The organism is Embleya sp. NPDC050154, assembly GCF_044460165.1.
Lineage (GTDB): Bacteria > Actinomycetota > Actinomycetes > Streptomycetales > Streptomycetaceae > Embleya.
Map to the genome: position 1 here is coordinate 114,706 of NZ_JBITJP010000021.1, position 57,671 is coordinate 172,376.

Below are 57,671 nucleotides of genomic sequence, written 5' to 3' on the forward strand. Positions count from 1 at the left end.
TCGGGACCGTGCGCAGCCGCATTCACCGCGGCCGGTCCCAGCTCCGTGCGGCGCTGCGGCATCGTGCTCCCCGGAACAAGGCAGGCCAGGAGACGGCTGCGGAGGTCCGGACCACGGTGCGGAGATGAGGGACCGTGACCAGTGAGCCCGGCGACCGCTTGGGCAGGGGGGTAGTGAGTGCGACACGGATGGGACGCACCGCGACCCGACGTGGGGCATGCGAGGTGGGGACATGAGCCACCTCGAGGACAAACTCGCCGCCTATGTGGACGGTGAGCTGGGCCATGAGGCCCGGGAGAAGGTGCTGGCGCACCTCGCCGAATGCGCGGACTGTCGCGTGGAGGCCGAGGAACAGCGCCAGGTGAAACAACTGCTCGGCAGGGTGCGACAGCCCGGTCCGTCGGACGATCTGATGGCACGGCTGCTGGCCATGGGCGAGCCCGACCAACCGTCGCCTCCGCCGCCCGCGTCGGGGGATCGCTTCACCTTCCCGACCGCCGGGCGACCGGCGGTCTCGGCACGTGCGCGCTCGCGCTCGACCGGTCCACGTGCCGGTCGGCCCGGCAACATGCCCGAGCGGGTGCGCCCGCCGGTGAGTCGGCGTCGGTTGACGTTCGCCGCCGCGGGCGCGTTCTCGATGATGGCCGTCGCGCTCAGCAGCGCGTTCGTGCCGGGCGGGACCAGCGGCGGTACCGAGGGACGCCCCGCGGCCCCGGCCGTGGAGCGTTATCTCGTGGAGCAGGCCGCCACCACGACCGCCCTGCCCGCGGGCTCGGCGTCGCGGCGTCCCGCGCCGGTGCTGGCCGGGACGCAGTTGACGGTCCCGATCCAGCCGGTCGACGCCCGGCGCTGAATTCGCCCGCGCCGGGCCGGCTCGTCGGCCCGGCGGGGCGTCACGCGTGTCCGGAGCCTGTCCGGACACGCGTTCGTCACGTGTTCGTGCGCCGGGCCGGGCCGAGCGGGAACGATTCGCCGCAGGCCCGGTCCGCGGCGCGGGCCGGGTGGGGCCGGTACGTTCGGCGGGTCGCGCGTGCGACGCGGCGGGGCGGGTATCCACTGCCGCCGGGACGACACCGACCGGCACGCGCAAGACTGTGGCCGTGCCGTGGAAGCAGCAGGTGTTCGGCACACCGGGAGCGGTAGGAAGGCACACGATGAGCGACGTATACGGCCGCGGGGGAGCGGAGCCGCCGCGAGGTGACGACGCGCCGGCCGGACCGGGACCCGATCACGACGCCGAACCGGCGGCCTTCCCGACCGGGACACCGCCCTCGCGGCGGCGGGAGGAGCCCGCGCCGGATCGATCCGCCGAGGCCGACCGGACCCCCGAGGTCCCGGCCGAGACCCCGCCGAAGCCTTCGGTCGAGCGTGGCCCCGACGCGGAGCCCGCCGCGTTCCCGACCCGCCCGTCGCCGGTCGCGGCCGAGCCGCCCGCGACCGGCGGCGCCCCGGCCGCGGCCGGGTCTTCCGCGCCGGCGGATCCGGCCGAGCCGGTCGCCGAGCCGGCGGCCGATCCCACCACCGAGCCGGCCGCGTTCGGGCCGCCCGTCCCGGATGTCCGGGAGGCGGTCACCGCCGAGGTGCCGGTCGTACACGGCACCGCCGAGATCCCGAGCGCGGACGATCCGGCCTACGACCCCTTCGCGCCGCCCCCGCAGCCGCCACCGCCCGCCGGGGCGCCGACCCGGCCGTGGCCGGGGCAGGCCGGTGGCTACGGGACACACCCGGGCACGGCACATCCGGGCTACGGGCCCTACGGGCCGTACCCCTCGTACGCCCCGCAGGCGGCCTACACGCCTTATCAGGCCGTGCCGTACGGCTATTCGGTGCCGGGGGACATGACCGGTGCCGGCGGGCCCACGGAGGACCTCGGCAAGCGCTACGGCCGCCGGCTGATCGTGTGGGCCGCGGTTCTCGCGCTGGTGGCCGGGCTGTTCGGCGGCGGCATCGGCGCCTGGATCGCGGATCGCCACGACACCAAGGTCCGCCTCGGCGACCCACCCCCGACCGGCCCCGCGCGGGGCAAGGACACCATCGCCGGACTCGCGGGCCGCACGCTGCCGGGGGTGGTGTACATCCACACCAAGACCGGCCGCGGCGAGGCCACCGGCACCGGCTTCGTGCTGGACACGGCCGGCGACATCCTGACCAACAACCACGTGGTCGAGGCGGGCGCGTCCGGCGGCACGATCACCGTGACCTTCAACGACGGCCAGCAGACCTCGGCGACCCTGGTCGGCCGGGACACCGGCTACGACCTCGCGGTGATCCGGGTGTCCGGCGTTCAGGGGCTGCACCCGCTGCCGCTGGGCAACTCCGACGGCGTCCAGGTCGGCGACCCGGTGATCGCCATCGGCGCGCCGTTCAACCTGGAGGGAACCGTCACCTCCGGGATCATCAGCGCCAAGGACCGCGCGGTCAGCGCGGGCACCTCGGGCAGCGACGTGTCCTACATCAGCGCGTTGCAGACCGACGCGCCGATCAACCCCGGCAACTCGGGCGGTCCGCTGATCGACGCGGCGGGCGCGGTGATCGGGATCAACTCGGCGATCCGCTCGGCCGGCGGCGGGCAGGGCAATCCGTTCGGGGCCCAGCAGGAGGCGGGCAGCATCGGCCTCGGCTTCGCCATCCCGATCAACCAGGCGCGTCGGGTCGCGCAGCAGTTGATCGACACCGGCAAGGCCTCGCACCCGGTGATCGGCGTCACATTGGATGTCGCGTACCAGGGTGACGGTGCGCGGATCGCGCCGCAGGACGTCAAGGGCGCGCCGCCGATCCGGGCGGGCGGGCCGGCCGAGCGGGCCGGGCTCAAGCCGGGCGACGTGATCAAGGCGATCGACGGCCGCAAGGTGCACGACGCCAACGAGTTGATCGTGGCGATCCGGTCCAAGGCGCCCGGTGCGGTGGTCAAGCTCACCATCGAGCGGGACGGGACCGAGCGCACGGTCGACATGACCCTCGAAGCCGGATGACCCGGACATGACGTACGGATGTCCGGACGAACACATCTTCGGGGGATAGGCCGCAAACACCGGGTTCGATGCCGGCCGCCACCTTCCGCTTCCGGGGCCGACGACTACTCTGAGGGGGTTCGGTCGCCCGACCGAACCCCCTCGCGCAATCTCGTGGAGTCCAGGTGTTCGACGTCGGTGCACCCGAGATGGTCGCGCTCGTCATCCTCGCGATCGTGATCTTCGGTCCCGAGAAGTTGCCGAAGATGATCGGCGACGTGGCCCGCACCATTCGCAAGTTCCGCGAGTTCTCCTCCGGGGCCCGAGCGGACCTGAAGAAGGAACTCGGTCCGGAGTTCCAGGACATGCACCTCGAGGACCTCAACCCCAAGACCTTCGTCCGCAAGAACCTGATGGGCGACGGCGACGACCTGGGCATCAAGGAACTGCGCGACTCGCTCGGCAAGGACTTCGAGGACATCAAGGGCCTGGCGAGCGGCAGCCCGTACGACCCGGACGTGCCGGACACCTCGTACAGCCCGCCCTCGCTGCACAAGAACACCGCCGCCCCTCGGGTCGAGCCCGGCGAGCGCCCGCCGTACGACGCCGACGCGACCTGATCGCCGGCGCGACGCCCGGGACACACCTCGGTCGCCGTCGCCCCGACGCGGGTTCGAACGACGCCGCGCGCCGTCGCCGATTCCCGCCCCTTCCCGGCCCGACACGGTGCGGGGGCACGCGCGCATTCGGGCAGTATGGCTTCCGGAGTACACGGGCGGTGTGTGGTCGGTGACTCGGCGGATACATGTATCGGACGGACGGTCCACCCGGAAGTCGCCGGGAGAGGTGGGCCCCGGACATGGCATACCGAGGCAGCCGGCGGCGCCGTCGCGCCGCGTGAGAGGACCTGAGGCGGAGCATGGACACAATCAGCCACGCGGGCGAGGCGTTGCCCGCCGACGAGGCCGGCAAGCCCGACCTGCTGGCGGAATACCTGGGCGCGGACTTCCCCTGGTACGGCCTGGACGAGGGCTGGAACGGGCGGCGTTGGTTGTCGTCGGTGTGCAGGGGCCGAGGCGCGATCGAGTACGGCACGCTCGGCCACGGCGATCTGCCCAGCCGGCGGCCCGGTGATCCGACACCCCGACGGTTCGTGTCCGTGGTGACCGTCCCGCAGCGGCCCAAGCGGCCGGCCGGGGACGGTACGGGGCAGATGGAGGCCACCTCGAAGTCGAGCGCGGCGTCACTCGCAGGGGTGGCGTTGCTCGCGGAGAGTTGGCCGTGGCAGTTGGACCGCACGACCCGCGCGGAGTGGCTGGATCAGCAGACCAACATCGCCTGGGACCTGTCCGACAATCTGACCGGATCGGGGTGGACGGACCTGGCCATCCCGGTGGACGGGGTGCCCTCGCGGTTCCGCTACCGGGAGTCGGCCTACGGCTGGGTGCTCGCGGGCGAGAGCGCGGGCGTCTACATCGGGGTGTACGGCCGCGGCGCGAGCGCGTACGGCCTGGGCCTGTCCCGCTCGGTGGACCTGAGCAGCTACGCGAGGCCGGATTCGTGAACCGCGGCGATGATCCCGGGGGCACGCGCGGGACCGGCCGCGCGTGACCCCGGGATCATCGCGGTGGAGCGCGATGCCCGGCCGGGCCGAAGCCGTGCCGGGCATCGTGGCGCGGGCCCCGGGACACGTCCTCTAGAAATTGCGCAGCGGGGTCAGGCCGAGTTGGAGGCCGGAGAGACCGCGCTCGCGTCCGCCGAGCTTGGCCGCGATCGCGGCGAGCGCGACGGCCGCGGGCGACTGCGGCGCGTCGATCACGACCGGCTTGCCGGTGTCGCCGCCCTCGCGCAGCCGGGTGTCGATCGGGATCGAACCCAGCAGCGGGACCTTGGTGCCGGTGGCCGCGGACAGGCCGTCCGCGACCCGCTGACCGCCGCCGGAGCCGAACACGTCGACCATCTCGCCGCAGTGCGGGCAGGGCAGGCCGGCCATGTTCTCGATCACACCGGCGATGGTCTGGCGGGTCTCCACCGCGATGGTGCCCGCGCGCTCGGCGACCTCGGCGGCGGCCTGCTGCGGCGTGGTCACCACCAGGATCTCCGCGTTCGGCACCAACTGGGCGACCGAGATGGCGATGTCGCCGGTGCCCGGCGGCAGGTCGAGCAGCAGCACGTCCAGGTCGCCCCAGTAGACGTCGGCGAGGAACTGCTGGAGCGCGCGGTGCAACATCGGACCGCGCCAGACCACCGGAGTGTTGCCCGGGGTGAACATGCCGATCGAGATGACCTTCACGCCGGACGCGGACGGCGGCATGATCATGTTCTCGACCTGGGTGGGCTTGCCCTCCGTGCCGAGCATGCGCGGCACCGAGTGGCCGTAGATGTCCGCATCCACGACGCCGACCTTGAGCCCCTGCGCGACCATCGAGGCGGCCAGGTTCACGGTCACCGACGACTTGCCCACGCCGCCCTTGCCGGAGGCCACCGCGTATACGCGGGTGAGCGAACCGGGTTGGGCGAACGGCACCTCGCGCTCGGCCTGACCGCCGCGCAGGTTGCTCGCGAGTTCCTTGCGCTGCGCGTCGCTCATCACGTCCAGCTCGACCCCGACCGAGGTGACGCCGGGCAGCGCGCCGACCGCGGTCTCGACCCGGCTGATGATCGTCTCGCGCATCGGGCAGCCGCTGACGGTCAGGTACACCCCGACCGCGACCCGCCCGTCGGCGTGGATCTCGACGGATTTGACCATGCCCAGTTCGGTGATGGGCCGGTGGATCTCGGGGTCCTGGACGGTCGCCAGCGCATCCTGGACGTCGTCCGCCGAGGGCAGGGTTGCAGAAGCCATACCGTGAGCTTACGACGCCCTCGGAAAAACTCTTTGAGAGCATCGACCTCCGAGCCGAATGGGGAGGTGGCCGTGTGACGACGGTGGCCGAGGAGACGCGCGTGGCCGGCTTCCGCCGGGAGCTGGGCCTGGCGTCGCTGATCGACGTGCACACGCACTTCATGCCGGGGCGCGTGCTGGACAAGGTGTGGGCGTACTTCGACGCGGCCGGTCCGCTGCTCGGCCGGCCGTGGCCGATCACCTACCGGCTGGACGAGGACGAACGGGTCGCCACGCTGCGCCGGTTCGGCGTCTCGGCGTTCACGTCGATGCTCTATCCGCACAAGCCCGAGATGGCCGCGTGGCTGAACGCGTGGGCGCGCGAGTTCGCCGACCGTACGCCGGACTGCCTGCACACCGCGACCTTCTTCGCGGAGGCGGGCGCGGCGAAATACGTGCGCGAGGCGATCGACGCGGGTGCGGTGGTGTTCAAGGCGCACGTCCAGGTCGGCGGGTGGGATCCGACCGATCCGCTGCTGGAGGACGTGTGGGGCACGCTCGCGGACGCCGGGGTGCCGGTGGTCGCGCACTGCGGGTCCGGGCCGGTGCCGGGCGCGCACACCGGGCCCGAGCCGATCGCCCGGGTGCTGGCCCGGCACCCCCGGCTGCGGCTGATCGTCGCGCACATGGGGATGCCGGAGTACGGCGCGTTCCTCGACCTCGCGGACCGCTACCCGGGGGTGCACCTGGACACCACGATGGCCTTCACCGACTTCGTCGAGGAGTTCACGCCCTTCCCGCCCGCCGATCGCTCCCGGTTGCGGGACGTGGGGGACCGGATCCTGTGGGGCAGCGACTTCCCGAACATCCCGTACGGCTACGCGCACGGGCTCGACGCGCTGGCCGGGCTCGACCTGGGCGACGACTGGCTGCGGGCGGTCTGCCACGACAACGCGGCCCGGCTGTTCGCCGCGGGGCTCTCCGGTCGAGCCCACCGCCGGTCGTAGGAAACGATTGCCGGCGCGTCGGCGCGGACGGCTACGTTGCCGCGCATGGCGACCGTCACGTATGTCCGAGGAGACGCCACCACGCCCGTGGGCAAGGGCGTCAAGGTGATCGCGCACGTGTGCAACGACCAGGGCGGCTGGGGCAAGGGCTTCGTGCTCGCGCTGTCCCGGCGCTGGTCCGAGCCGGAGGCCGACTATCGGCACTGGCATCGCGAGCGGGCCGGGAACGACTTCGGGCTGGGCGCGGTGCGTCCGGTCCGGGTCGACACCCACCTGTGGGTGGCCAACATGATCGGCCGGCACGGGATGCGTACCGGCAGCAAGGGCCGCCGGTGCGCTACGACGCGATCGACCGGGCGTTGGCCGAAGTCGGGCGCCGGGCCCTGGAACTGGGTGCCTCGGTCCACATGCCGCGAATCGGCTGTGGTCTGGCCGGGGGCAACTGGGGCAGGGTGGAGCCGCTCGTCCTGGAACGGTTGAGCGCGTGCGGTGTCCCGGTCACCGTCTACGACCACGACTGAACCACGAGGCGAGGCGCCCGGTGACTACGCGAACCACGACGGACACGAAGCCGGCGCCGGCGGCGGGCAGGCCGAGCCTGTGGCGGGACGCGTCCTTCTCGGCCGTGCTCGCCGGCCTGATCGCGGTGCTGGTGTCCTACTCGGGGCCGCTGGTGATCGTGCTGTCCGCGGCCTCGGCGGGCGGGCTGACCCGGGAGCAGACCGGTTCGTGGGTCTGGGCACTGTCCCTCGGCAGCGGGCTGACCTGCCTGGGGCTGAGCCTGTACACCAGGATGCCGATCGTCACCGCGTGGTCCACGCCGGGCGCCGCGCTGTTGGTGACCAGCCTGGGGTCGTACTCCTACCCCGAGGCGATCGGCGCGTTCGTGGTCACCGGTGTGCTGATCACCGTGATCGGGGTGACCGGCGTGTTCGGCCGACTGATGCGGCGGGTGCCCGCCGCCGTGGTGTCCGCGATGCTGGCCGGGATCCTGTTCTCGTTCGGCACCGGGGTGTTCACCTCGGTCAAGTCCGCGCCCTGGACAGCCGGCGGCGTGCTGCTCGGCTACCTGCTCGCCAAGCGCTTCCTCCCGCGCTACGCGGTGCTCGTCGCGCTCGTGGTCGGGGTGGCCTGCTCGGCGGCGACGTCGCGGTTGCACGTGCGGATCGAGGCGTTCGAGATCGCCCGCCCGGAGTGGACCACGCCGCACCTGTCGGTGCCGGCCCTGATCGGCATCGCGGTGCCGCTCCTGGTGGCCACCCTCGCGTCCCAGAACGCGCCCGGGATGGGGGTGCTGGCCGCGTCCGGCTACACGCCGAACGACCGGGTGCTGATCGGCTCGACCGGGGCGGTGTCCACGCTGCTCGCGCCGTTCGGGTCGCACGCGATCAACCTGGCCGCGATCACCGCGGCGATCTGCACCGGCCCCGAGGCGCACCACGACCCCCGCAGGCGTTACGTCGCGGGGGTCTCGTGCGGGGTCTTCTATCTGATCGTGGGCATGTTCGGGTCGACGCTGGTCGCGCTGTTCGCGGGCCTGCCCAAGGAACTGGTGGCCGCGGTCGCGGGCGTCGCGCTGTTCGGCGCGCTGGCGAGCGGCCTCACCGGCGCGATGGCCGACGACGAGCACCGCGAGGCGGCGCTGATCACCTTCCTGGCCACCGCGTCCGGGGTCACCATCGGCGGGATCGGATCCGCGTTCTGGGGGCTGATCGCGGGTGTCCTGGCCCACGTGGTGCTGTCCTGGGGCCGGTTCAGCCCGCGGCGCGGCTCCCGCCCATGAGCAAGCGCATGCCCTCGGCGAGATCACGGCCGGTCGGGGCGGCCTCCGGCGCGAGCATCCACTGGCGGACCACGCCCACCAGCAGCGCCTGACACAGCGCCCCGACGGTGCCGGTCAGATGCTCGTTGCCCTCCTCGGGCACGCCCAGGAACACCGAGGCCAACCCGGACCGGCCCTCGTCCTGCGCCGCGGCGAGCACCTTGTGGATCTCCGGCAGGTCGTCGAGGTGGGCCAGGATCTCGAAGTTGGCGGCCCACATCATCCGGTGCGACTCCATCAGATCGATCACCCGCGTCCAGATCGCCTCGAAGCGCTCCAGCGGCGCGGACTCGGCGCCGACCGCGTCGACCAGCGCGGCGCTCAACTCGTTGCCCCACTCCTTGATCGACTCCAGCAGCGCCTGCTGCATCAGCGCGTCCTTGGACCCGTAGTGGTAGCCGATCGATCCGAGGTTGGTGCCCGACACGGCGACGATGTCGCGCGCGGTCGTGCGCATGTAGCCCTTCTCGTACAGACAACGTTTGGCGCCGGCCAGCAGGTCTTCGCGGTGTCCCATGGGGCGATGGTAACCGGGGATTAGACAAATGTCTTACACAAGTGACTCATACGCGTGTATGAAGAAGTTCGACCCCGCCGTCGACCCGGATCCGGTGCCGGCTCAGGGATGTTCCGGGTCCGGCGGCGGCTGCTGCCGGGTCAGGTGCGCGTCGGTGACGTCGCGTCCCATCAGCCACCCGTCGGTCTCCCGTCGCTCGTCCAACTCCTTGAGCATGGACTGGAGTTCCGAACGCAGGAAGTCCCGGGTGGCGACCTCGCCGAGGGCGATCCGCAGTGCCGCGACCTCGCGGGTCAGATATTCGGTGTCGGCGATGTTGCGCTCGTTGCGGGCCCGGTCCTGCTCCAGGTTGACCCGGTCCCGGTCGTCCTGCCTGTTCTGCGCGAGCAGGATCAGCGGCGCCGCGTAGGACGCCTGGAGGGACAGTGCCAGGGTCAGGAAGATGAACGGGTACTCGTCGAAGCGCAGCGCCGGCGGCACGAAGATGTTCCAGCCGATCCACACGATCACCGTGGCGGTCATGTAGACCAGGAACCGACCGGTGCCCAGGAAACGGGCGATCCGCTCGGAGAACCGGCCGAACGCCTCCGGGTCGTACGCGGGCAGCAGCGGACGCCGCCCCGGATCGCGCGGTTGATCCAGGCGCGGGCGGCGGCGCTTGTCGGCGCTCGTGCTCTCACGAGCCACGGCGGACACCCCCGTCTCCGTGTATGGCGCCCTCGCGCCAGTCCTCGGGCAGCAGATGGTCGAGCACGTCGTCGACGGTGACCGCGCCGAGCAGGTGGTCGTCCTCGTCCACCACCGGCGCCGCGACCATGTTGTACGCGGCCAGGAAGCTGGTCACCTCGGCGAGCGGGGTGTCCGGGCGCAGCGGCATCAGGTCGGTGTCCAGCACCGCGCCGACCAGGGTGAACGGCGGATCGCGCAACAAGCGCTGGAAGTGCACCGTGCCCAGGTACTTCCCGGTCGGCGTCTCGGTCGGCGGCCGGCACACGTAGACCTGACTGGCCAGGGCCGGCGAGAGGTCGGCGTTGCGCACGTGGGCGAGCGCCTCGGCGATGGTGGCGCCGGGTTCGAGCACGATCGGCTCGGTGGTCATCATGCCGCCGGCGGTGTCCTCGACGTAGGTCAGCAGCCGGCGCACGTCCTCGGCCTCCTCCGGCTCCATCAGGCCGAGCAGGCGTTCCGCGGTGTCCTCGGGCAGCTCGGAGATCAGGTCGGCCGCGTCGTCCGGGTCCATCGCCTCCAGCACGTCGGCCGCGCGCTCCTCCTGGAGCTGGCCCAGGATCTCCACCTGGTCGTCCTCGGGCAGTTCCTCCAGCACGTCCGCGAGCCGGTCGTCGTCGAGCGCCGCGGCCACCTCGGCGCGGCGCTTGGCGGAGAGGTTGTGCAGCACGTTCGCCAGGTCGGCGGGCCGCAACTGCTCGAAGGTGGCGAGCAGGTTGGCCGCGCCCTGCTGGTCCTCGGGGCGCTCGAAACCGACCACCGCGTTCCAGTCCACGGTGATCGTCTCGCCGCGTCGCCGGCGCAGGCCGGAGGTGCCGCCCTTTTGCACGAAGAGCTTGGAGATCAGCCAGTCGCGACCGCGTCCGAGCGCCATCGCGACGTCCAGCACGGTCACCGGCTCGTCGGTCTCGGCCAGGCTCACCCGGCGATCGAGCATCTCGGCGAGCACCAGCGTCTCGCTCGGCCGTTGCTCGAAGCGGCGCATGTTGACCAGCCCGGTGGTGATCACCTCGCCGGTCTCCACGCTGGTCACCCGGGTCATCGGGACGAAGATCCGCCGACGGGTGGCCACCTCGACGACCAGGCCGAGCACGCGCGGGGGGAGCTGGGCGGTGCGCAGCATCACCACCACGTCGCGCAGCCGGCCGACGTGGTCGCCGTTGGGGTCGAACACGGCCACGCCCGCCAGGTGCGAGATGAACACCCGCCCGGATGACGCACCCATGCCGTGGTCCCTCCGTCGCCGATGTGTATGCCCGCTCGGGCCGATCCGCGGCCGATCCGCGCGGTCGTTCCTCGTATGCCCCCGGACGGTCAGGCTACCGGTCGACGTGGGCATGATCACGACACCTCGCGCCCGGCTCAGTACAGTGCCGCCCGTGCGCTTGCCTCAGACGAAGACCACGATCGCCCTCCTGGCCGCCTGCGTCCTCACCGGCACGGCGTGTTCGAAGGCGGAGACCGGGCTCGGCTCGGAATCCGCGGATTCCATCGCCGGCAAGTCCAAGGCGGCGGCCGCGACGGCCGTCGCGGTCCACGTGCAGGGCGTGTGGCGGATCCAGACCCAGGAGTTCCGGATCGATCTGCGGCTCAAGCGCGAGGGAGGGGTGGGCACCGTGGTCACCGCGGACAGCACCATCGAACTGCTGCGGATCGGCGAGGACCTGTTCGTGCGCGGCGACGCCCGGCTGTATCGGGGTCGGGACGGGCGCGGGGGGACCGACGTCGAGGAGTCGGCCCAGACGCTGCGGGACAAGTTCGTCAAGGTGCCGCCCGCCGATCCCAGCTACGCGCGGCTGTCCGGGTTCACCCGGATGCAGGACATGATCACCGATCTGATCCGGCTCAACGGCAAGCTCAAGAAGGACGGCCGGGAGAAGATACGCGGCGCCGAGTCACTCAAGGTGGTGGCCGACCGGGGGCGCGGCGGCGAACTGCGGGTGGCGCTGAAGGGGACCCCGTTCCCGCTCAAGTACATTCCTTCGCCGAGCGGCGGATCGCTCGAACTGTTCGAGTACAACCAGGACTTCCCGCTGGTGTTGCCCAAGCCCGACGACGTGCTCGACTACGGGTCGATGACCGACGGCAAGGAACCGTCGGACAAGTCGCCGGACAAGTCCCCGGTCAAACCCTCGGGTCAGCCCTCCGGAAAACCCTCGGGTCAGCCCTCGGGCAAGCCCACCGGGCCGGTGCCGGGTACCGACTGAGGCGGGGGATTCCGGCTCCGGGATACCGTTTCCCGCAGGACGTCGACGCGGGCGTGCGTCGATCAGGTCAGCGAACCAACGAGACATCGAACGACGAGGAACCCAACGGTGGATCACGTGCGGCGCGGCTTCGTGGTGGCGACGGCTGTATCGGTCACGGTGCTGGCCGCCGGGTGCAGTGCGGGACGGCCCGCACACCGCTCGTGGCAGGCGCCGGTGGACGAGCCGACGGCGGGTGCGCCGCTCGGCAACCAGGTGGACGGGCTGGACCCGGCGGCGATCCTTCAGCGTGCCCAGGCCGCGACGGCCGCCGCGAAGTCCGTGCACGTCAAGGGCGAACTGGCGGTCCCGGGCGCGTCCGGCAGGCCGGCCAAGCCGTTCAGCGTGGACATGCGCTTCACCAGCACCGGCAGCGAGGGCCAGATCGTCGAGGACAACACGACCGCGTACATCACCCGGGTGCAGAACCAGGTCTGGTTCCGGGGGGACGCGAAGTTCTGGTCCAAGGTCGAGGGCAACGGCAGCGAGACGGCCAACCACGACAAGTACGTACAGGTCCCCTCCGGGGACAAGAAGTACGGCGGCATCGTGGAGAACACCTACGTCGAGCGGCTGACCAACAAGCTGATGGGCAAGCCGGGCAAGCTGGAGAAGGGCGCGGTCAAGCAGGTCAACGGCCACAAGGCGATCGCCCTGGAGAATCGCACGCCGGGCGCGGGCGGCACCATCTGGGTGGCCACCGAGGGCGCCCCGTACCTGCTGCGGATGGAGTCGGCCCAGGACGCGAAGCAGACCGGCGCGTTCGACTTCCTCGGCTACGGCGAACGGGTCGACGTGCACGCGCCGGAGCCCAAGGACGTGGTGGACAAGGACCTGACCACCCAGGGCCGCCCGACCGGCGGCAGCAACGGCACCTCGACCGGCGGCTCGAGCACGCGGCCGCCGACGACCGGCGCGCCCACGAGTTCCACCACGCGCCGCCCCGACATCGGCCGGACCGGCAAGCCGCCGGTCCCCGCCGGCCTCAAGCACGACCCGGTGTTGTTCTTCTGATCGGGCGTCGGGCCCACCCGGGGCGGCCTCATCCGGTGCGGGCCCACGGCTCACCCGAGGCGGCTCCGTCGCCGCGCCCGACGTCCCGCGGACGGTCGGCGCCCGGGCCCGGCCCGGGGGCACCGTCTGTCAGCCGCGCCGGCGCAGGCGGCCGATCGACAGGTTGAACGGGGACGCGCCGCGCGTCACGGCCGGCGACCCGACCGGAACGGTGCGTCCGGCGTCCCGGGGCAGATCCCGGGCCGGGCCGGTCGGGGTCAACCGGATCAGGTCGCACTCGCGTTTCCAGCGGGCCGGCTGCTCCTCGCCGTCGGGCGCGTTCAACCGGGCCGCGTGCAGGGCCAGCACGGCCGGCTCCCACGCCGGGTCGTCCGGTGCCACCACGGCGACCCGGGCGGTCCAGCCGGGCAGCCGGCCGCCCTTGTCCTTGCTGCGCAGGTCCACGAGCGCCTCGGCGGCCTCGGCCAGGCCGGGCACGAACTGCTCGACCGCGCCGTCCGCGCGGGCCGTCACCAGCCACGACGCGCCGTCCAGCCACACGTGCCAGACCGGGCGGGCGGGTGCGGTGCCGACCGTGAGCCAGAGCAGGCCGGACTTCTTCGCGGCTTCCTCGCGCAGCGCGTCCGCTTCCGGGAGTGCGTCGGTGTCCGTCATGCGCCACAGCGTCCCACAACGCGCGGGCGCGGAACGTGGTCCCGCCCCGGCGACGTGCGAGGCCGAACGTGCGCCACCTCATAGTCCGCCAGGGGTGACCCGTCGGTAACCTGACCGCACGATCCGCAGCACTGGGAGGACCAGAGACATGGCCGCCACATCGCGTAGCTTGCGTTCCCGCCGTTCCTGTATGGCTGTGCCCGGCAGCAACCCGCGCTTCATCGAGAAGGCGCAGGGGCTTCCGGTCGACCAGGTGTTCCTCGACCTCGAGGACGCCTGCGCCCCGCTCGCGAAGGAGGGCGCGCGGCACACCATCGTCGACGCGCTCAACAACGGCGACTGGGGGAATCGGATCCGCGTCGTGCGGGTCAACGACTGGACCACCCACTGGACCTACCGCGACGTGGTCACCGTCGTGGAGGGCGCGGGGGCCAACCTCGACGCCATCATGCTGCCGAAGGTCCAGGACGCCGGCCAGGTCAAGGCCCTGGACCTGCTGCTCACCCAGATCGAGAAGACGGTCGGCCTGGAGGTCGGCCGGATCGGCATCGAGGCGCAGATCGAGAACGCCCGAGGACTGGTCAACGTCGACGAGATCGCCGCCGCGTCGCCGCGCGTGGAGACCATCATCTTCGGCCCGGCCGACTTCATGGCGTCGATCAACATGAAGTCCCTCGTGGTCGGCGAGCAGCCGCCGGGCTACGACACCGGCGACGCGTACCACTACATCCTGATGCGGATCCTGATGGCCGCGCGGGCCAACGACCTCCAGGCGATCGACGGCCCCTACCTCCAGATCAAGGAGGTCGACGGCTTCCGCCGGGTGGCCGGCCGCTCGGCCGCGCTGGGCTTCGACGGCAAGTGGGTGCTGCACCCCGGCCAGATCGACGCCGCGAACGAGCTGTACTCGCCGACCCAGGCCGACTACGACCACGCCGAGATGATCCTCGACGCGTACGACTGGTGCACCTCGGCCGAGGGCGGCATGAAGGGCGCCGCGATGCTCGGCGACGAGATGATCGACGAGGCGTCGCGCAAGATGGCCCTGGTGATCTCGGCCAAGGGTCGCGCGGCGGGCATGCAGCGTACGCAGAAGTTCGAGGCCCCCAAGGGCTGAGTCCGGCCCCGGTGACCCGGGCCGGTGACCCGGCGCCCGGGCGGTGACGCGACGAAGGGGCGGCACCCGATCGTGATCGGGTGCCGCCCCTTCGTGTCGCATCGGCCGTGTCGCATCCGCGCGGCGCGGCGGCTCCCGGGGCGCGCCGCGGCCCGGCTCAGCTCTCGGTGAGCAGACCCGCGCGCAGAGTGCCGAGCGTGCGCGACAGCAGCCGAGAGACGTGCATCTGGGAGATGCCCAGTTGCTCGCCGATCTCGGACTGGGTCTTGCCGCCGAAGAAGCGCAACATCAGGATGTGCTTCTCGCGCGGCGGGAGCGCGGCGATCAGCGGCTTGAGCGACTCTCGGTTCTCCACCAGTTCGATCGCGTCGTCGTCCGCGCCGAGCCGGTCCATCGGAACCGCGGCGTCGTCGCCGGCGCCCGCGGGGGTGTCCAGCGACGAGGCGCTGTAGCCGTTCGAGGCGATCATGCCCTCGACGACCTCCTCGCGGGAGACGTCCAGGAAGTCCGCCAACTCGGCGACGGTGGGCGCCCGTTCCAGGCGCCGGCCGAGCTCGTCGCTCGCCTTCGCCAGCCGCAGCCGCAACTCCTGGAGTCGGCGCGGCACCCGGACGGACCACGAGGTGTCCCGGAAGAAGCGCTTGATCTCGCCGAGGATGGTCGGCATCGCGAAGGTCGGGAACTCCACCTCGCGCTCGGTGTCGAAGCGGTCGATCGCCTTGATCAGCCCGATCGTGCCGACCTGGACGATGTCCTCCAGCGGCTCGCTGCGGGTGCGGAAGCGAGCCGCCGCGAAGCGCACCAGCGGCAGGTTGAGTTCGATGAGGGTGTTGCGCACGTACTGGTACTCGTGCGTGCCCTCTTCCAGCCGGTTCAGCCGCCGGAAGAGTGTCTTCGAGAGCGCGCGCGCGTCGGCGGCGCCCATCGATCCGATCTCGTCGTCGTCGAATTCACGCGCGAGTTCGCACAGATCCAGCTCTTCTGCCCCGGTGTCCGTCGCCGGTGGCCGCTGTGACCCCCGGACCTGCATCTCGGCTTCGAGCTGTACTGCCATGCCTCCCCCTCGTCACGCTTTTGAGGTCTCTCCCGTGCGCCTAACCCGGATGGGGGAGAGCAAACACCATCCACCCGAAAAACTTGTGCGGGCAAGCCGACCCCCCGCATTCGGGGGCGGTCGTCTATCGTGTGCCCGGGCCGGAGTACTCGATGGGCAAAGGGCAGCAGGAGGCTGGCATGCAGGGCGGCTTGACGGTGTCGGTGAGCACCAATGGCACCTCTGCGATCGTTACGGTCGCCGGTGAGATCGACGTGGACAGTGCCGCCGCGGTGCGGGACCGCCTGTTCGAGTGTGTCGAGCAGGGCAGTACGCGTCTGGTGATCGACTGCTCGGACCTCGATTTCTGTGATTCGACCGGGCTGAACGCGTTTCTCGCCGCCCGGCTGCGCGCGCAGGCCGCGGGAGGAGCCGTCCACCTCGTGGGCGTTCAACCCGCTGTTGCGCGGGTATTCGAGATCACCGGTGCGGTACAGGGGTTCACTTTCCACGAGACCCTGGCAGAGGCGGTCGGAGAGTAGCCCGTGACTTCTGGTGTCCTCCAGCGGGATGCGGGCAACTATCACCGCGTAGCAGCGTGAGCGAGGTGAGCCAGTAGATGTGCGCCATGCGATCGCAGGCGCCCGGCGACGGGGGCGCCTGCTTCTCCACACCACCGCTTCGTCAGGTGCGGAGATTGCCGTTCGAGGGCGCGAAGGGGGCGGTGGCGCGGTCGAGGACGTTCATCCGCAACACGCTCCACGCGTACGGATGGTCGGGTTCCCAGGACGAGCAGGTGATGCTGACCGCCGACGACGTGCTGCTCGTCGCGGTCGAGCTGGTCACCAACGCGTGCCTGCACGCGGGCGGTCCGGTGGAGTTGCGCGTCGTGCGGACGAGCGAGCTGTTGCGGATCGAGGTGGACGACCGCAGCGAGGAGCCGCCGCAGGCACGTGCTCCGCATTCGGGGACACGACCGGGCGGACACGGACTGCACATCATCCGGCGGCTGACGCTGGACTGGGGGGTGGTCGTGCACCAGGGCGACGGGAAGACCGTGTGGGTGGACATGCCCGTCCCCGAGGTGATGCGCTGAATCGGACGCCTGCTCGCGGGGTGCGGTGCCGAGCCGGATACCGGCCCGAACCCGGTGCGCTCGGCGGATACCCTGGAGCACATGTCTGCCTCTTCGGTTCGTGTTCGCTTCGCTCCCTCTCCCACCGGCATGTTCCACGTCGGTGGCGCTCGTTCCGCGCTGTACAACTGGGCCGTCGCGCACAAGGCCGGCGGCACGTTCGTACTGCGTGTCGAGGACACCGACGAGGCGCGGAACCGGCCCGAGTGGACCGAGGGCATCATCGGCGCGCTCGCGGCGATCGGCATCAACGCGTCCGACCCGGCCTTCGAGGGCCCGTATTTCCAGTCGCAGAACACCGCGCTGCACCGCGAGAAGGCGGTCGAGCTCTTCGACGCGGGCCGCGCGTACTACTGCGACTGCACGCGTGAGGACCTGGAGGCCCGGACCGGCTCCAAGCACCTGGGCTACGACGGCTTCTGCCGCGACCGCGGGCTGCCCGCGGGCGAGGGGCGCGCACTGCGCTTCCGTACGCCGGACGAGGGCGTCACGGTGGTGGCCGACCTGGTCCGCGGCGACACCGAGTTCCCGAACGCCTCGCTGGAGGACTTCGTGGTGGCCCGGGGCAACGGCTCGGCGGTGTTCCTGCTGGCGAACGTGGTCGACGACGTCGACCAGCGGATCACCATCGTCATCCGCGGCGAGGAGCACCTGTCCAACGCGGCCAAGCAGCAGCTGTTGTGGGAGGCGCTGGGCGCGACCGCGCCGCAGTGGGCGCACCTGCCGGTGATCGTCAACGAGAAGCGGCAGAAGTTGTCCAAGCGCCGGGACAAGGTGGCGCTGGAGTCCTACCTGGACGAGGGCTACCTGCCCGAGGCGCTGGTGAACTACCTCTTCCTGCTCGGCTGGGGCCCGAAGGACGACGTGGAGATCCGGCCGTACGCGGAGCTGGAGCAGCTCTTCGACCTGCGGGACGTGAACAAGTCGTCGGCGTTCTTCGACGTGAAGAAGTTGTCCTCGTTCAACGCCGACTACATTCGCGCGCTGGACGCGGACGCGTTCGTGAAGGCGTGCGAGCCGTGGGTGCTCGGGGAGAAGGCGCCGTGGGCGAAGGAGGCGTACGACCCGGCGGTGTTCGCCGAGGTCGCGCCGCTCGTGCAGACCCGGATCACGGTGCTCGACGAGGTCCCGATGTACGTGGACTTCCTGTTCCTGGACGCGCCGGCCGAGGACGAGGCGGCCTGGGCCAAGGCGATGAAGCCGGGCGCCGCGGACGTGCTGGCCAGTGCGCGCGAGGAGCTCGCGGGGGCCGAGTGGAACGTGGACGCGCTCAAGGCCGCGGTCGAGGCCGCGGGTGCCGCGCACGGCCTGAAGTTGTCCAAGTCGCAGGCCCCGGTCCGGGTCGCGGTGACCGGTCGCACGATCGGCCTGCCCCTGTTCGAGTCGCTCCAGGTACTCGGCCGCGACCGGGTCCTGTCCCGCATCGACGCGGCGCTGGCCAGGTTGGCGACGGCGCAGTAGTCGCCGCACCGGAACACGGCGGGCCCGCACACCGGGAAACGGGTGGGCGGGCCCGCCGGGGCGGCGGGTCAGCTCAGTGACAGGGTCAGTGTGGTGTCGTAGGCACCGGGCTGCTGCATCGCGGGTACGGCGAGCGAGATCGATGCCTTGGCGATGAACGCGCCGCCGGTTCGCGGGGCGTTCGGCGTCGACGCCAGCACGGATCCGCCGGCGATCCGGCCGGGCGTGCCGGGCACCGCGACGCTCAGGCCGCCCGGCGCGCTCTCCACCGCCGGTACCCAGGTGAAGTGATCGGCCGGAATCCGGCCGCCGTCCGGTGAGGTGAAGTCGCCGATGTCGGCGGTGAGCGTCCAGCCGAGCGAGCCGCCGCGCACGTCGGTGACGGTGATCGGGTTCAGCGGGCCGGACATGGTCTGCGCGCGGGTGCTCACCGCGCCGCCCACGAGTCGGATGCCGTCACCCTGCTGGGAGATGGTCAGCCCGCCGGTGCCGATCACGCCGGTGATGTGCTGGGACACCGTGCCGGCGCCGGAGTCGGCACCGACCGTCAGAGTGCGCGAGACGGCCGGTGGCACGACCGGGGCGCAGTCGATCAGCGTCCCCCCGATGCCCTCCGCGGTCACCGTGTAGGTGCCCGGGGTGAGCGTGACCGGGCCGCTTCCGGGGATCGTGAACGTGCCGGTGAGATCGGTGAGTTCAAGGGAGCCGGAGGGATTCTCCGGCGCCGGGCGGCCCTGACCGCGTACCCCGAAGGCGGTGTGCTGCGAGCCGCCCACGTTCACGGCGGCCTCTGCGTAGAACGGGATCGAGTCGATGTGCGGCATTCCCGGATACTTCGGCTGCGTACCCCAGTGCCAGGTGACGGTGACCGTTTCGCCCGGGTTGTAGGTCGGCTTGTCCGGGCTGACGACCAGGTCCACGTCGAACGCGTCTTCCGGGAACCGTATGCCGAGGATGGAGGAGGAGCATCGCTCCTGGTACGTGATGGTGTCCGCCTGTGCGGGTGCCGCCGACGTCAGGCCGACGGCCGCGACGACGATCGCCGTCGCGCAAGCCGCCAGGACGCGACGGGCCGAGTTTCTCTGGTTTCTCTTGAACACGGATTTCCTTGCCGGAGTCGGGAATCGATCGGTGCCAAGGCGCGGTGGGGACCGGGTTGGTTCCGAGCGGGTCCCCGACCGACACGATGTTTGGCACGATCAATGATTACTGACGGCAACCCGCGCCGCACTCGGAATTGCGCAGCAACTCGCTTGGGTGGCAAGGAAATTGACGGGCCGTTGGATCGTTCCCGGCCGGGAACTCCGGACGGCCCCCGCGACTGTCGTCGCGGGGGCCGCCCGGAGTTTCGGTGTTGCTCGTGCTATCGCGTCAGCTGATCGAGAGGGTCAGCGTGGCGGTGTAGGTGCCGACCGCCTGGTACGCCGGGACGGCGAGGGAGAGGTCGGCGTCGGCGGCGAAGGTACCGCCGGTGACGGGCGCCGCCGGAGCGGACGCCAGCGTGGCGCCGGTGCCGATCGGGCCGGCACTACCGGGCACCGCGACACTGGGCGAGCCCGGGCCCGCGGCGACCTTCGGGGTCCAGGTGAACTTGTCGGCGCCGATCTTGCCGCCGGTGCCGTTGGTGAAGTCGGACACCGAGCCGGTGAGGGTCCACCCGGTGTTGCCGCTGCGGAAGTCCTTCACGGTCACGGTGTTCAGCGCGCCGGTCATGTTCTGCGCCTGGCCGTTGATCGTGATGTCCGACAGCTTGATCGCGCCGGCTTCCTGGGAGATGGTCAGGCCGCCGGCCACCACGTTGCCGGTCACGGTCTGGTCCAGGCTCGCGCCGGGGACGGTGATGCGGAACGGAGTGGTGATCGCGGTGGTGTCGTCGGTGCCCTCGGTCACGTAGATCGAGGCGATCGACGGGTCGCTCGCGACGAAGTCCGGGATGGTGAAGGTGCCGTCGGCGGCCGAGTCGGCGTACGCGGCCGTCTCGTCCAGCACGTAGCCCGAAGCGGTCTGGCCGCGCGCGATGATGGTCAGGTTCGGGGTGAAGTTCTTCCCGGTGACCTTGACCGTGGTGCCCACCGGACCACTGGCCGGGTCGAGGCTGATCTGCCGCGCGGTGGCGGTGATCTTGATCGGGGCGAGCGCCTCGGAGGCACCGACCTTGACCTTGATCTTGTAGTCGCCCGCGGCCACCGTGGCGATCGTGCTCACGTTGCCGGTGAGCGCGCCGTCGGCCACCGCGAGGGTGTTGCCGGGCGCGATCTTGGCCGCGTCGCACGCCGCGCCGGCGGCGTCGCACAGCTCGACCGACGGGGTGCCGGCCGGCCAGTGCGCACCGGTCAGTGCGATCGGCGCGCCGGCGGCGGCCTCGGCCGGACCGGACAGCGTGGCCGGCTCCTGCGAGGTGCCTTCGACCTTGAGGGTGCGCGAGACCGCGACCGGGGTCACCGGCGTGCAGTCGGTCGGCACCTTCAGGCCCAGGGCCGTGGTGAAGGTCGAGTAGATGTCCGGGGTCAGGGCGACGTCACCGGGCGTGGTCAGGGTGAACTTGCCGGTGCCGTCACTGACCTTGAGGTCCTGGCCGGGCAGGGCCTCCGGGTTGTCCTGCGGCCCGATCACCTTGAAGTTGCCGCTCTGGGCACCGGAGAGCTTCACCGTGCCGTCGAGGTAGGTCGAGTTCGCGGGCACCTTGCCGATCACCGGAATGGTCGGCGGGGCCTTCGGGAACACCGTCCAGTGCCACTTGACCGTGACCTCTTCACCCACGGCGTACGTGGGCTTGTCCGGCGTGACCTGCAGATCCATCTGGACCTGACCGTTGGGCAGGTTCGGCGAGTACTTGTTGACACAGTGCGTCGTGTAGTCGACCGGGACCGCCTGGGCGGACGGTGCGAGGACCACGAGACCGCCGGCGGTCGCGACGGCGACGACGGCTGTCGAGGCGAGCAGCCTGCGTGGAGCGATTCTTCGCATTCGGGACACTATTCTCCTCGCGGGGATGGGAATATGCCTACTGCCACGGTGGAGCGGCATCGCGCGATCCCGGAATTCTGCGGCCTCCGCCCTCTCGGAGCGTGGCGGGCCGCCGGTCGGAATGCGACGGATGCGGTAGCGGTCGGCAATAGATGGTCCGACACCGTATTCATCCGTTAATTGCTGACGAAGTCAATGACTATTCCGAGGCGATCCAGGTGTCACGTGTCAACATGATCGACTTGCCGCGCGGCAAGGGAAGCGGAATGCGATCGTCCCCTCCCGGACCCCGGTATCGGGCACAACGAAGGCCGCCGTCCCCAGGGACGGCGGCCTCCGGTCGAGCCCTTCGGATATACGTCAGCCCGTCACGGTGAACGGGGTCGACGCGTTGCGGTCGGAGTGGAAGGTCTCCGACGCGATGATGCCGGTGGTGTTCGACTTCGTGATCAGGATCCAGATGCTGAAGTCGCCGTTGGCGTTCGCCCAGGCGCCGGCCCAGTCACTGGTCTTGGAGTTGCCCGCCAGACCGTTGACGTTGACCCACGCGAGCGAGCCGTAGCCGTGCCCGGTGACCAGGACGAACGTGCACGGGTCGCCGGACGTCTTGTTCAGCTCCAGCCAGCGGCGCTGCACGGTGACCGAGGTCAGCGCGCTGTTGCTGCCGTCGCTGAGCTTGAGCTTGTAGGTGCCCTCGCCCACGTTTCCGGCGATCGTCACGTTGCCGGCGAGCGTGCCGTCGGCGGCGATGGTGATCGGGCCCGAGCTGATCCGGGCGGCGCTGCACGCGGAGCCGTCGGCCGCGCACAGCGACGCGGCGGCGGAGCCGTTCGGGGTCCAGTTGTTGCCGGACACCGCGACCGAGCCACCGGCGTGCGTGGTCGCGGGCGACGCCGACAGGGTGGCCGGCAGGGCCGCGCCGATGGTGAACGGCACGGCGAAGCCGGTCGTCTCGTCGACGCCCTCGGTGATCCAGACCGCGGTGATGCTCGGGTCGCTCACCACGAAGTCCGGGATGGTGATCGTGCCGTCGGCGGCCGAGTCGGCGTACGCGGCCGTCTCGTCCAGCACGTAGCCCGTCGCGGTCTGGCCGCGCGCGATGACGGTCAGGTTCGGGTTGAAGTTCTTGCCGGTCACCGAGACGACGGTGCCCACGGGGCCCCGGTTGGGGCTGAGCGTGGCCTGTCGGGCGACCGCGTTGATCTTGACCGCGGCGACCGCCTCGCCGGCGCCGACCTTGACCTTGAGCTTGTAGTTGCCGGTCGGCACGGTGGCGACGGTGTTGATGTTGCCGGACAGCGCGCCGTTGGCCACCACCAGGCTGTTCGCCGCGATCTTGCTCGCGTCGCACGCGGCGCCGTTCGCGTCGCACAACTGCACCGACGGGGTGCCCGCGGCCCAGTTGTTGCCGGCCAGCGCGACCTGGGCGCCGGCGTTGAACTCACCGGGGTTCGCGCTCAGGGTGGGCGCCCCCTGCGAGGGGCCGTCCACGGTGAGGGTGCGCGACACCGAGATGGGGTTGATCGGCGAGCACTTGGTCTCGACCGTCTGCCCGACCGCAGTGGTCCACGTCGAGTAGATGTCCGGGGTCAGGTTGACCTGGCCGGCCTGGGTCAGTGTGAGGTTGCCGACCGGGTTGCTCAGGATCAGGTCCTGGCCGGGCAGCGCCTCGGGGTTGATCTTCGGTCCCTGGATGGCGAAGTTGCCGGTCTGCGCGCCCGTCAACTTCACCGTACCGACCGGATAGGTCGAGTCCTTCGGCACCTTGCCGACGACCGGGATCGACGTGGGGGCCTTGGGGTACAGCTTCCACTGCCACTCGACCGAGACGACATCGCCCACCTGGTAGCTGCTCTTGGCAGGGGTGACCACCAGGTCGATCTTGACCTGGCCGTCCGGCGGCGTCGAGTACGGGTTGGTGCAGTGCGTCGCGTAGTCGACGGTGTCGGCTTGCGCGGCGGGGGCGAGGACGAGGGCGCCGGTGCTCGCGATGGCGCCGACGGCCGCGGCCGCGATCAGCCTGCGCGGAGCGATTCTTCGCATTCGGGACACGTTTCTCCTAGCCGGGTGGGAGGTGCCTGGTGGTGCGGGAGAGTCCGCTTCCCCCGCGTACGCCCGGAGGGCGACATTTCGTCGCCCACTACGGCCGTCGCCCGTCGGCGACGGGTGTCGGGAGTGTTGGCCGAGTGGCTGGGTGAAAAGGCCGGGATGGCGAACTCCGAACGTTGCTGGTCCGCCCGAACATCTAGCGAATAAAGGCGCAGGAAGCAATGCGTAAAACGTGGCGATCTTGGTGTCACGTGTCACCATGATCAACTTTGATAAACCTGCTCCGGCCTTCTGTTTCTGAGCTTGACCGAGTCAATAGGAACCGCGATCGATTCATGATCGCTGCCCGATGGATTCATCTACAAAACCGTATTGACTTCTTCCGCTTGCGCAGTTTCACTTTGGCTGTGCCGGAGGGCCCCGGCGTGGGGAAGAAGCGGGCCCGCCCCGGATCCCGATAACACCGTCGTGCCGTCCGGTTCGTACCGCGTCGGCCGACCCTTCGGGATGCCCGCCGGTTGCTCCACCGTTTTCGCCTGCGGCGTGCAGGCCGGGAAGAACGTGCGCCATCACCAGGTCCTCGGAAGCGATGAAAAGGAGCTCCACCATGTCTCGTACCAAGCTCGCAAGCGCCGGTATCGCCTGCTCGGCCGCCGCCTTCGCCGCGGTCATGGCGCTGTCCGGCACCGCGAACGCGGTTCCCGATTCGCGCAGCGTGAACCTCACCTGCAAGGACAGCACGGGTACCACGTGGGTCACCGGCGGCACTGGAACCCTCACCTCCAGTGACCCGGGCGGCACGGCGGCGCAGAAGATGAAGCTCGTCTCGCCGATGACCGCGCCGATCGCGATCCCGGCGAACTCGCTGACCACCACCATCCGCACCATCCAGACCGGCGCGGGTGCGGGCACCGTTCGTGACTTCACCGGCACCGTGAACCTGCCGATGAACATCGGAAACCAGATCAACCTGGGCCCGGTTTCCGGGACTTCGCGGCTTGCTGCGGGCACCACCGTGCGCCTGCAGGACACTTCGGCCGCCGCGCCGAGCGCCACGAACTGGTCGGTGAAGATCAACACGAGCATCTCCGGCTCCCCGGTGGAGATCTGGTGTGCCGGCAAGCAGGACGCGGCTTCGGGCGACTACACGTTCTGATCGATCCCGGACCGGACCCTGCCCGTGCAGGAGGGTCCGATCAGGATTCGATGATCAGGATTCGATGACGTCTCGCGCCTGCCCGGGCGGCCTCGTGCCGCCCGGGCAGGCGTACGCATGTCCGGGTATCGGTGACGCGAGCCGGTGGGGGCACAAGGGCGTGGCCCGGCGAGCGGGCTTTTCCGCCGTTCGAGGTATTCCCGATGATTCGGGTCGGAGGGCCGGGGCGGCATTCTTTATCGGTGTCACGTGTCACCAAGATCGAATCAGATAAAGCCGGCCCGATAATCGCCTTTCGATTCTTTCCCGGATTCCCGGGAACGGAAACCGTTTTACTTCGCCGGCCGTACGGTTCGTGTCGAGTCGGCCGAAAGGGCCCGTGCGAGTGGTGGAGCGGGCCGGTCATCGGTCTCGGCGCGGTCGGTGACGGTGGCCGTATCGGCCGCATTCCCCGCCTACGCGGGCCGAAGCCGTGGTGCGGGCCGGGTCTTCGAAACCGACGCGCAGGAAGCCTCTCCAGGGCTCCCGCCGCCGCTCGGTACAGCGGGTGTGACCACCGCGTTCGCGGCAACCGCAGCAGCTTGGCCACCGTGCCGGACGCATCGAACCGGCCGGTGTGGATCGCATTGCGCCCGAACGGGCCACGGTCCTGCCCTGCGGCGCGGGTGGATCGGACTCCGGGGCGGACGACCTTCGCCCGCCGAGCGGCTCGGGCCCGGAAAATTGCACCGGAACCATCGATTTCGCTTTCCTTCGCGGATTGGTTTCCGTGCGTCTCTCCGGACGTGCCGCGTCCCGCGGGACGTTTGTTTTACCGAGAATTCGGGACGCAATACTCACGTTACGTAATCACGCCTGTATAGTGACGCGTGTCACCATGATCAAAGATATGCATTTGGTGATCATGAGGATTGAAGGCGCTCTGTCGGTCGATATGGTTGGAAGCTTCTCGAAGATCACTCGGCTTTGTAAACGTGGACATTAGGCATTGACTTCTTTTCTTTCTCCCGCTTCACTCTCCCTGTGCCGGAAGGCCCGATGCAGAAGCAATCCGGGCCCTTCGCGGTTTGGCTTGCGTCGCCGTTCCCGTCGATGTCGAGATACCGGCCGGCAGTACCAGCGTCTTGCCTGCTTCAGGGCACTCGGGCAAGCACGTCTTCATTCGGAAAGCCGTGAAAGGAGCACCACCCCTCATGTCTCGTTCCAAAGCTGCAACGGTTGGCATCGCCTGTACGGCGGGTGCCTTCGCGGCCGTGATGGCCATGTCCGGTACTGCCAACGCCGCTCCGCCGGAGTCGCGCGGGGTGCACCTGACCTGTGTCGACATCAACTCGGGTATCACGTACTCGACGAACGGCGCGGGCACCCTCTCCTCGAGCGACCCGGGTTCGCCGAACCCGCAGAAGATGAAGCTCACTTCGTCGATCACGGCGCCGCTCAACATCCCGGCGAACTCGCTGACCACCACGATCCGGATGACGGGCGGCGTCACGTTCTCCGGGACGGCCAACCTGCCGATGAACGCGGGCAACCCGATCACGCTCGGCCCGGTTCCCGCCGCCGCGCGTATCGCGGGCGGGACCAGCATCATCCTGCTGGACACCTCCGCCGCCGCCCCCAGCGCGACGAACTACTCGGTGCGCATCCAGGCGACCTTCGCCGGGACCGCGGCCGACATTCGTTGCGCCGGCAAGCAGGACACCGTTCCGCCCGCCACCGGCCCGACCCCCTTCACCTTCTGATCCGCCCGGCTCTCGACCAGGGAGCCGGAACGCTCGGATCCTTGCGCCACGGGCCCGTCGCGGCGACCTTCGGGTCGCCGCGACGGGCGTTTCCTGATCCTGTCCGCGGACAATTCCGAACGATCGGTCGATCCCCTGCCTCGGCCGGTCCGGTGAAAGGGCCCGTCGTGAAACGCACCAAGCTCGCCACCGTCACCGTCACGTGCGCCGCAGGCACCCTGGCCGCCGTGGCCGCGCTGTCCACCTCCGCCTACGCCATTCCGCCGGAAGCGCGGTCCATCACGATCGCTTGCCAAGACTCGAGCGGCGCGCTCTTTCCCGGCGTCACATCGATCACCGGGGCGCTGACGTCGAGTCAGTCCAGCCCCACACTGCCGCAGAAGATGAAGGCGAACCTGCCCGTCAGCAACCCCGTGCCCGTGCCGCCCAATTCGGCCGCGATCGTGATTCGCGTCGTGCAGACCAGCGGCGGGGGCTCGGGCGTGGGGACGGTGTTCGACTTTGCGGGGACGACCCATCCGTTCTGGGGGCCCGTGCCGATGGTCCTGGGACCGCTCGCGGCTCCCTCGGTGATTCCGGCCGGTACCACGGCTCGGTTCAAGGACACCACCGGCGCTCCGCCGAGCGCCACGAATTGGTCGATCAAGATCCGGAACCCGGTCCCCGGGACCGGGAACGACATCTACTGCAACGGCAAGCAGCCCAACGGGTCAGCGGATTTCAGCTTCTGAGTCGAGCGTCGTCCGGTTCAGCCGAGCGTCGTCCGGAACCCACACGCGTCGGCCCCGGTACCCGAATCGGGTACCGGGGCCGACGCGTGCGTGCCGTGCGCTACTTCACGGTGATGCCCGCCATGCCGAGCTTGTCGAACTTGAAGCTCGTGTCGATCTCGACCGCCGTGATTCCGGTGGTCTTCTTGCTGGTGACCAGGATCCACGAGGAGAACCTGCCGTTGCGGTCGGTCCACGCGACGCCGAAGTTGAAGGTCGGCTTCGCACCCTCGACGCCCGCGAGGGCGATCGGCGTGTTCGGGGTGAAGTTCTCACCGGAGACCTTCACGAACGTCCACGGGCGCACGGTGCTCTTGCTCAGCGTCACCTTGCGCTGGACCACCGGGACGTCGGCCTTCTTGACGGTCAGCGGCGTGGACGCGCTGCGGGCGCCGTCGGTGACCTGCACGCTGTACGCGCCGTCCGCGGTGCCGGGGGCGACCGTCACGCCGCCGGAGAGCACGCCGTCGGCGCCGATCCGCAGGCTGTTCGCGGAGATGCCCGCCGGGTTGCACGCGGTGCCGTCCGCGGCGCACAGGGACGGCGTGGCGGTACCGCCCTTGGTCCAGTTGGTACCGGAGAGCACGGTCTCCTTGCCGGCCTCCACGGTGCCCGGGGACGCGCTGAGGGTGGCCGTCTCGGGCGTGCTCTGCACGGTGATGCTCTGCGCGACGCCGGAGCCGCCGGTGACCGCGCACGGCGTGGTGAAGTTGCCGTACGGCGTCACCGTGGCGGTGGTGGTCTTGGTCGGGGTCAGGTCGACCGTGCCGGACGCGGTGGCCGGGACCTGGAGCTTGACCGTGAACGGCGGGCTCTGGATCGGCGTGTTCGCCGGGATGTCGATCGTGGTCTGGGCCCCGGTCAGGGTGACCGAGCCGGTGGCCCCGCCGGAGAGGGCGAAGTCGATCGACGGCGTCATCTTGATGCCGTTGAGCGCGGCCGGGCTGGTGGCCGGGCTCGGGCCGAGGGTGATCGTGAGGTCGATCGTCTCGCCGGGCTTGGCGGTGGTCGGGCCGTCCACGGTCACCGACATCGGCCCGGTCTTCTCGCCCTGGCCGAGCGGCAGCGAACACGTGACGGTCGGCGTCGCGGTGCCGGCGAGGGCGGCGGGGGCGCCGGCGAGGAGTCCGGTGATCGCCAGGGTGCCGACGCCGAGCCCGGCGGCCAGGCGCATGGTGCGTTGCTTCATCCGGTGCTGCTCCCTGTCCTGCGTTCCTTGCCGGCGGCGGGCGTTGGCGTCGCGTCGGCGGCATGGGGGCGGATATGCGCGTGCTAAGTGGAACGTGTTACAGAAGTGGGACGGGTCACATTGATGCGCCTTCGTCCGACGAAGTCAAGAGCCGTGATCGGCCCATGTGACCGGCGAGTACATCTTCGCCAGAGCGCTGACCTGCACTGACACGTGTCGTTTCGAAGCGGTGGAACAAGTTCCACTTTGTTGCGACGCGCGGCCGGTTCGCCACGTCGCGCGGCCGGCCCACGGGAATGCGAACGGGGCGCCCACCGCCACCTCGGAAGGTGTCGGTGAGCGCCCCGAGCAGGGCTGAGGCGCCGTCAGGAGACGGTGAGCGTCAGGGTTCCCGTGTAGGTGCCGGCCGCCTGGTACGCCGGGATCGCGAGCGACAGGCCCGCGTCCGCCGTGAACACGCCACCGGTCTTGTGCGCCGGGTCCGAGGACGCCGCCGCGCTGCACAGCAGGCCGCCGTTGACCGTACCCGCGGACCCCGTCACGACCGGGCTCGCCGAGTTCGGGTCCAACACGGCACACCGAGGCGTCCAGGACAGCGCCGAGGCGGGCAGCGAGAAGCCGCCATCCGCCTTGAGGTCCGAGACGGAGCCGGTGAGTTGCCAGCCCAGCGTGCCCTTGCGGGCGTCGGTGACGGTGACCGTGTTCAGACTGCCCGTCATCGTCTGGTCCCGGTTCGCGAACGGAACGTCCGCGAGCACGACACCGTTTCCGGCCTGGGTCATCGACAGCGTGCCCGGCTCCTCGCCGGGACCGCCGCCACCCTCGAAGGTGAACGCGGCGAGCGCCATCTTGTTGCGGTCGCTCTTCTCGGACGCCCGGATCTGGGTGGTTCCGGGCTTGGTCACCGTCAGATCGACGGCGAACGTGCCGTCCGTGACCGCGGTGGTCTCGACCGTGTCGCCGGTCGCCGCGAGGTTGCCGTCCAGGGTCTCCAGCACGACGGGCGCGCCGGGGGTGAAGTTCTTCCCCGTCACGTGCGCCTTGGTGCCCGAGGGGCCCTTGTCCGGTGTCGCGGTGATCGCGCGTGGCAGTACGACCGCCGAGGTGACCGTGATCGGCGCGGTCAGCGAGGTGATCCCGACGGTGACCTTGACCAGGTAGTTGCCCGGCGCGACGTTCGCGCCGAGGGTGGCCTGGGCGGTGAGTGCTCCGCCCTGCGCCACCGAGCCGGACCCCGCGCCGAACCCGGAGCCGGTGCAGTTCGAACCGTCCTCCGCGCACAACTGGATCTGCGGATTGCCCTGGCCGGTAGGCCAGTTCGCCCCGGAGAGCTTGGCTACGTCGCCCGGCTCGAGCAGGTTCCGATCCACGATCAGGGTCGCCTGGGCCGGGGCGCCCACCGCGATCGAGTGCGAGGCCGCCGGAGTACCGGTGGGCGCGCCGCTCGACGAGATGGTGATGACCTTCAGGCCGTATCCGGCAGGCGCCAGATCGATCCGACCCGCCTTGGTGATCTTGAGGCTGCCCTTCATGTCGCCGACCTCGAGCACCTTGCCGCCCTGCGACGCCGGGTTGCCCTTGGGGCCGGTGACCTGCACGTCGCCGGTCTGGGCGCCGGAGATCTTGACGGTGCCGCTGGGCGTCACCGTGTCCTTGAGCGCGACGACCCAGCTCGAGGGGTTGCGGGGATAGCCGATCCACTTCCACTCGACGGTGACCTCGTCACCGATCTCATACCACGGCTTGGCCGGGGTCACCGAGAGCGCGACCTCGGGCTCCCAGTCGAAGACCGGGCCGTTTCCCCAGGCCGGGGTGTACCGCACGCCGTACTTGACCGGCTCGGAGTGCCGCAGCGCGTCCTTGGCGACCGAGATCGGCACCAGGACGGACGCCGTGCCCGAGCCGATCCTGACCTGACGAACGGCATCCGGCACATTCGCCGCCACCTTGACCTTGCCCGCCAGCTTTCCGGAGGCGTCGACGGTGAGGGTGGATCCCGACGCCCCTTCCGCCGCACAGGCGTTGCCTTCTCGATCGCACAGTTGCACCGTGACGCCGCTCGCGCCGATCGGCCAGTTCTCGCCGGTCACGTCGATGGTCGAGCCGGGACGGGCGATGTTTCGATCGAACGTCGCCGTCGGTGCCTTGACCGCGCCGTCGACCTTGAGCGTGGTGCCCACGCCGGGCGTGCCGTTGGGCGTACACGGCGTGTCCCAACTGCCGAACATGTTCGCGGTGCTGGTGTAGCCGCCGGGAGAGAGGTTGAGCTCGCCCGGCTTGGTGATCTTGAGCTTGCCGGTCATGGTCGACAGCCACAACTTCTCGCCACCGGGGGTCTGCGCGTTCTTCTGCGGACCCTCCATGGCGATCTCGCCGCCCTGCGCGCCGGTGACCAGGACCTTGCCGCGCGGCTTGACCGCGTCCGCGTTCACGGTCACCGAGGACGGGTTCTTCGCCGCGTCCTTCCAGGTCCAGGAGACGGTGACCTCGTCGCCCACGTTGTATCTCGGCTTCACCGGATCGACGGTGAGGTCGACCTGGGCGTCGAAGTCGAACGGACCGCCACCGATGCTCGGCGGTACGCAGTGCACGTTGTACGTCACAGGAGCCGCGTTCGCGGACTGTGCCCCCGCGCCCACGCCCAGGGCACCGGCCACGAGGGCGGTACCGAGTACGCCGGCCATGCGCTTGCTGCGGAATCCGGACCCAGTACTTTCCCTGGTTCTTGGTCTGAGCATGTGGTGCTGTCCCTCCTCGGGATGCCTGCCTGGCCCGCCGGGGGAGCGGGCAGTCGAACACCACACCGGGACCGGTCCGCCGCCGTCGGTGACCCGCGCGGCGCGGGGCGGTCGATTCGGTGCCGTGCGCCGATTCGACGTCGGCGGGGCGACACCCGACCCCGCTGTCGTCACCCGGTCGTTCCTACTGATGAAACCTGTTCCAGAAATCAGCGCCTCCCATTGAGCCCGGGGGCGTTTGCGAAGTCAACAGCGGAACGCGATCCGGCGGCAACGATTTGTATGCGGATTCGACGGGCGGGAAAGGGCGTCGGGACGGCCGGCGCGCGGCGCCCGAACGCGGCGGGCGCCCCGTGCCGACGCACCGATCCACCGTCACGGGATCCGCCCCGGTGACACGCGGACGCCCTCCTCGCGCGCGGCGAGGAGGGCGTCCCGGTTCGGTGCGGCGACTCAGCTCAGACTGAGCGTCAGGTTCCCGGTATAGGTGTCGGAGCGCGCGCCGTTCGGGAGCGACAGACTCAGCAGCGCGTTGGCCTCGAACGCGCCGCCGGTGACGGCGCCGGTGCTCGGGTTCTGCCGGCACAACACCTCGGCGCTGCCGCCGACCGTGCCGGGGATGCCGGTGCCGACGGTGGCGGGCGGGCCCTCGACGGTCGTGCAGGCCGGGATCCACGCGAGTCGCTGCGCGGGCACGATCTCGCCGCCCTGGCCGACGAAGTCGCTGACCTGGGCGGTCAGCGTCCAGCCGAGCGTGCTGCCGCGTCGATCCTCGATGGACACCGGGTTCAGCCGGCCCTCCAATCGCTGTGCGTCGCCGTTGGGTTGGAACTGCGGCATGGTCACGCCGGCCTGGTCCTGGCGCATGAACAGCGGTCCGGCCACGGCGTTCACCGGCGTCTGCGGCACCTGAGCGGCGGCCGGTGGGAGCGCGGGGATGCTCGGCGGCGGGGGTGGCACGGTCCCGCCGGTGGTGGGACCGGGCGTCGTGCCCGCTCCGCCGAGCGTGGGATCGCCGACGGTGCCCGCGGTCGGGTCGGTGGTGCCGCCGGTCGGCGGCGCGGTGGTGGGCGTGCCGCCCGGATTCGTACCGGTGTTGCCGCCCGCTCCGGTACCGGACGAGCCGCCGTTGCCCGAACCGCCGCCGGCCGATGGGCCCGGCGTCTGCGACAGGCCGACCTGGATGCTCGCCGACACGGGCAGGCGATCCGGGTGCACCGGCGTGCAGGGGGAGTCCCGAAACGCGAACTGCTTGAGCACGTAAGCGCCGGGGGCGAGGTCGATCCGCCCCTCCGTCGCGATGGTGAACCGTCCGGTCAGGTCCGCGACCGGGAGTGGCTGGGAGCCGCCGACCCCCGGGTGCTTCGCGGGGCCGGTGAGCGCGATGTCCCCGACCTGGGCGTTGGAGAGCTTGACCGTGGCGTTCGGCGTCTCGACATCGGGGAGCACGCCGGTCCACGTCCACGGGTTGCGCGGCGGCGTGGCCCAGTGCCAGGTGACGGTCACCTCCTCGCCGACCTTGTACGTGCCCTGCCTCGGCGGTGACACCGACAGCTCGATCCTCGGCTTCCAGGTGAAGTCGGGACCGCCCAGGAGCGGAGGCCGGCAACTCACCTCGTGCTCCACGGGCGCCGCCTGGGCCCCGGGTGCGACCGCCGTGAGACCCGCCGCGCCGGCGACGAGCACGCCCGCCCCCAGCATCGCGAACAGCCTCCTGCGGGGTGGAACCATGCGCGGGACGCTCCCTTCCTGTCGGACCCCGGTCCGTCGGGATCTCGGGGTGGCCTGAAACGTGTTCCATAAATGGGCCAAATGCCCATTGATTCCGCTCGCCTGACGTGGTGTCAAGGGATCCCGTGCGGCTGTGACGGGGTTCGCGGGGCGTGGGTACGCAGCGTCGTCGTCGACACGGCCGAGTGTCACGGTCGCGGCGACGGGCCGATCACCCGCGTTCCATACGGATCTCGACACGGCAAGGCCCATCCGGGCGGAACGGATCGTTCCGCCCGAATGAGACCGAAAACCGTCCGGTTCGGTGACGTCGCACCGGAACCTTTCGCCGGGAAACGGGACATGCCACCGCGACACACGGTGATAGCACGCCAACTTTCGGTTGCACACGTGTCACCCGGGCAGTGCGCCGGCTTGCGATCCGAAGTCGTGTCAGGCTTGCCGCGCTCCAGCAGACCCGTACGTGCCGCTCCACCCGGCGCGCCCTCCCGCGCGCCGTGACACCCACCCCGGGAAGAGGAATCAGCATGCGTGCTTCGGTCCAGGCAAAGGCGCTCGTGGCGGCGGGAATGTTGGCCGCCACCGTCGGATTCGCCGCTCCCGCGTCCGCGGGTACGGCCGGTGTCAACGACAACTGGCAGACGTGTGACGGACCCAGGACGTTCGCACCCGACGGCGGCACGCTCGGTACGGCGTGTCTGGCCAAGGTCGGCAGCACGCTCCAGGCGTCGACCTACATCGATTTCAACAGTGCGACGCCGACCGGCTGGACGCAGTGCGGTGTCCTCTACAGCCTGTCCAAGCGCGCGGCCGGGGGCGGTTGGGTGTCCATCGGTGGGGAGTACGTCGACTGCCTCACCGCCGCCACGGCGGGCACGGCCATCCTGAGGTCCGACACCGAACCACTCGCGCCCGGGGAGTACCGGGTGTCCATGGGCATCCTCGGTGTGTACAACGGGCAAGTGCTCCAGGCGCAGATCCCGCTGGCCGAGACGGCGGCGGTGACCGTCTCGTAGTCGACATCGACGCGGGCCGAACGGAACTCCGGGCTAATCAGTCCGGAGTTTCCGTGTTTGTGGGGCCCTTCGGGAATCACTTGTACTTGACACGTGTCGAGTTTGTGGTGACCTGTCAACCGTCTTGTCGACACAGTGATTTCGCAGGTCCGCGCGATATGGAACCGTGTCCGACGGATGCAGATTTTCTGCTTTTCGCTGTTGTCCGCTCATGCCACTTGTCGTACCGTCACCCGAAGATCTGACGTGACATCAAGTACTGGAACAGTCTCGATGTCTCCCGGACGCGCCAAGGGAAGCCCCCTCCAGGGAACGCGAGGCGTGTCCCACCGGTGCTTGCGTGGTCCGGTTTCCCGCCCGGTCCGCGCCTCGAAAGGGGGAAGTCGGGTGTGGCGACCGCGTGTACCCGATGCGTCGGGGCGCGTGCCGGGTCGGTGCAGGCCGACACGCCGGACCGGCCCTGCTGAGCGCGCGTCGCTCCGGCCGTTCCGATCAGGACTTCTCGACGAGCAAGAAATCCCCCCGAAGGGAGAACCACCGTATGGGCAGGCCCATTAAGCGAACCGCAGGCGGCTTGGCGGCGTTCGCCGTCATGGCGGGCGGCATGCTCGCGTTCGCGCCGCAGGCCGGCGCGGCCCCCGTCAACACGACGGTGAAATGCGACTTCAGCGACCCCACGGTCAGAGCGGCCATGGGTGAGGACAAGACGGGCCCCCAGCCGTTCACGGTCACCGGTCCGGCCACCGGCGAGGCGGGCAAGTCGATCAAGCTGACCATCGACCCGGGAGTGAGCCCGGCATCCTCGCCGCTGGGCACCAAGGTCAAGATCACCCCGACGGTCACGTTCACCGCGAAGTACGAAGGCGGGTCCGCGACGGTGACCGCCGTGGGCGCGACCGCCACCCTGGACCTCGTGGCCAACGTCGGCATCGACGTGCCCTCGTTCCAGGCCAACGTCTCGGTGCCGCAGAAGGCATCCGGGAAGGTGGACCTGCTCCCCAAGGGCTTCGCCCTGAAGATCGAGGTCCTCAACCCGGAACTGACCCTGAACGTGCCCTGCGCCATCACCGACACCAGTCCTCCGGTGGCCTACTCGGTGACCGTGCCGGCCGCGAGCACGACCGGGGGGAGCACCAGCTCGGGCTCCACCACCTCGGGTTCGACGACCTCGGGCTCCACCACCTCGGGTTCCACGACGTCGGGTTCCACCACCACGTCGGGGACCACCACGTCGGGTACGACTACCGGTTCGGGCACGCTGCCCAAGACCGGTCCGCTGGACGACGCGCTTTCCATGGGCCTGCTCGGCGGCACCGTCGGTCTGCTCGGCATCGGCGGCGTACTGCTCGCCACCCGTCGGGTCCGGGCCTCGCGCAACGCCTGATCGATCGCTGGGGACGGTCGGCCTTCGCTGTTGGGAGGCCGACCGCGCCGCTTGCCGGCGGCTATTGACTATGCGGCGCGATCGCGCGTGAATGGCACGCCAGAATCTGTAACAGGTTTCAATTCGCAGCACACGATCCGTGTCCCGCTCGGGCTCGACGGACAGTGAGACGGCCGCCTCGGCCGCGTGCAACGGATCTCGAGCGAGGCGACCGCCCCAGGCAAGGCACCGGAGCGCCGGGCCCACGGTAGTGCGACGCTCCTCGGCACTCGCTCCGGTGTGGTGTTCGACCGCCCCGCCCCCCGGCGACCGGTGGTAACCCCCTGAAGGGAGCAGCACCACAATGTTCAAACCCAGCAAGAAGGTTGTCGCGTCGCTTGGCGTCGCGATGATCGCGGGTACCGCAGGGCTGGTCGCGGGCGCGCCGATGGCGTCCGCCGCCTCGGTCAATCCGGACCTGACCTGCACCGAGCCGATCCTGAACTGGAACAAGTCCGGTAAGCAGACGTTCGATGTCGCGCTCACGCCGAACACCGGCAACGCGCCGGCCACCGTGCAGGCCAAGATCGACGCGGGCGAGAACCCGCTGCGGCCGGACGACCCGTTCACCAACATCGGCTTCGTCGGCAAGTACACCTTCGCGTTGAGCACCGGTGGCGAAGTAACGCTGACCGCACCGCAGTTCCAGGCGGACATCGGTCCCACACAGGGGATCAACCCGCCCGAGTTCACCGCCGACCTGGCCATTCCCCAGGCCGCGCCGGGAACCACGATCGAGCTGACGCTCAAGACGTTCGCACTCGACGTCTACCTGGAAGGCATGCCGGACCCGATCACCACGGCCACCTGCCAGGTGACCGGCAGCAACGGAGTCGCCGCGTCCTACAAGGTCGCCGAAGCCCCGCCGCTCGACCCGACCCTGACCACCACACCCGGACAGGTAAAGCCCGGCGGCTCCCTCACCGTCGCCGGTACGAACTGGCCGGCCGGTACGCCCACCGTCGAACTGTGCGACTCGACCGGCAACGCGTGCGACGCGACCAAGGTCACCGGGGCGCTCACCGTCACCGGTGGCGCGCTCGCCGGTACCGCGACGATCGGCGCGACCGTCGCGGACGGCTCGTACCAGCTCAAGGTCACCGTCGGCGACAAGTCCAAGACCTCGAACGTGACGGTCAAGGCGGACGTGCCGAGCAACCCGCGCAAGCTCACCCTGAACCCGACACACGGGCCGGTCGGCACCGAGGTCACGGTCAACGGTGAGGGTTACACGCCCGGTGCCGACGTGTACGTGATCCCGACCAACGCCGCCCAGCAGCCGGACGTTCCCGGCCTGGTGATGGCGAAGGCGGGCACCGACGGCAAGTTCACCGCCAAGGTCAAGGTCAACAAGGCCGACACCACGCTGATCGCGGCGTCCGAGGACACCAGCGGCACGCTGTCCGCGGGTGCCCCGTTCACGGTCGACGGCGCACCGCCGGTCGGCTCGCTCAAGCAGGACCTCACCGGCACGATCGCCGGCGGCGCCCTGACGATCTCTCAGGAGAACGGCGGGATCAAGCTTTCCGACGTGACCCTGAACGGCACCCAGCAGAACATGACCGGCGCGCTGAACACGGTGACGGTCAAGGACTACCGGGGCGGCGCCACGGGCTGGACGCTGACCGGTGCGGTGACCGACTTCGGCAATGGCGCGGGCGGCACCATCCCGGCGGACAAGTTCTCCTGGACGCCGAAGGTCACCCCGGGCGAGGGATCGCCGAGCCAGGCGGTGGCCGGTAGCGCGGGCCCGATCGGCAAGACCGGCGCCACGCTGGCATCCGCGCCCAACGCGGACGTCACCGGTGGCACGTTCGCTGCCGACGCGGGTCTGTCCCTGGCGGTTCCGGCCTACCAGGCGCCCGGTAACTACAGCGCGACGCTCACGCTCTCCATCTCCTGACCGAAATCTCCGACCGGACCCGTCCGGCGCGGAGACCTCGAACGGCCTCGACACCGGGGGCTCGTGCGCCGCGGAAAACCATCCGTGGCGCACGGTCCGCCGGAGCGGGCCGCTGCGGATCGACGCAGAGCGGAGGGTGGGGCGGGCAGCCGGCCCGTCCCGCCCACACCGCACCCGCCCGATCCGCGCCCGCATCACCCAGGCACACAGCGCGGGCCCTTCGGATCCGCTCCCGAAGCCGGCCCTTTCGATCCGCAGCACACAGACTCGCTGGAGACACCGATGACGGGCACCCCGGCCCCACACAGCCGCCGGCAAGGCGGACGTATCCGATCCCTGGCCACCGTGTTCGCGGTGCTGGCCACGCTGTTCGCGTCCCTGACGCTGGTCGCGCCGACCCCCGCGTCGGCCGCGGGCAACGGCGAGTGGTCGGTCGATCCGTACGTGCCCGACGGCACGAGCCAGAACGCTCGTCGCTACTTCTTTCTCGAAGGCGCCGCCGGCACCACCGTCCCGGACGTGGTGACGGTGCACAACACGAGCCAGGCGCCGCTCACCATGAAGCTGTTCGGCGCGGACGCGTACAACACGCCGCGCGACGGCGGCTTCGCGCTGCGCACGGTCACCGACAAGCAGAAGGACGTCGGTACCTGGATCCAGGTGGCGCCGGAGAACCAGACGCTGACCCTCCAGCCGGGAGAAAAGCGCCAGGTCCCGTTCAACATCGTGATCCCGCCGAACGCGACCCCCGGTGACCACCCCGGTGCCGTGGTCGCGCTCAACACCGCGATCGAGGGCACCCAGCAGCAGGGCCAGATCAAGGTCAACATCCAGCGCCAGATCGGCGCCCGGGTCTACCTGCGGGTGCAGGGCGACGCGTTGCCGGCGATGGACATCCAAAAGGTCGAGGTCGAACGGGACGCGGGCTTCGGGCAGTTCTTCGGCTCCAGCGACGCGAAGATCACCTACCGCATCATCAACCGGGGCAACGTGATCCTGCGCCCCAAGTTCGATCTGAAGGCCGAGGGGCTGTTCGGGCGCAAGCTGATGAGCAAGGTCGAGGAGGGCGCCGAGATCCTGCCGGGCTCGACCGTGGAGAAGGTCGTGGAGTGGAAGGACGCTCCGCGACTGGACCACGTCACGGTCAAGGTCGACGGCAAGGTCGCGGACCAGAACGTCAAGGACGACGCGAGCGCGTCGTACACGGCCGTGCCGTGGCCCAGCCTGGTCACCCTGGCCGCGCTCCTGCTGGTCGCCGGCGTCGGCTGGGGCCTGTGGCGCAACCGTCGCAAGGGCAAGGGCGGCGACCCGGCCAAGCCGGGTGGCCCGGTCGGTCCCACCGACGACACCACCGTGCTGCCGCCGATCCCGGCTGCGGCCGCGCCCGCCGGCGAGACCGTCGCGGAGCACGCGGAGACCGCCGGGGAACCCGAGACCGAGACCGAGTCGACGGTCGAGGAGCCGGTGCCGGCCGAGCCCGCCAAGGCGGCGGTGGCGGCGGAGACTTCCGGGGAGTCCGAGCGGGCCGAGGCGGAGAGCGAGACGCCGGCCGAGGTCGCCGAGGCCGATGCCGAGCCGGTCGTGATCGAGAAGGGCACGAAGGCCGAGCCGACCGTGGGGGAGTCGACCGCAGGGGAGTCGACCGAGGCCGCGGCGACCGTGGAGAAGCCGGCCGAGGCCACGGCGGGCGAGGGCGACGAGGCGGACGGCAACGCCGTCGAGGAGAAGCGGGCCGACGAGGCCGGCGTGTCGGGTGGGGTTGCCGCCGAGCAAACTCCTGCCATGGACAAGCCCGTTGAGGAAGTGCCCGACGTCGCGGACGCCACGTCCGAGCCGGCCGCGCCCGATGCGAAGCCCGCCGCCGAGCCGGCCACCGAAACCACCGCCGGCGCCGCCACCGAAGCCGCACCCGCCAAGAAGGCCGTCAAGCGCCCGAAGGGCAAGCAGCCGCCGGCGCGCCCTCGCACGGACGCGCCGGCCGCCGAGGACTCCGCCGATTCCGCGGGGGTCGGCCGTTGATCATGGGCAACCGGGTCAGTCACGCAGTTCGGGTCGGCCGCACGCGCGGTACCGCTCTCGCGCTGATCGCCGTGCTGTTGCTGGGGCTGGTTGCCCTCGGCGGCACGGCGCCCGCGCGTGCGGCGGACCCCGCGCCGGGCGCGGGACCGAGCGCGTCGATCGACCCGGGCAAGGTCGCGGCCGGGGACAAGGTCTCGGTCGTCGGCGGCGACTGGACCCCCGGTTCCCTGCTCCAGGCGAGCATCTGCGGGGAGAACGGCCTGCGCGGCACGGTCAACTGCGCGGCGGCCAGTGCCGCGAGCGGCACCGTGGACGCGGGCGGCAACGTCGCGATCACCCTGACCGCCGCCATCCCGCCGTCCCCGTGCCCGTGTGTGGTCCGGATCGCGGTGATCATGAACGGCCCGGCCAAGGACGCGAGCGTGCCGCTGGAGATCGACGGAGCGCCGTACGCCCCGCTGCCGCAGACGGTCAAGACACCCGGTCGACTCGTCTTCATCGACAGCCACATGGCCGGCGAGGACTCGATCTTCACGTGGTTCGGCTCGCCCGTGCAGCGCCGGTTCCGGATCGAGGTGGGCAACATGGGTCAGCAGCCCATCATCAACCCGACCTTCCGGATCGGCTTCTACCAAGGGGTCTACGCCCCGACGTGGGAAGACTACGAGTCGCACATCGTCATCCCGCCGGGCAAGCGCACCACGATCTCGCTCCCGGTGGAACTGAAACCCCGTCAGCACGGCACCTTCAGTTGGCGGGTGATGTACGACAACCAGGTCGTGGACGAACAGGCCCTGGAGGTCGGTCGTCCGTGGGGTGTCTACATCTTCGGCGCGCTCCTGGTGATCGTGGTGCCGGTGACGGCGTGGCGGCTGTTCCTGCGGATCGTCGAACTCATCGGCGAGCAGCGGGCCCGCCGTGCCGGCGAGCGCGAGCGCGAAGTCGGCCTGGCCGAACCGCCGTCGCGCCTGACCAGGGGTGACAAGAACCGCAAGTCCGGCGAGGACAAGGCGGATGACGGTACGTCGGAACCCAGGACGGCCAATCGACGCCCGTCCGAAGTCGGCGCCGAACCGGTCGACCTGAGCAAGCGGCCGATCCGTTCGATGGTCGAGACGATGGTGATCGGCGGTCCGCTGTACGCGGGTTCCGAGGCGGGCGAGGACGATCATCCGCGCGCCGGCGACTCCGGGGGGCCGCAGCGATGACCAGGCGACCCGGCAAGGGGCTCGGCGCCCTGATCGCGACGACCGCGGTGGTCGGCACCGTGCTCGGGTTCTATTACGGCCCCGGCGGCGGCGAGTTCGGGCCGTCGCACACCAACGTCACCGATCAGGCCGGCCCGAGCGGCGGCGGCACCTTCCGGCCCGCCCCCACCGGCGCCGGCGAACCCACGAACTCTCCTCCACCGAGCGACGATTCGACCGGCCCGGAGGTGTCCGGCAGCGGATCCGGGTCCACCTCCGGTGGGAGCGACGGCGGCGGATCCACCTCCGGCGGGGGAGACCTGGACTGGGACACCAGGATCGAGCAACCTCGGTCCCCGGCCCGGGTGGACGGCAACATCAACCCGGGCGTCCTGGCCGTCAGTACACCGAGCACCGGACAGAGCCGGCTCACCGTGGATCGGGTCAGCGGCACCGCCAGGGGCGCGCTGAATCCGATGCTCGTGCAGGACTTTCGCGGGTCGCGCAACGGGTGGACCCTCACCGGCGCGATGTCCGACTTCCGGGCGGAGAACGGAACCCGGATCGAGGCACACAACCTCGTCTGGGATCCGTACTGCACGCCACACCCGGGACGCGGCCCGTATCCCAGCTCGGCGAAACCCGGTAACCGGGCGCAGTCGAGCCGCACGGCGACCCTGTGCTCGACATCGTCATCACCGAGTGTCACGGGGGGTGAGTTCGACGTCGGTGCGGAGCTGACCCTGCGGCTGCCGGACCGGAACACGTCGGCCGAGAGCTACTCGGCGACCTTGACGCTCACGCTCAGCTGACCGAAACGACGGGGTGGGTCCCGCCCCGACGAAGGGAGCACAACCTGATGAGCAAGGCCAAGACAAGACTCGCCACAGCCGCGATCGGCGGCATGCTGGTGGCCGGTGGCACCGGCATGGTCGTGCTGGCACCGGCCGCGCAGGCGGCCGACTCGGTCAAGGTCAACATGACCTGCCAGATTCCGTACCCGCCCGGTTCCCCGGACGTCACCGCCGACTTCAACATCGCGATGGAGGTGCCCACCGGCAAGACCGCGCCGGGCGGTGAGGCCACGGTCAAGATGACCATGGGCGCGACCCCCGTCAACGGGCCGGTCAGTCTGCCGGACCCGGTGGACTTCACCGCGACGTTCGACGCCAAGGCGTCGGGGGGTTCGACCCAGACCACGAAGATCGTGGGCGAGAGCGGCAAGATCCAGGTCACCGAGGGGCAGCCGATCACGCTTCCCCCGTTCAACGCGAAGATCAAGGTGCCGTCCGACGCCACCGGCGACATCGACATCACGCCGACCAAGCTGGTCCTGAACGCGGCCGGTGCCATCGACGTGCCGTGCACCGTGAACGGCACTCCGAAGCTGGGCACCATCAAGGTCGACGCGGGCGGGACCCCGCCGCCGTCCTCCCCGCCGCCGTCGTCCCGGCCGCCGACCTCGCAGCCGCCGACCTCGCAGCCCCCCACCACCGAGCCGCCCGGCACCCAGGGGCCGCCGAACGGCAAGGAGGTGAACGTCGACTACGCGTGCAAGACCAAGGTCGAGGACTTCCCGGTCAACATCCCGGACACGACCGCGACCTACGGCGTCACCATCACCGTCCCCAGCACGGCCAAGAAGGGTGACAAGGTCGACATCTCGGCCAAGTTCAAGGACAACCTGGTCGGCAAGGCACCGGCGGGCCTGCCCGGCAGCAACATCGACCTCAAGTTCATCCCCACGTTCACCATCGACGTGGAGGAAGGGTCGAACAAGAGGTCTCTGGACCTGACCGGCCCGGAGAAGGCGCTCAAGGTCAACTCGGGCGACCCGCTGACCCTGGACGGTCCGATCACCGGCAAGTTCGACGTGTGGGGCGGAGGCGACTTCTCCTTCAAGCCCGGTCAGCTGAAGATCTCCACCAACGCGTCCCTGGGCACCATCAAGGCCAGGTCCACCACGACCTGCACGGTGACCAACACGTCCGTGTCGGCCACCCTCAAGGCCAGCGGTGACCAGGGCACCCCGCCGCCCACCCTGACCCAGTCCCCCACGGGCAACGTCGGCAGCAACGGCGGCAGTTCCGGTGGCACCACCGGCGACCTCGCGAACACCGGCGCCTCCGGCGGCGGCATGACCGCGTTCGCGATGGCGGCCGGGACCGCGGTGCTCGGCGCGATCGCGCTGATGTTGTTCGTGCCCTACCGTCGGCGGATTCGCAACCAGGTCTGACATCGCGTCCGCGCGTGGCGCCGGCCGGGCGTCGCGCCGGGCACGATGAGCGGACCGGGTCGAACTCCACCCGGCAGCACGTGACGCGAAGGGTCCTCCAGTCGGTCCTCACCCGACCGGAGGGCCCTTCCGCCGTCTCGCGCCCCGGTCCACCGCGCCCGGGCGATGCCCGGCCCGATGCGCCGACTCCCGCCGCACCCGAACCCGCAATCCCGTAATAACGTCACCCGCAAGTCCCGCCACCCCACCCGCAGTCTCGCCACCATCAGAAGGGAACGCGACCCCCGATGGCTCTCTCGGCTCCACGCTTGGCGAGCGCCGCCCTCGCCCTGGGCTGCACGGTCGGCCCGGCGCTCGCGCTCGCCCCGTCCGCCGGCGCGGCGGAACCACTGACCGTGCAGGTGCACTGCGTCATCCCGCTGGATCAGCCCGCGGTCGACGGCCCGCAGCAGATCACGCTGGAGGCACCGAGCGAGCCGGTCCGCCCCGGCGACAAGGTACGGATCAAGGTCACCCTCGGCGGCAGCCCCGCGACCAGCCCGCTGCCGTTCCCCGGCACCCCGCTGACCCCGTCCATCCAACTCGTGCTCTCCGGCGGCGCGAGCGGCGAACTCACGCTCCAGGGCCCGAAGATGCGGGTCGACATCCCGGGTACACCGGCGCAGATCGTGGTGCCTCCGTACGAGGGCGAGGTCACCGTGCCGCTCGACGCCAAGGGTGACATCCGGATCGCCCCGGGCAAGATGGTCACCAGCACCGCGATTTTCGGCGACCAGATCACCACGTGCTTCCCGACCGCGCCCGCGCCGCCCGCGACCACGCTCCGGGTCGACCTGTCGGCGAAGGGCGTGGACGGGCCGTCCGGCAACCCGGGTGATCCGGGTGCCGTGCCGCCCGCGATATCGGGCCAGGCGTCGGCACAGGGCCCGATAACGCTCGCGGAGAGCCCGGTCGCGAGTGTGGGCGAGGTCGCTCGGGAAGCCGGCCGCAACGGCGTCGACGTCGTGAGCCGGGGCGAGGACGACGGCGACATCTCCGGCGGCACCATCGTGCTGATCGCGGGCGGCGCGCTGATCCTGCTGATGGCCGCGGTCGCGATGATGTACTCGTGGCGTCGGCACTCGGACGACGAATGGTGACGGGGTTCGGCGTCGGCGTGGCTGTGGTGCGCGTCCGGGGCTGATCCGCCCCGGTTCGGGCAGAATTCGTCACAGTCCCCCGATCAGCGAAAAATCCCCGCCGATTTCCGGCCGCCGCAGGTCTGTCGGCCGGAGCTCGTCAACCTCGAGCCGATGGCTCAGTAACATCAAGGTCATGACCCGCGTACTGCTCGCCGAGGACGACGCATCCATCTCCGAACCGCTCGCGCGTGCGTTGCGCCGAGAGGGCTACGAGGTCGAGGTGCGCGAGGACGGCCCAAGCGCTCTCGAATGCGCCGCGCAGAGCGGGGTGGACCTGCTCGTCCTCGACCTCGGTCTGCCCGGGATGGACGGCCTGGAGGTGTGCCGGCGGCTGCGCGCCGAAGGGCACGGCTTCCCGGTGCTGGTCCTGACCGCGCGCGCCGACGAAGTGGACACAGTGGTCGGCCTCGATGCCGGTGCCGACGACTACGTCACCAAGCCCTTCAGGCTGGCCGAGCTGCTCGCGCGTGTTCGCGCGCTGCTGCGGCGCGGCGCCGCCGACGTCGGCCAGGGGGTGCACGGCGTACGCATCGACGTCGACTCGCACCGCGCCTGGATCGGCGAGGAGGAGCTCCAGCTCACCGCCAAGGAGTTCGACCTGCTGCGCGTGCTCGTGCGCGACGCCGGCCGGGTGGTCACCCGTGACCAGCTCATGCGCGAGGTGTGGGACACCACGTGGTGGAGTTCCACCAAGACGCTGGACATGCACATCTCGTGGCTGCGCAAGAAGCTCGGCGACGACGCGGGCAACCCCCGCTACATCACCACCGTGCGCGGCGTGGGCTTCCGCTTCGAGAAGAGCTGATTTCGAGCCGGGCCGACTTCGCGGGAACCGACCTCGGAAAGCTGACGGGACCAACCTTGCGTCGCAGGCTCATCAACACCACGCTCGGCGTGGTCCTGGTCGTCGTGGCGGTCCTCGGCGTGCCCCTGGCGTTCGTGGAGACGCACGCGATCGAGAACAGCGCCGGCGACAGCCTCAAGGCCGAGGCCGCGCGCATCCTGGAGGTCGTCGAGCTGCGGCTGGCCTCCGGTGAACGCTCGGACGCGGAACTGCTGCACCGCCAGATCGAACCGCATCGCTACGCGATCGTGCGGCTGCCGGGGGAGCCCCCGCTGGTGATCGGCGACAAGCCGAGCGGCCGGGTCTTCGAGAAGGACATGCACGGCGAGATGGGCGACTCGGTCACCGTCGGCGAGCCGCGCGAGCGGGTCACCGGCAAGATCCGCGAATCCCTCCTGCTGATCCTCGGCGTCGCGCTGCTCGCCGTCGCGGCCGCCGCCGCCCTCGCCGTGTGGCAGGCCCGCCGGCTGGCCCGCCCGCTGACCGACCTGGCCGAGACCGCCGAACGGCTCGGCTCCGGCGACCCCCGGCCAAGGCACCGCCGGTACGGCGTGCCCGAACTGGATCGGGTGGCCGAGGTGCTGGACCAGAGCGCCGAACGCATCGCCCGGATGCTCACCGCCGAGCGCCGACTCGCCGCGGACGCCTCCCACCAACTGCGCACCCCGCTCACCGCGCTCTCGATGCGCCTCGAGGAGATCGTCGCGACCGAGGACCCGGAGATCGTCAAAGAGGAGGCCGCGATCGCGCTCTCCCAGGTGGAGCGGCTCACCGACGTGGTGCAGCGGCTGCTGACCAGCAGCCGGCGCGGCAGCGGCGGGCGCGACCCGCGCAACATGTCCGCGGTCACCGTGCGGGTGGACGACGTGATCCAGCAGCAGATCGACGAGTGGCGGCCCAACTTCCGCGAGGCCAAACGCAACATCCGGGTCGAGGGGGAGCGCGGGCTGACCGCCGTGGCCACGCCCGGCGCGCTGTCCCAGGTGCTCGCGACGCTGGTCGAGAACACCCTCATGCACGGCGCGGGCGCGGTGAACATTCGTACCCGGACGACCGGCACGTCGGTGGTGCTCGAGGTCGAGGACGAGGGCACGGGAGTGCCCGACGAGCTGGGTGCGCGGGTTTTCGAGCGGGCGGTCAGCGGCCACAACTCGACCGGCCTGGGCCTCGCGGTCGCCCGCGACCTTGCCGAGGCGGACGGCGGTCGCCTGGAACTGCTCCAGCAGCGCCCGCCGGTGTTCGCGGTGTTCCTGGCGGCCCACCCGGAGGAACCGCCGGAGTAAGGCCCCCGGGCCTTCGAACCCCGGGCCTTCGAATCCCGAGCCTTCGAACCCCGAGCCTTCGATGTCCCGGGCCTCAGGCCCGGGACGTCTCACTCTCGTCCTCCACCAGCCGGGCCGCCTCGGTGTCCAGGCGTGCCCGGCCCGGGCGCGCCGGCCGTCCGTCCGCCTCCGCGGCGTCCTCGGTCGCCTCGCCCGCCTGCGGCGCGACCACCCGGACCGCCTTGCGGTCGACCTGGTGGGTGCCGGTGAACACCCACGTGCGGTAGGACCAGAAGCGGAACAGCGTGCCCAGCGGCAGTCCGACCGCGTACTTGGCGACGTTGTCCGCGAGCAGCGAGGGGTAGCCGAGCCAGTAGTGCGAGATGGCCACGGTGCCCGCCTCGATCGCCATGCCGACCCCGCTGAACACCATGAACAGCACGAACTCGCGGCGACTGTCCGCGGACGTACGGTGCCGGAAGGCCCAGTACCGGTTGCCCAGGTAGTTGACCACGATCGCGATCGCGGTCGAGATCACCGACGAGCGCACCGAGGCCAGGCCGAGGTGGTTGCGGCAGATGTTGAACACGATCACGTTGACGATCACGCCGAAGCCGCCCACGGCGCCGAACTTCAGCGTCTCGTGCAGCAGGTGTCCGACCCGGCCGTACCAATCCCGGAGCGCCTTCACGACATGCCACCTTCGACGACCGGCACGGATTCCGGCCGTTTGTGCTTGAACACCCACGTACGGAATGCCCAGAAGCGGAACAGCGTGCCGAGGGCCATACCGACGATGTTCGCCGAGATGTTGTCGGCGAGCGTGCTCTCGTAGCCCATCAGGGTGTGCGAGACGTACACACTCGATGCCTGGATGCCCGCCGCGATCGCGCTGAACACGAAGAAGAGGGTGTATTCGCGGCCGACGCCGGTGCGATCCCGATGCCGATAGGTCCAGTACCGGTTACCGACGTAGGCGACGATCGTCGCCGGGATCGAGGACATGATCTTCGCCGCGACCCCGCCCATGCCGAGCGAGAGGCCGAGGTTGAACACGAGTACGTCCACCGCGTAGGCGAGCCCGCCCGCGACCAGGAATTGGGTGACCTCGGCACGAAAGCGCGCGAGACGACTCGCGGGCGGCGTGCCGACCGTGTCGGGACGTGCGTCGACGGGCAACGGCTCGGACGCTGCTCTGGCTCCGCGGGTGCTATCGGCATGACGACTCACCCGACGAGGGTAGCCGCCGCGGCCGTTCGGCATCGGCGCGCGGTCTCCCTCATGTCGCAGACTCTTTACCGGAACATCTTCCGCCCCATGTGGCACATGTCGTTCGGGCCTGCTCGGCCGCGCCCGGAATGCCCGCCGACACGCCCACCCGGGTCGGGTCGGTACCCTTCCCCCGTGACGTTCCCAGTCGTCGGCATGGTCGGCGGCGGCCAGCTCGCCCGCATGACGCACCAGGCCGCAATCCCGCTCGGCGCCCGCTTTCGCGTACTCGCCGCATCCCCGTCCGAATCCGCGGCCCAGGTCGTCGGCGACGTCGTGCTCGGCAGTGAGGACGACCTCGCCGACCTGCGCCGCTTCGCGCAGGGCTGTGACGTGGTCACCTTCGACCACGAACAGGTGCCCCCCGCGCTCCTGGAGGCCCTGGAGGCCGACGGCGTGGTCGTGCGGCCGAGTCCGAAGGCCCTGGTTCACGCCCAGGACAAGGGCGTCATGCGGGCCCGGCTGGCCGAGATCGGCGTGCCGTGCCCGCGCAACCGGATCGTGACCGACCCGGCCGACGTCGCGGCGTTCGCCGCCGAGGTGGGCGGCTGGCCGGTGGTGCTCAAGACCACCCGCGGCGGTTACGACGGCAAGGGCGTGTGGATCGTGCGCGGCGAGGACGAGGCCGCCGTGCCGTTCGCGGCCGGGGTGCCGGTGCTCGCCGAGGAGAAGGTGGACTTCACCCGCGAGCTGGCGGCCTGCGTGGTGCGCTCGCCGCACGGCCAGGCGGTGGCCTATCCCGTGGTCGAGTCGATCCAGGTGGACGGCGTGTGCCGCGAGGTGATCGCGCCCGCGCCGGACCTGGCCGAGGAGCGCGCGGTGCAGGCGCAGCGGATCGCGCTGTCGATCGCGGGCGAGCTGGATGTGACCGGACATCTCGCGGTCGAGCTGTTCGAGACCACCGACGGCCGGATCCTGGTCAACGAGCTGGCCATGCGTCCGCACAACAGCGGGCACTGGAGCATCGACGGCGCGGTCACCTCGCAGTTCGAGAACCACCTGCGCGCGGTGCTCGACCTGCCGCTGGGCGACCCGCGCGCCCGGGCGCCGTGGACCGTGATGGTCAACGTGCTCGGCGGCGACTACCCGGACATGTACCGCCCGTACCTGCACGTGATGGCCCGCGATCCCGGGGTCAAGGTGCACATGTACGGCAAGGACGTGAAGGCCGGCCGCAAGGTCGGGCACGTCACCGTGTGCGGCGACGATCTGGCGGACGTGCGCGAGCGCGCCCGACACGCCGCCGACTACCTCCGAGGGGACATCACCGAATGAGCACGCAGCCCGTCGTCGGCATCGTCATGGGGTCCGACTCGGACTGGCCGGTGATGGAACTCGCCGCGCAGGTCATGGACGAGTTCCAGATCGCGTACGAGGCCGACGTGGTCTCCGCGCACCGGATGCCGCAGGAGATGATCGAGTACGGCACGAGCGCGGCCGAGCGCGGTCTCAAGGCGATCATCGCGGGCGCGGGCGGCGCCGCGCACCTGCCCGGGATGCTCGCCTCGGTCACCCCGCTGCCGGTGATCGGCGTACCGGTGCCGCTCAAGTACCTGGACGGCATGGACTCGCTGTTGTCGATCGTGCAGATGCCGGCCGGCGTGCCGGTGGCCACCGTCTCGATCGGCGGCGCACGCAACGCCGGCCTGCTCGCGGTGCGGATGCTGGCGGCGCACGATCCGGCACTGCTGGCCCGGATGACCGCGTTCCAGGCCGACCTGAAGGCGCAGGCAACCGAGAAGGGCCGCAAACTGCGCGAGCGGATCGGGTCCTAGACCCCCCGCCGCGACAGAGGCCCGGCGCGTCAGCGCCCCCGACCCCTGAGCGGATCGGGTCCCAGCCCCGACCCGTCAGCCCCCGGCGCCCAGCCCCCGGCGCGTCAGCGCCCCCGACCCCGGCCCACCCCAGTGATCGACGCGCGAAGCGCGGAGAGCGGCGGAGCCGCAAGCTTGGGCTTCGTGCCCCGGAGCGAAGCGGAGGGACACGAAGCCCCGAGCGAGGCACCGCTTTTTCTTGGAGGAGCGAAGCGGGGGAAAGAAAAAGCGGTGCCTCGCGAGCCGGCGACGAAGTCGCCCAACAAGCAGCCCCTCGCGAGCCGGCGACGAAGTCGCCCAACAAGCAGCCCCTCGCGAGCCGGCGACGAAGTCGCCCAACAAGCAGCCCCTCGCGAGCCGGCGACGAAGTCGCCCGACAAGCAAATCAGGCCCGGCCCGCCCCGGTCATCGTGATGCGCTGGAGCTCCACCGCGGAGCAGCGGTCCATCACCATGTCCAGGCCCGCGTCGCGGACGCGCTGGTAGGCCCGCTCGTCGATCACGTCCAACTGGAACCAGACCGCCTTCGCCTCGATCTTGACGGCCTGGTCGGCGATCTCGCCGGCATGTTCCGAGTTGACGAACACGTCGACCACGTCCACCGGGAACGGGATCTCGGCGAGCGTGGCGTAGCCCTGCTCGCCGTGCACGATCTCGGCCTTCGGGTGCACGGGCACGACGCGCTTTCCCCACTGGCGGAGGAACGCGGCTACTCCATATGCGGCGCGATGGGAGTTGGTGCTGAGTCCCACCACCGCCCACGTGTGTGTGTCGAGGATCCGTCGGATCGTGGCCTCGTCGCCGTACGGCATGCTGATGACCTCGCAGTCCTTGTCTCGCTGCTCGCGGTGCCCCCCGACAGACGGACGGCGCGGCGCCGTCGGCCCGGTGACTGTGCCCCCGGGGCGGGCCGGCTACTCAGGGGCGACCGAGTGCCCGGTACGTCCATCCTGCGCCGCGCCAGCGCACCGGGTCGAGGGCATTGCGCCCGTCGAGTACGCGACGTTGTGCGACGATCTCGCCCAGTTCGGCCGGATCCATCTCGCGGAACTCCGGCCACTCGGTCAGATGCAGCACCACGTGGGCGCCCCGGGCGGCGTCGAAGGCGGTCTCGGCGAAGGTCAGGCCCGGGTACATCTTCCTGGCGTTGTCCATGGCCTTGGGGTCGTACACGGTCACCTCGCCGCCCTGGAGCTGCACCTGGGCGGCGACGTTGAGCGCGGGCGAGTCGCGGATGTCGTCCGAGTTCGGCTTGAAGGCGGCGCCGAAGACGGCCACCCGGCGGCCCAGGAAGCTGCCGTCGCACTGCTCGCGGGCGAGGTCGACCATCCGGAACCGGCGGCGCATGTTGATCGCGTCCACCTCGCGCAGGAAGGTGAGCGCCTGGTCGGCGCCCAATTCACCCGCCCGGGCCATGAACGCGCGGATGTCCTTGGGCAGGCAACCACCGCCGAAGCCGAGGCCGGCCTTGAGGAAGCGGCCGTTGATCCGCGGGTCGAAGGCGAGTGCCTCGGACAGTTGCTCGACGTCGGCCCCGGCCGCCTCGCAGACCTCGGCCATCGCGTTGATGAAGGAGATCTTGGTGGCCAGGAACGAGTTGGCGGCGGTCTTGACCAGCTCGGAGGTGGCGAAGTCGGTCACCACGAGCGGTACGTCCTCGGCGAGCAGCTTCGCGTACACCTCGCGCAGCGCGGCCTCGGCCCGCTGCGAGCGCACGCCGATCACCAGCCGGTCCGGGTGCAGGGTGTCCTGGACGGCGTAGCCCTCGCGCAGGAACTCGGGGTTCCAGGCCAGCTCGGCCTCGGTGCCCACCGGCGCCAGCTCGGCGATCCGGACGGCGAGGCGCTCGGCGGTGCCGACCGGGACGGTGGACTTGCCGACGACCAGGCACGGGCGGGTGAGCAGCGGGGCCAGCGCGTCCACGGCGGCGTCGATGTAGGACACGTCGGCGGCGAACTCGCCCTTGCGCTGCGGCGTGTTCACACAGACGAAGTGCACGTCGCCGAACTCGGCGAGCTCGGTGACGTCCGTGGTGAAGCGCAGCCGCCCCGACGTGACGTGCGGGGCCATCAGCTCTTCCAGCCCGGGCTCCCAGAACGGCGTTCGGCCGCTCGAGAGGGTGGCCACCTTGTCCGGATCCACGTCCATCCCGAGGACCTCGAAGCCCAGCTCGGCCATGCACGCCGCGTGCGTGGCGCCCAGGTAGCCGGTACCGATGACCGTGATGCGGGGTGCCACGTACGTCACCTGACTTCTTCGTCGAGGGCGGGATGGAGCCTGATGGTGCCTGATGGGACGGGTACGGATGCCGTCCGTCATGGATCGTATCCGTCGCCGTCACGCCGGCGTCGTCGAATCGTGGCCGTGCCGATGCGGGCCCGGCCGGGGTGCGGCTGAATAATTGTGGGCGACCGTGTTGTTTACTGAGCGGTAATAAAACGCTGCTGCGTACGCGCCGCACATCCTTCAGTCGAGAGGCAGGCACCCGTGGCCGGACGAAAAGACTTCGACCTCTACCGCGTCTCCGAGGAGCACGACATGCTCCGCGAGTCGGTCCGCGCCCTCGCCGAGGCGAAGATCGCCCCGTTCGCCGCCGAGGTCGACGAGCAGTCCCGCTTTCCGCAGGAGGCGCTGGACGCGCTCACCGCGAACGATCTGCACGCGGTCCACATCCCCGAGGAGTACGGCGGCTCGGGCGCGGACGCGCTGGCCACCGTGATCGTGATCGAGGAGATCGCGCGGGTGTGCGCCTCCTCGTCGCTGATCCCGGCGGTCAACAAGCTCGGCACCATGCCGCTCGTGCTGTCCGGGTCCGAGGACCTCAAGCGGCGCTACCTCGGCGCGGTGGCGCGCGGCGACGGGATGTTCTCCTACTGCCTGTCCGAGCCCGAGGCGGGCTCGGACGCCGCCGCGATGAAGACCCGCGCGGTGCGCGACGGCGACTCGTGGGTGCTGAACGGCGTCAAGCGCTGGATCACCAACGCGGGCGTGTCCGAGTTCTACACGGTGATGGCGGTGACCGACCCGGACAAGCGCAGCAAGGGCATCTCGGCCTTCGTGGTGGAGAAGTCGGACGAGGGCGTCTCGTTCGGCGCGCCGGAGAAGAAGCTCGGCATCAAGGGTTCGCCGACGCGCGAGGTCTACCTCGACAACGTGCGGATCCCGGCCGACCGGATCATCGGCGCCGAGGGCACCGGCTTCGCCACCGCGATGAAGACGCTCGACCACACGCGCGTGACGATCGCGGCGCAGGCGCTGGGCATCGCGCAGGGCGCGCTCGACTACGCGAAGGGGTACGTGCGGGAGCGCAAGCAGTTCGGCAAGCCGATCGCGGACTTCCAGGGCATCCAGTTCATGCTCGCGGACATGGCGATGAAGCTGGAGGCGGCCCGGCAACTGACCTACGCGGCGGCGGCCAAGTCCGAGCGCGGCGACGCCGACCTGACCTTCCACGGCGCCGCCGCCAAGTGCTTCGCCTCCGACGCGGCGATGGAGATCACCGTGGACGCGGTCCAGCTCCTCGGCGGCTACGGCTACACGCGCGACTACCCGCTGGAGCGGATGATGCGCGACGCCAAGATCACCCAGATCTATGAAGGCACGAATCAGGTTCAGCGCATCGTGATGGCCCGGAACCTGCCGAAGTAGGCCCCTCGGTCCGCACGGGTGACGTGCGGAGCGCCACGATCCCCCGGCCGAGAGGCCGGCGAGGCTTCGGCCGGGGGATTCGGCGGTCGCGGCGGCAACCGGAAGGGTCCACCTATGCGGGCGAGGCGGCGGGCGGCGGTGTCAGGGTCAGTCGCCCGTCCTGTTCCGTGTACAGCTCGCCGGTTTCCGGGCAGCGCCACCGGCCGTCGCCCGCGTCGGTCAGGGGCACGCCCGCGCGGCCGACCCATTTGATGCGGCGGGCCGGGACGCCGGCCATCAGGGCGTGGTCGGGGACGTCGCGATGCACCACCGCGCCGGCGGCGATCAGGGCCCAGCGGCCGATCGTCACGCCCGCGACGACCACGCTGCGGGCGCCCACGGCGGCACCCTGACGGACCGTCACGCCCTGGGCCAGCCAGTCCTTTTCGCCCTTGAGCAGGCCGTCGGGGGTGATCGCGCGCGGGTACATGTCGTTGGTGAGCACGACGGCCGGACCGATGAAGACGCCGTCCTCCAGCACCGCGGGCTCGTAGACCAGCGCGTGGTTCTGCACCTTGACGTTGGCCCCGACGCGGACCGCGGGCCCGATGTACGCGCCGCGACCGATCACGCAGTTCGGGCCGAGGACCGCGCCCTCCCGGATCTGGGCGAGGTGCCACACACGGGTGCCCTCGCCGATGGTTGCCGACTCGTCAACGTCCGCGCTGGGGTCGATTGCCACCCTCGAACGCTAGTGCTCACTCGGCCGCCACGCCCAGGAAATCGGCGAGGACACGGGCCGAACGCCGGCCGTCGTGGTGCTCGGCGACGTACGCCGGGCCGCGGGCGGCCAGTTCGCGGGCCGCGTCCGGTTCGGCGATCACCTCCTCCAGCACCTCGGCGAGCGAGTTCGGGTCCGCGCCGCGGATGGGCAGGTCGGACGGCAGGTGCGCGGTCGCCGACTCGTGCAGGTAGCAGATCGTCAGGCGGCCCGCCGCGAGCGCCTGACACGAGGTCATGCCGTAGGAGCCGCAGGCGAATTGGTCGAGCACGATGTCGGCGTCCGCGAACAGCGCCGGGAGTTCGCGGGCGGAGCGGCTCAGGACCCGCCGGTACTCGATCAGGCCGATCTCGTGCAGTCGGTGCAGGGTGGGCTCGATCCGCGCGGTGCCGTGCAGGAACGGGCTCGACATCACATGCAGTACGACCGGGCGTTCCCGGGTCAGCACCGGTGTGTCGGCGCGCCACACCCCGGGGTCGAGCGCGGGGGGCAGCCATACCGCGTTCGGTACGTCCGCGATCAGGTCGGGCGTGGCCACGAAGGTCGGCACGTCCAGGTCCCGCAGGATCGGCAGCAGCCGGTCCACCTTGGCCTGCAACGCGTGGGTGAGCTCGTAGCGCGGGTCGAACGGCGAGAACTCGACCCGGGCCCGGTGCGCCGCCGGATCGCGCACCTCCGAGCCGTACAGCACCAGTCCCAGCGCGATCCCGGCCGCCCGCAGCTCGGCCAGGTCGGTGTCCACCCAGGAACCGCCGAGTCGGCCGAACGCGGGCATCCCGCACTCCGCCAGGACGTGGGTGTAGCGATCCAGCACATGGGCGAGCCGGCCCAACTGCCAGCGGGTGGACAGCCAGTCGTCGGTCTCGATCGCCTGATCGGTGGGGTAACCCAGGGTGTTGGCGGAGGTGAGCGCGGACGCCTCGGCGCGGACGCCCGGCAGGTGCCGCTCGACCGCGCGGGCCCACGCGTGCCCCTGTCCGCAGGTGTTGGTCGGCCCGATGCCCAGCACCGGCGAGGACGCGGCCGGCGGCTGCGCGTCGGCCGCGAACGCGCGCACGTACGGCTCGTACGCCTGCGCGCAGCGCAGTGCCCACGCGTCGGCGTCGCGTTCGGCCTCGGCCCGGTGGGTGCGGCGGACCGCCTCCAGGTCGCGCTGGGCCATGATCCGGCGCAGTCCCTTGAGCACCCCACCGCCGTCGAGCGCCTCGACCGCGGCCCGCGCGGCGGCGAGCCGGGCGGTCTTGGCCGGGTCGACCGGCACCCGCAGCGAGCGCACCACGCCGGTCTCGGACACCCGCACCGAGGTGGTCACCGCGACCGTCTCGGCGGGCTCGACCCGCAGCACGTAGGCACCCTCGACCGGATCGTCCGGATGCTCCCCACCCACGTCCGTGTGGGTGACGACGACGCGCCGCAGCCGTTCGGGCGGGGTGAAGCCGCGATCCTCCGCGGCCTGCCGGGCGTCCGGAATCGCCACTCCAGCGGCCACAGCCGAGTCCCTGTCGCTCATCGCCGTCGTCTCCCAAGGCCGTGCCGACTGTTCACAGACTGTCACCGGGGACGAGCGGTGACCAGGGCGGCCACGTTACTTGGATTTACCGAAAGGACCCGGTTTCCGGCCGAAGAAGCGGCGAGTCGTCGGCTCGAGGCCGGCCCCGGAGCCCGATTCGTGGCCGCGGCCGAGGCCCGGCCGAGGCCGGGTCCGAAGCCCGATCCCGGGCCGCAGCCGAGACGACGCCTCTCCCGCACAACGCGAGGGCCCGGGTCGCACGCGCGCGACCCGGGCCCTCGGACAACCGTTGCCGGTGGTTCAGCTCAACTCGTCGGCCGGCCGCTCCGTGCCCGCCTCGACGCGATCGGCGAGGCTCTTCGGGCTGGTCAGGAAGCCGGCTCCCCAAGCCCCGTGCATCGTGGCGAGCACGATGGGCAGGCGGACGAACGCGGCGGGCCGCAGGCCGCGGCCCTCCCACGCGACGCCGCCCAGGATGGCCACCACGTAGCCGCCGGGCAGCAGCCAGCCGGGCCAGAAGCCGACCAGACCGGCCACCGTGCCCAGCGCGACCGCGAGCAGCGCGGCCGGCGGCGCCAGATAGCGAAGGTTGACCGAACCCTTGTGGTGCCGGGACACCACCCGCCGCCAACGGCCGTAGTTGAAGTACTGCTTGGCCAGCGCCTTGGGGGTCTGCCTGGGCCGGTAGGAGACCTTGAGCTCGGGCGAGAACCAGATCAGGTAGCCGGCCTGCCGGATCCGGTAGTTCAGCTCCCAGTCCTGGGCGCGCTCGAACTCCTCGTTGTACCCGCCCATTTCCTCCAGCACCTCGCGCCGGAAGACGCCGAGGTACACGGTGTCCGCGGGCCCCGCGCTGCCGCCGGTGTGGAAGCGCGCGTTCCCGACGCCGAGTTTGGAGGTCATCGCGCGGGCGACCGCGTCCTCGTACGGGGTGGTGCCCTCGGCGTGCATGAGCCCGCCGACATTGGCCGCACCGGTGTCGACCAGCAACCGGACGGCGGTGGAGATGTAGCCCGCGGGCAGGATGCCGTGGCCGTCCACGCGCACGATCACCGGATGGCTGGAGGCGCCGATCGCGGCGTTGAGCGCGCACGGGGTCCGACCGCTCGGGTTGGCGACGGTGTGCACCCGCTCGTCGTTCGCGACCAACCGGGCGGCGATGGAGTCGGTGTCGTCCGTGGACGGTCCGAGCGCGATCACCACTTCGATGTCGCCGGGGTAGTCCTGCGCGAGCACACGACCGACGGCCTCTTCGAGATGTCGGGACTCGTTGAGCACCGGCATGATCACGGAGACGGGCGGTTTTTCGGGAAGCGGCTCCGCTCGGCGAGCTGGGGGCTCGTGCGTGGCGGGCTCGTCGGCGGTGTGATTCATCGCCTTGGAGCGTACTGCGAATGGACCTGCCGACGGGCATCGACCGGGTGAGCGAGCGAGGGCGATCGTCGGCGTGCCGTCCTTGATCCCGCCGGATCCCGCTTTACGGTGGTTCGACGCCCACCGCAACCGTGGTCGGACGGGCAGGCGTCCTTCGGGTGAACGCGGGTACGGATGCAGATCCGCACGGTGCGCGCCGCAAGGGTGCGCGGCGAACGGCGGGACGACATCGGTCCGCGAGGAGGGACACCGCAGCCCATGGCGACGACCGGCGGCCGACCCCCGGCGAGAACCACCACCGGCGACCGGCCCGAGCGCAACGTCGGCCGCAACTGGCTCGTACTGATCACCGGCGTGCTCGCGGCGGCGATCCTGGTGACCAGCGGCATCGGCTGGGCGTGGGTGAAGCACTTCGACGGAAAGATCCAGCGGATAGACCCGTTCAAGGGCCTGGAGAACCGCCCGGGCACCGGATCCGGCAAGGACCTCAACTTCCTGGTCGTCGGCTCGGACAACCGCGCCGGCATCTCCAAGGACACCCTCAACAAGCTGCACGCCGGCGGTGAGTCCTGCGACTGCACCGACACGGTGATGATCGTGCACCTCAACGCCAAGCGGGACCGCGCGACCATCACCAGCCTGCCGCGCGACAGCTACGTGGAGTTCCCCGCGCACAAGGACAAGACCACCGGCGAGCAACGCGGCCCCTCCAAGGGCAAGATCAACGCCGCCTACACGCTCGGCGGCCCCCCGCTCACGGTCGCCACCGTGGAGAAGGCCACCGGCATCAGGATCGACCACTACATCGAGGTCAACTTCGTCTCGTTCGTCAGCGTCGTGGACACCCTCGGCGGCATCGAGATGTGTACGCCCAAGGCGCTGCGCGACCCCAAGTCCGGCCTCGACCTGCCCGCCGGCACCAGCAAGCTGGACGGCGTCAAAGCCCTCCAGTTCGTCCGCGCCCGGTACATCGCCAGCGACCCGACCGGCGACATCGGCCGTACCCAGCGCCAGCAGAAGTTCATGACGCAGGTGCTCGCGAAGGCGACCTCGTCCGGCACGCTGACCGACCCGCTCAAGCTCAAGAACGTGCTGGACGCGGTGCTCGGCTCGATCAAGGTCGACGACAAGATGAGTTCGCAGGACTTCCTGGAGTTGGGCGGCAAGCTCAGGAACCTGACCAACTCCGGGGTCACCTACGCGCAGGTGCCGCTCAAGAGCATGGACCACCAGGTCCCGGACTGGGGCTCGACCGTGTTGTGGGACGACGCCAAGGCGGCCGGTCTGTTCCAGGCCATCCGCGACGACAAGGACCTGATCGCGCCGCCGGAGAAGAAGCCCGACACACCGGGTGCCACCACCGCCCCGGCGCCGTCC

The 57,671-nt window shown here is 70.5% G+C and carries 49 protein-coding genes and 1 pseudogene (2 of these 50 only partly in view); 31 read left to right on the forward strand and 19 right to left on the reverse strand.

The window, feature by feature from the left end; translation table 11 throughout:
• The 5 genes from sigE to ACIBSV_RS35550 form a co-directional block, all read left to right on the forward strand.
• Positions 1–128: the 3' end of an RNA polymerase sigma factor SigE gene (gene sigE, locus ACIBSV_RS35530; RefSeq protein WP_052174094.1), read on the forward strand. The gene continues 490 nt to the left of window position 1, outside the view; only the last 128 of its 618 coding nucleotides appear in the window; its start codon lies off the left edge, out of view; it ends in the stop codon at positions 126–128.
• Between the two features lie 104 nt (positions 129–232).
• Positions 233–853, forward strand: a complete 621-nt coding sequence (locus ACIBSV_RS35535) for an anti-sigma factor family protein (protein ID WP_395870520.1) — start codon at positions 233–235, stop codon at positions 851–853.
• Positions 854–1,154: 301 nt separating this feature from the next.
• Positions 1,155–2,972: a trypsin-like peptidase domain-containing protein gene (locus tag ACIBSV_RS35540; RefSeq protein WP_395870522.1), complete on the forward strand. Its 1,818-nt coding sequence runs from the start codon at positions 1,155–1,157 to the stop codon at positions 2,970–2,972.
• Between the two features lie 164 nt (positions 2,973–3,136).
• Positions 3,137–3,571, forward strand: a complete 435-nt coding sequence (locus ACIBSV_RS35545) for a sec-independent translocase (RefSeq protein WP_395870524.1) — start codon at positions 3,137–3,139, stop codon at positions 3,569–3,571.
• Between the two features lie 299 nt (positions 3,572–3,870).
• Positions 3,871–4,515: a hypothetical protein gene (locus ACIBSV_RS35550; protein WP_395870526.1), complete on the forward strand. Its 645-nt coding sequence runs from the start codon at positions 3,871–3,873 to the stop codon at positions 4,513–4,515.
• A gap of 132 nt (positions 4,516–4,647) precedes the next feature.
• On the opposite strand, the gene ACIBSV_RS35555 is transcribed toward ACIBSV_RS35550, so the two are convergent.
• Entirely contained in the window at positions 4,648–5,796 is a 1,149-nt protein-coding gene (locus tag ACIBSV_RS35555) for an Mrp/NBP35 family ATP-binding protein (protein WP_395870528.1), read from the reverse strand.
• A gap of 74 nt (positions 5,797–5,870) precedes the next feature.
• On the opposite strand from ACIBSV_RS35555, the gene ACIBSV_RS35560 reads away from it, so the two are divergent.
• From ACIBSV_RS35560 to ACIBSV_RS35570, 3 genes and pseudogenes are all read left to right on the forward strand, one after another.
• Positions 5,871–6,782 (forward strand): amidohydrolase family protein, encoded by a 912-nt coding sequence (locus tag ACIBSV_RS35560; RefSeq protein WP_395870530.1) that lies wholly within the window; start codon positions 5,871–5,873, stop codon positions 6,780–6,782.
• Between the two features lie 45 nt (positions 6,783–6,827).
• Positions 6,828–7,303 (forward strand): annotated as a pseudogene (locus ACIBSV_RS35565) (macro domain-containing protein).
• 20 nt (positions 7,304–7,323) lie between these two features.
• Positions 7,324–8,565: a benzoate/H(+) symporter BenE family transporter gene (locus tag ACIBSV_RS35570; protein WP_395870532.1), complete on the forward strand. Its 1,242-nt coding sequence runs from the start codon at positions 7,324–7,326 to the stop codon at positions 8,563–8,565.
• On the opposite strand, the gene ACIBSV_RS35575 is transcribed toward ACIBSV_RS35570, so the two are convergent.
• From ACIBSV_RS35575 to ACIBSV_RS35585, 3 genes are all read right to left on the reverse strand, one after another.
• Positions 8,537–9,121 (reverse strand): TetR/AcrR family transcriptional regulator, encoded by a 585-nt coding sequence (locus ACIBSV_RS35575; RefSeq protein ID WP_395870534.1) that lies wholly within the window; start codon positions 9,119–9,121, stop codon positions 8,537–8,539. The two genes, ACIBSV_RS35570 and ACIBSV_RS35575, sit on opposite strands and share 29 nt — an antisense overlap.
• A gap of 102 nt (positions 9,122–9,223) precedes the next feature.
• A complete protein-coding gene (locus tag ACIBSV_RS35580; protein ID WP_395870536.1) occupies positions 9,224–9,808 on the reverse strand; it encodes a DUF1003 domain-containing protein in 585 nt (194 codons plus the stop codon).
• Complete coding sequence (locus ACIBSV_RS35585; protein ID WP_395870538.1) at positions 9,798–11,072, reverse strand: magnesium transporter MgtE N-terminal domain-containing protein; 1,275 nt, start codon at positions 11,070–11,072, stop codon at positions 9,798–9,800. Before ACIBSV_RS35585 ends, ACIBSV_RS35580 begins: the two co-directional genes overlap by 11 nt.
• A gap of 154 nt (positions 11,073–11,226) precedes the next feature.
• On the opposite strand from ACIBSV_RS35585, the gene ACIBSV_RS35590 reads away from it, so the two are divergent.
• Entirely contained in the window at positions 11,227–12,054 is an 828-nt protein-coding gene (locus ACIBSV_RS35590; protein WP_395870541.1) for a hypothetical protein, read from the forward strand.
• Positions 12,055–12,162: 108 nt separating this feature from the next.
• Positions 12,163–13,107 carry a hypothetical protein gene (locus tag ACIBSV_RS35595; RefSeq protein ID WP_395870543.1) on the forward strand — a complete coding sequence of 315 codons (945 nt, stop codon included), beginning with the start codon at positions 12,163–12,165 and terminating at the stop codon, positions 13,105–13,107.
• 129 nt (positions 13,108–13,236) lie between these two features.
• On the opposite strand, the gene ACIBSV_RS35600 is transcribed toward ACIBSV_RS35595, so the two are convergent.
• Entirely contained in the window at positions 13,237–13,761 is a 525-nt protein-coding gene (locus ACIBSV_RS35600; RefSeq protein WP_395870545.1) for a hypothetical protein, read from the reverse strand.
• A 148-nt stretch (positions 13,762–13,909) separates the two neighbouring features.
• On the opposite strand from ACIBSV_RS35600, the gene ACIBSV_RS35605 reads away from it, so the two are divergent.
• A complete protein-coding gene (locus ACIBSV_RS35605) occupies positions 13,910–14,878 on the forward strand; it encodes an HpcH/HpaI aldolase/citrate lyase family protein (protein ID WP_391586794.1) in 969 nt (322 codons plus the stop codon).
• A 157-nt stretch (positions 14,879–15,035) separates the two neighbouring features.
• On the opposite strand, the gene ACIBSV_RS35610 is transcribed toward ACIBSV_RS35605, so the two are convergent.
• Entirely contained in the window at positions 15,036–15,932 is an 897-nt protein-coding gene (locus tag ACIBSV_RS35610; protein ID WP_395870547.1) for an RNA polymerase sigma factor SigF, read from the reverse strand.
• Between the two features lie 152 nt (positions 15,933–16,084).
• On the opposite strand from ACIBSV_RS35610, the gene ACIBSV_RS35615 reads away from it, so the two are divergent.
• The 3 genes from ACIBSV_RS35615 (at position 16,085) to gltX (ending at position 18,507) form a co-directional block, all read left to right on the forward strand.
• Positions 16,085–16,453 carry an STAS domain-containing protein gene (locus ACIBSV_RS35615; RefSeq protein ID WP_395870548.1) on the forward strand — a complete coding sequence of 123 codons (369 nt, stop codon included), beginning with the start codon at positions 16,085–16,087 and terminating at the stop codon, positions 16,451–16,453.
• Between the two features lie 86 nt (positions 16,454–16,539).
• Positions 16,540–17,007 (forward strand): ATP-binding protein, encoded by a 468-nt coding sequence (locus tag ACIBSV_RS35620; protein WP_395870550.1) that lies wholly within the window; start codon positions 16,540–16,542, stop codon positions 17,005–17,007.
• A 129-nt stretch (positions 17,008–17,136) separates the two neighbouring features.
• The gene (gene gltX, locus ACIBSV_RS35625) at positions 17,137–18,507 is read left to right on the forward strand and encodes a glutamate--tRNA ligase (RefSeq protein WP_395870672.1); all 1,371 of its coding nucleotides are present in this window, start codon (positions 17,137–17,139) and stop codon (positions 18,505–18,507) included.
• 68 nt (positions 18,508–18,575) lie between these two features.
• On the opposite strand, the gene ACIBSV_RS35630 is transcribed toward gltX, so the two are convergent.
• The 3 genes from ACIBSV_RS35630 to ACIBSV_RS35640 all read right to left on the reverse strand — a co-directional run bounded on the left by ACIBSV_RS35630 (position 18,576) and on the right by ACIBSV_RS35640 (position 23,517).
• A complete protein-coding gene (locus tag ACIBSV_RS35630) occupies positions 18,576–19,607 on the reverse strand; it encodes a hypothetical protein (RefSeq protein WP_395870552.1) in 1,032 nt (343 codons plus the stop codon).
• 271 nt (positions 19,608–19,878) lie between these two features.
• On the reverse strand, positions 19,879–21,474 hold the full coding sequence (locus ACIBSV_RS35635) for a hypothetical protein (protein WP_395870554.1): 1,596 nt from the start codon (positions 21,472–21,474) through the stop codon (positions 19,879–19,881).
• A 360-nt stretch (positions 21,475–21,834) separates the two neighbouring features.
• Positions 21,835–23,517 (reverse strand): hypothetical protein, encoded by a 1,683-nt coding sequence (locus tag ACIBSV_RS35640; RefSeq protein WP_395870556.1) that lies wholly within the window; start codon positions 23,515–23,517, stop codon positions 21,835–21,837.
• 613 nt (positions 23,518–24,130) lie between these two features.
• Between ACIBSV_RS35640 and ACIBSV_RS35645 the strand changes: the two genes are divergently transcribed.
• The 3 genes from ACIBSV_RS35645 to ACIBSV_RS35655 all read left to right on the forward strand — a co-directional run bounded on the left by ACIBSV_RS35645 (position 24,131) and on the right by ACIBSV_RS35655 (position 27,152).
• Positions 24,131–24,679 carry a hypothetical protein gene (locus ACIBSV_RS35645; protein ID WP_395870558.1) on the forward strand — a complete coding sequence of 183 codons (549 nt, stop codon included), beginning with the start codon at positions 24,131–24,133 and terminating at the stop codon, positions 24,677–24,679.
• 1,262 nt (positions 24,680–25,941) lie between these two features.
• The gene (locus ACIBSV_RS35650; RefSeq protein ID WP_395870560.1) at positions 25,942–26,421 is read left to right on the forward strand and encodes a hypothetical protein; all 480 of its coding nucleotides are present in this window, start codon (positions 25,942–25,944) and stop codon (positions 26,419–26,421) included.
• Between the two features lie 167 nt (positions 26,422–26,588).
• Positions 26,589–27,152, forward strand: coding sequence for a hypothetical protein (locus ACIBSV_RS35655; RefSeq protein ID WP_395870562.1), 564 nt, complete (start codon positions 26,589–26,591; stop codon positions 27,150–27,152).
• Positions 27,153–27,252: 100 nt separating this feature from the next.
• Here ACIBSV_RS35655 and ACIBSV_RS35660 read toward each other — a convergent pair whose 3' ends face one another.
• The 3 genes from ACIBSV_RS35660 to ACIBSV_RS35670 all read right to left on the reverse strand — a co-directional run bounded on the left by ACIBSV_RS35660 (position 27,253) and on the right by ACIBSV_RS35670 (position 32,849).
• A complete protein-coding gene (locus ACIBSV_RS35660) occupies positions 27,253–28,380 on the reverse strand; it encodes a hypothetical protein (RefSeq protein WP_395870564.1) in 1,128 nt (375 codons plus the stop codon).
• Positions 28,381–28,745: 365 nt separating this feature from the next.
• Entirely contained in the window at positions 28,746–31,118 is a 2,373-nt protein-coding gene (locus ACIBSV_RS35665) for a hypothetical protein (RefSeq protein ID WP_395870566.1), read from the reverse strand.
• Between the two features lie 453 nt (positions 31,119–31,571).
• Positions 31,572–32,849 (reverse strand): hypothetical protein, encoded by a 1,278-nt coding sequence (locus ACIBSV_RS35670; protein WP_395870568.1) that lies wholly within the window; start codon positions 32,847–32,849, stop codon positions 31,572–31,574.
• 527 nt (positions 32,850–33,376) lie between these two features.
• Here ACIBSV_RS35670 and ACIBSV_RS35675 point away from each other — a divergent pair.
• The 10 genes from ACIBSV_RS35675 to ACIBSV_RS35720 all read left to right on the forward strand — a co-directional run bounded on the left by ACIBSV_RS35675 (position 33,377) and on the right by ACIBSV_RS35720 (position 45,941).
• Complete coding sequence (locus ACIBSV_RS35675; RefSeq protein WP_395870570.1) at positions 33,377–33,865, forward strand: hypothetical protein; 489 nt, start codon at positions 33,377–33,379, stop codon at positions 33,863–33,865.
• Positions 33,866–34,406: 541 nt separating this feature from the next.
• Positions 34,407–35,249, forward strand: coding sequence for a hypothetical protein (locus tag ACIBSV_RS35680; protein WP_395870572.1), 843 nt, complete (start codon positions 34,407–34,409; stop codon positions 35,247–35,249).
• A gap of 343 nt (positions 35,250–35,592) precedes the next feature.
• Positions 35,593–37,191, forward strand: coding sequence for a hypothetical protein (locus ACIBSV_RS35685; protein WP_395870574.1), 1,599 nt, complete (start codon positions 35,593–35,595; stop codon positions 37,189–37,191).
• 282 nt (positions 37,192–37,473) lie between these two features.
• On the forward strand, positions 37,474–39,210 hold the full coding sequence (locus tag ACIBSV_RS35690; RefSeq protein WP_395870576.1) for a WxL protein peptidoglycan domain-containing protein: 1,737 nt from the start codon (positions 37,474–37,476) through the stop codon (positions 39,208–39,210).
• Entirely contained in the window at positions 39,207–40,418 is a 1,212-nt protein-coding gene (locus ACIBSV_RS35695; protein WP_395870578.1) for a hypothetical protein, read from the forward strand. The genes ACIBSV_RS35690 and ACIBSV_RS35695 overlap by 4 nt, the downstream gene beginning before the upstream one ends.
• A complete protein-coding gene (locus ACIBSV_RS35700; RefSeq protein ID WP_395870580.1) occupies positions 40,415–41,209 on the forward strand; it encodes a hypothetical protein in 795 nt (264 codons plus the stop codon). The genes ACIBSV_RS35695 and ACIBSV_RS35700 overlap by 4 nt, the downstream gene beginning before the upstream one ends.
• Positions 41,210–41,256: 47 nt before the next feature.
• Positions 41,257–42,633, forward strand: coding sequence for a hypothetical protein (locus ACIBSV_RS35705; RefSeq protein WP_395870582.1), 1,377 nt, complete (start codon positions 41,257–41,259; stop codon positions 42,631–42,633).
• Positions 42,634–42,920: 287 nt separating this feature from the next.
• Positions 42,921–43,772 carry a hypothetical protein gene (locus ACIBSV_RS35710; RefSeq protein ID WP_395870584.1) on the forward strand — a complete coding sequence of 284 codons (852 nt, stop codon included), beginning with the start codon at positions 42,921–42,923 and terminating at the stop codon, positions 43,770–43,772.
• 175 nt (positions 43,773–43,947) lie between these two features.
• Positions 43,948–44,619: a response regulator transcription factor gene (locus ACIBSV_RS35715; protein WP_020556678.1), complete on the forward strand. Its 672-nt coding sequence runs from the start codon at positions 43,948–43,950 to the stop codon at positions 44,617–44,619.
• A gap of 56 nt (positions 44,620–44,675) precedes the next feature.
• Positions 44,676–45,941, forward strand: a complete 1,266-nt coding sequence (locus ACIBSV_RS35720) for an ATP-binding protein (protein ID WP_395870586.1) — start codon at positions 44,676–44,678, stop codon at positions 45,939–45,941.
• A 73-nt stretch (positions 45,942–46,014) separates the two neighbouring features.
• On the opposite strand, the gene ACIBSV_RS35725 is transcribed toward ACIBSV_RS35720, so the two are convergent.
• Both ACIBSV_RS35725 and ACIBSV_RS35730 read right to left on the reverse strand, forming a co-directional pair.
• A complete protein-coding gene (locus ACIBSV_RS35725; RefSeq protein ID WP_395870588.1) occupies positions 46,015–46,611 on the reverse strand; it encodes a GtrA family protein in 597 nt (198 codons plus the stop codon).
• Positions 46,608–47,099, reverse strand: a complete 492-nt coding sequence (locus ACIBSV_RS35730; protein WP_395870590.1) for a GtrA family protein — start codon at positions 47,097–47,099, stop codon at positions 46,608–46,610. The genes ACIBSV_RS35725 and ACIBSV_RS35730 overlap by 4 nt, the downstream gene beginning before the upstream one ends.
• A 225-nt stretch (positions 47,100–47,324) precedes the next feature.
• Between ACIBSV_RS35730 and ACIBSV_RS35735 the strand changes: the two genes are divergently transcribed.
• Positions 47,325–48,464 carry a 5-(carboxyamino)imidazole ribonucleotide synthase gene (locus tag ACIBSV_RS35735; RefSeq protein ID WP_395870592.1) on the forward strand — a complete coding sequence of 380 codons (1,140 nt, stop codon included), beginning with the start codon at positions 47,325–47,327 and terminating at the stop codon, positions 48,462–48,464.
• Positions 48,461–48,964, forward strand: coding sequence for a 5-(carboxyamino)imidazole ribonucleotide mutase (purE, locus tag ACIBSV_RS35740; RefSeq protein WP_395870594.1), 504 nt, complete (start codon positions 48,461–48,463; stop codon positions 48,962–48,964). Before ACIBSV_RS35735 ends, purE begins: the two co-directional genes overlap by 4 nt.
• 424 nt (positions 48,965–49,388) lie before the next feature.
• Here the strand turns inward: purE and ACIBSV_RS35745 are convergent, their stop codons facing one another.
• Both ACIBSV_RS35745 and ACIBSV_RS35750 read right to left on the reverse strand, forming a co-directional pair.
• A complete protein-coding gene (locus ACIBSV_RS35745; RefSeq protein WP_395870596.1) occupies positions 49,389–49,814 on the reverse strand; it encodes a CoA-binding protein in 426 nt (141 codons plus the stop codon).
• A 106-nt stretch (positions 49,815–49,920) separates the two neighbouring features.
• The gene (locus ACIBSV_RS35750) at positions 49,921–51,240 is read right to left on the reverse strand and encodes a UDP-glucose dehydrogenase family protein (RefSeq protein ID WP_395870598.1); all 1,320 of its coding nucleotides are present in this window, start codon (positions 51,238–51,240) and stop codon (positions 49,921–49,923) included.
• Positions 51,241–51,489: 249 nt separating this feature from the next.
• On the opposite strand from ACIBSV_RS35750, the gene ACIBSV_RS35755 reads away from it, so the two are divergent.
• A complete protein-coding gene (locus ACIBSV_RS35755; protein ID WP_395870600.1) occupies positions 51,490–52,650 on the forward strand; it encodes an acyl-CoA dehydrogenase in 1,161 nt (386 codons plus the stop codon).
• Positions 52,651–52,762: 112 nt separating this feature from the next.
• Here ACIBSV_RS35755 and ACIBSV_RS35760 read toward each other — a convergent pair whose 3' ends face one another.
• The 3 genes from ACIBSV_RS35760 to ACIBSV_RS35770 all read right to left on the reverse strand — a co-directional run bounded on the left by ACIBSV_RS35760 (position 52,763) and on the right by ACIBSV_RS35770 (position 56,294).
• Complete coding sequence (locus ACIBSV_RS35760) at positions 52,763–53,365, reverse strand: acyltransferase (protein WP_395870674.1); 603 nt, start codon at positions 53,363–53,365, stop codon at positions 52,763–52,765.
• A 22-nt stretch (positions 53,366–53,387) separates the two neighbouring features.
• On the reverse strand, positions 53,388–54,920 hold the full coding sequence (locus ACIBSV_RS35765) for a glycosyltransferase (protein WP_395870602.1): 1,533 nt from the start codon (positions 54,918–54,920) through the stop codon (positions 53,388–53,390).
• Positions 54,921–55,220: 300 nt separating this feature from the next.
• A complete protein-coding gene (locus ACIBSV_RS35770) occupies positions 55,221–56,294 on the reverse strand; it encodes a glycosyltransferase family 2 protein (RefSeq protein WP_395870604.1) in 1,074 nt (357 codons plus the stop codon).
• A gap of 258 nt (positions 56,295–56,552) precedes the next feature.
• Between ACIBSV_RS35770 and ACIBSV_RS35775 the strand changes: the two genes are divergently transcribed.
• Positions 56,553–57,671, forward strand: the 5' portion of a protein-coding gene (locus ACIBSV_RS35775; RefSeq protein ID WP_395870606.1) for an LCP family protein. 405 nt of this gene lie beyond the right edge of the window; the window shows 1,119 of its 1,524 coding nt (coding positions 1–1,119); the start codon lies at positions 56,553–56,555; its stop codon lies off the right edge, out of view.

Excerpts from the sequence above, each read along its gene's own strand:
- ACIBSV_RS35535 (WP_395870520.1), top strand. The coding sequence starts at position 233 with ATGAGCCACCTCGAGGACAAACTCGCCGCCTATGTGGACGGTGAGCTG.
- ACIBSV_RS35540 (WP_395870522.1), top strand. The coding sequence starts at position 1,155 with ATGAGCGACGTATACGGCCGCGGGGGAGCGGAGCCGCCGCGAGGTGAC.
- ACIBSV_RS35550 (WP_395870526.1), top strand. The coding sequence starts at position 3,871 with ATGGACACAATCAGCCACGCGGGCGAGGCGTTGCCCGCCGACGAGGCC.
- ACIBSV_RS35555 (WP_395870528.1), bottom strand. The coding sequence starts at position 5,796 with ATGGCTTCTGCAACCCTGCCCTCGGCGGACGACGTCCAGGATGCGCTG.
- ACIBSV_RS35575 (WP_395870534.1), bottom strand. The coding sequence starts at position 9,121 with ATGGGACACCGCGAAGACCTGCTGGCCGGCGCCAAACGTTGTCTGTAC.
- ACIBSV_RS35585 (WP_395870538.1), bottom strand. The coding sequence starts at position 11,072 with ATGGGTGCGTCATCCGGGCGGGTGTTCATCTCGCACCTGGCGGGCGTG.
- ACIBSV_RS35600 (WP_395870545.1), bottom strand. The coding sequence starts at position 13,761 with ATGACGGACACCGACGCACTCCCGGAAGCGGACGCGCTGCGCGAGGAA.
- ACIBSV_RS35605 (WP_391586794.1), top strand. The coding sequence starts at position 13,910 with ATGGCCGCCACATCGCGTAGCTTGCGTTCCCGCCGTTCCTGTATGGCT.
- ACIBSV_RS35610 (WP_395870547.1), bottom strand. The coding sequence starts at position 15,932 with ATGGCAGTACAGCTCGAAGCCGAGATGCAGGTCCGGGGGTCACAGCGG.
- ACIBSV_RS35615 (WP_395870548.1), top strand. The coding sequence starts at position 16,085 with ATGGGCAAAGGGCAGCAGGAGGCTGGCATGCAGGGCGGCTTGACGGTG.
- ACIBSV_RS35620 (WP_395870550.1), top strand. The coding sequence starts at position 16,540 with ATGCGATCGCAGGCGCCCGGCGACGGGGGCGCCTGCTTCTCCACACCA.
- gltX (WP_395870672.1), top strand. The coding sequence starts at position 17,137 with ATGTTCCACGTCGGTGGCGCTCGTTCCGCGCTGTACAACTGGGCCGTC.
- ACIBSV_RS35635 (WP_395870554.1), bottom strand. The coding sequence starts at position 21,474 with ATGCGAAGAATCGCTCCACGCAGGCTGCTCGCCTCGACAGCCGTCGTC.
- ACIBSV_RS35640 (WP_395870556.1), bottom strand. The coding sequence starts at position 23,517 with ATGCGAAGAATCGCTCCGCGCAGGCTGATCGCGGCCGCGGCCGTCGGC.
- ACIBSV_RS35645 (WP_395870558.1), top strand. The coding sequence starts at position 24,131 with ATGTCTCGTACCAAGCTCGCAAGCGCCGGTATCGCCTGCTCGGCCGCC.
- ACIBSV_RS35650 (WP_395870560.1), top strand. The coding sequence starts at position 25,942 with ATGTCCGGTACTGCCAACGCCGCTCCGCCGGAGTCGCGCGGGGTGCAC.
- ACIBSV_RS35660 (WP_395870564.1), bottom strand. The coding sequence starts at position 28,380 with ATGAAGCAACGCACCATGCGCCTGGCCGCCGGGCTCGGCGTCGGCACC.
- ACIBSV_RS35665 (WP_395870566.1), bottom strand. The coding sequence starts at position 31,118 with ATGCTCAGACCAAGAACCAGGGAAAGTACTGGGTCCGGATTCCGCAGC.
- ACIBSV_RS35670 (WP_395870568.1), bottom strand. The coding sequence starts at position 32,849 with ATGGTTCCACCCCGCAGGAGGCTGTTCGCGATGCTGGGGGCGGGCGTG.
- ACIBSV_RS35675 (WP_395870570.1), top strand. The coding sequence starts at position 33,377 with ATGCGTGCTTCGGTCCAGGCAAAGGCGCTCGTGGCGGCGGGAATGTTG.
- ACIBSV_RS35680 (WP_395870572.1), top strand. The coding sequence starts at position 34,407 with ATGGGCAGGCCCATTAAGCGAACCGCAGGCGGCTTGGCGGCGTTCGCC.
- ACIBSV_RS35685 (WP_395870574.1), top strand. The coding sequence starts at position 35,593 with ATGTTCAAACCCAGCAAGAAGGTTGTCGCGTCGCTTGGCGTCGCGATG.
- ACIBSV_RS35690 (WP_395870576.1), top strand. The coding sequence starts at position 37,474 with ATGACGGGCACCCCGGCCCCACACAGCCGCCGGCAAGGCGGACGTATC.
- ACIBSV_RS35700 (WP_395870580.1), top strand. The coding sequence starts at position 40,415 with ATGACCAGGCGACCCGGCAAGGGGCTCGGCGCCCTGATCGCGACGACC.
- ACIBSV_RS35705 (WP_395870582.1), top strand. The coding sequence starts at position 41,257 with ATGAGCAAGGCCAAGACAAGACTCGCCACAGCCGCGATCGGCGGCATG.
- ACIBSV_RS35710 (WP_395870584.1), top strand. The coding sequence starts at position 42,921 with ATGGCTCTCTCGGCTCCACGCTTGGCGAGCGCCGCCCTCGCCCTGGGC.
- ACIBSV_RS35715 (WP_020556678.1), top strand. The coding sequence starts at position 43,948 with ATGACCCGCGTACTGCTCGCCGAGGACGACGCATCCATCTCCGAACCG.
- purE (WP_395870594.1), top strand. The coding sequence starts at position 48,461 with ATGAGCACGCAGCCCGTCGTCGGCATCGTCATGGGGTCCGACTCGGAC.
- ACIBSV_RS35745 (WP_395870596.1), bottom strand. The coding sequence starts at position 49,814 with ATGCCGTACGGCGACGAGGCCACGATCCGACGGATCCTCGACACACAC.
- ACIBSV_RS35765 (WP_395870602.1), bottom strand. The coding sequence starts at position 54,920 with ATGAGCGACAGGGACTCGGCTGTGGCCGCTGGAGTGGCGATTCCGGAC.
- ACIBSV_RS35770 (WP_395870604.1), bottom strand. The coding sequence starts at position 56,294 with ATGAATCACACCGCCGACGAGCCCGCCACGCACGAGCCCCCAGCTCGC.